This is a genomic window from Variovorax sp. ZS18.2.2 (assembly GCF_024701975.1).
Taxonomy (GTDB): domain Bacteria; phylum Pseudomonadota; class Gammaproteobacteria; order Burkholderiales; family Burkholderiaceae_C; genus Variovorax.
Map to the genome: position 1 here is coordinate 1 of NZ_JANLNM010000009.1, position 55,231 is coordinate 55,231.

At 65.7% G+C, this 55,231-nt stretch carries 56 protein-coding genes, 1 tRNA gene and 1 pseudogene (1 of these 58 cut by a window edge); 38 read left to right on the top strand and 20 right to left on the bottom strand.

Features of this window, described 5'->3' with window-relative positions:
- On the bottom strand, positions 1 to 2,917 hold a 2,917-nt coding region (locus NU688_RS34000), incomplete at its 3' end, for a hypothetical protein (RefSeq protein WP_308340330.1).
- Here NU688_RS34000 and NU688_RS34005 point away from each other — a divergent pair.
- Entirely contained in the window at positions 2,850 to 3,797 is a 948-nt protein-coding gene (locus NU688_RS34005) for a YadA-like family protein (RefSeq protein WP_308340331.1), read from the top strand. The genes NU688_RS34000 and NU688_RS34005 overlap by 68 nt on opposite strands.
- Before the next feature lie 267 nt (positions 3,798 to 4,064).
- On the opposite strand, the gene NU688_RS27315 is transcribed toward NU688_RS34005, so the two are convergent.
- Positions 4,065 to 5,558, bottom strand: coding sequence for a Crp/Fnr family transcriptional regulator (locus tag NU688_RS27315; RefSeq protein ID WP_257864004.1), 1,494 nt, complete (start codon positions 5,556 to 5,558; stop codon positions 4,065 to 4,067).
- Between the two features lie 223 nt (positions 5,559 to 5,781).
- On the opposite strand from NU688_RS27315, the gene NU688_RS27320 reads away from it, so the two are divergent.
- The 6 genes from NU688_RS27320 (at position 5,782) to NU688_RS27345 (ending at position 10,524) form a co-directional block, all read left to right on the top strand.
- A complete protein-coding gene (locus NU688_RS27320) occupies positions 5,782 to 6,594 on the top strand; it encodes a Crp/Fnr family transcriptional regulator (protein WP_257864005.1) in 813 nt (270 codons plus the stop codon).
- Positions 6,595 to 6,629: 35 nt separating this feature from the next.
- Complete coding sequence (locus NU688_RS27325) at positions 6,630 to 7,319, top strand: Crp/Fnr family transcriptional regulator (protein ID WP_257864006.1); 690 nt, start codon at positions 6,630 to 6,632, stop codon at positions 7,317 to 7,319.
- A gap of 99 nt (positions 7,320 to 7,418) precedes the next feature.
- The gene (locus NU688_RS27330) at positions 7,419 to 8,384 is read left to right on the top strand and encodes a LysR substrate-binding domain-containing protein (protein WP_257864007.1); all 966 of its coding nucleotides are present in this window, start codon (positions 7,419 to 7,421) and stop codon (positions 8,382 to 8,384) included.
- Positions 8,385 to 8,518: 134 nt separating this feature from the next.
- On the top strand, positions 8,519 to 9,100 hold the full coding sequence (locus NU688_RS27335; RefSeq protein WP_308340332.1) for a Dps family protein: 582 nt from the start codon (positions 8,519 to 8,521) through the stop codon (positions 9,098 to 9,100).
- A gap of 80 nt (positions 9,101 to 9,180) precedes the next feature.
- Complete coding sequence (gene ubiA, locus NU688_RS27340; protein WP_257864258.1) at positions 9,181 to 10,041, top strand: 4-hydroxybenzoate octaprenyltransferase; 861 nt, start codon at positions 9,181 to 9,183, stop codon at positions 10,039 to 10,041.
- 15 nt (positions 10,042 to 10,056) lie between these two features.
- Positions 10,057 to 10,524, top strand: a complete 468-nt coding sequence (locus NU688_RS27345; RefSeq protein ID WP_257864008.1) for a MaoC/PaaZ C-terminal domain-containing protein — start codon at positions 10,057 to 10,059, stop codon at positions 10,522 to 10,524.
- A 6-nt stretch (positions 10,525 to 10,530) separates the two neighbouring features.
- On the opposite strand, the gene proC is transcribed toward NU688_RS27345, so the two are convergent.
- Both proC and NU688_RS27355 read right to left on the bottom strand, forming a co-directional pair.
- The gene (gene proC / locus NU688_RS27350) at positions 10,531 to 11,388 is read right to left on the bottom strand and encodes a pyrroline-5-carboxylate reductase (RefSeq protein WP_257864009.1); all 858 of its coding nucleotides are present in this window, start codon (positions 11,386 to 11,388) and stop codon (positions 10,531 to 10,533) included.
- Positions 11,385 to 12,497, bottom strand: a complete 1,113-nt coding sequence (locus NU688_RS27355) for an esterase-like activity of phytase family protein (protein WP_257864259.1) — start codon at positions 12,495 to 12,497, stop codon at positions 11,385 to 11,387. The genes proC and NU688_RS27355 overlap by 4 nt, the downstream gene beginning before the upstream one ends.
- Before the next feature lie 272 nt (positions 12,498 to 12,769).
- Here NU688_RS27355 and rplN point away from each other — a divergent pair, with 272 nt between their 5' ends.
- The 18 genes from rplN (at position 12,770) to NU688_RS27445 (ending at position 21,693) form a co-directional block, all read left to right on the top strand.
- Entirely contained in the window at positions 12,770 to 13,138 is a 369-nt protein-coding gene (rplN, locus tag NU688_RS27360) for a 50S ribosomal protein L14 (protein ID WP_009124801.1), read from the top strand.
- 13 nt (positions 13,139 to 13,151) lie between these two features.
- The gene (gene rplX, locus NU688_RS27365) at positions 13,152 to 13,484 is read left to right on the top strand and encodes a 50S ribosomal protein L24 (protein ID WP_198788948.1); all 333 of its coding nucleotides are present in this window, start codon (positions 13,152 to 13,154) and stop codon (positions 13,482 to 13,484) included.
- 11 nt (positions 13,485 to 13,495) lie between these two features.
- Positions 13,496 to 14,035, top strand: a complete 540-nt coding sequence (gene rplE / locus NU688_RS27370; RefSeq protein ID WP_009124804.1) for a 50S ribosomal protein L5 — start codon at positions 13,496 to 13,498, stop codon at positions 14,033 to 14,035.
- A 7-nt stretch (positions 14,036 to 14,042) separates the two neighbouring features.
- Entirely contained in the window at positions 14,043 to 14,348 is a 306-nt protein-coding gene (gene rpsN, locus NU688_RS27375) for a 30S ribosomal protein S14 (protein WP_257864010.1), read from the top strand.
- 20 nt (positions 14,349 to 14,368) lie between these two features.
- On the top strand, positions 14,369 to 14,764 hold the full coding sequence (gene rpsH, locus NU688_RS27380; RefSeq protein WP_013544112.1) for a 30S ribosomal protein S8: 396 nt from the start codon (positions 14,369 to 14,371) through the stop codon (positions 14,762 to 14,764).
- A gap of 24 nt (positions 14,765 to 14,788) precedes the next feature.
- Entirely contained in the window at positions 14,789 to 15,322 is a 534-nt protein-coding gene (gene rplF / locus NU688_RS27385; RefSeq protein WP_013544111.1) for a 50S ribosomal protein L6, read from the top strand.
- A gap of 14 nt (positions 15,323 to 15,336) precedes the next feature.
- Positions 15,337 to 15,702 carry a 50S ribosomal protein L18 gene (gene rplR / locus NU688_RS27390; RefSeq protein ID WP_041944073.1) on the top strand — a complete coding sequence of 122 codons (366 nt, stop codon included), beginning with the start codon at positions 15,337 to 15,339 and terminating at the stop codon, positions 15,700 to 15,702.
- Positions 15,703 to 15,720: 18 nt separating this feature from the next.
- Positions 15,721 to 16,239, top strand: a complete 519-nt coding sequence (gene rpsE / locus NU688_RS27395; protein WP_013544109.1) for a 30S ribosomal protein S5 — start codon at positions 15,721 to 15,723, stop codon at positions 16,237 to 16,239.
- Positions 16,240 to 16,274: 35 nt separating this feature from the next.
- Positions 16,275 to 16,460 (top strand): 50S ribosomal protein L30, encoded by a 186-nt coding sequence (rpmD, locus tag NU688_RS27400; RefSeq protein WP_009124818.1) that lies wholly within the window; start codon positions 16,275 to 16,277, stop codon positions 16,458 to 16,460.
- Between the two features lie 11 nt (positions 16,461 to 16,471).
- Positions 16,472 to 16,903, top strand: a complete 432-nt coding sequence (gene rplO, locus NU688_RS27405) for a 50S ribosomal protein L15 (protein WP_013544108.1) — start codon at positions 16,472 to 16,474, stop codon at positions 16,901 to 16,903.
- 27 nt (positions 16,904 to 16,930) lie between these two features.
- A complete protein-coding gene (gene secY / locus NU688_RS27410; protein WP_257864011.1) occupies positions 16,931 to 18,244 on the top strand; it encodes a preprotein translocase subunit SecY in 1,314 nt (437 codons plus the stop codon).
- 64 nt (positions 18,245 to 18,308) lie between these two features.
- Positions 18,309 to 18,422: a 50S ribosomal protein L36 gene (gene rpmJ / locus NU688_RS27415; RefSeq protein WP_013544106.1), complete on the top strand. Its 114-nt coding sequence runs from the start codon at positions 18,309 to 18,311 to the stop codon at positions 18,420 to 18,422.
- Positions 18,423 to 18,445: 23 nt separating this feature from the next.
- On the top strand, positions 18,446 to 18,811 hold the full coding sequence (gene rpsM / locus NU688_RS27420) for a 30S ribosomal protein S13 (protein WP_013544105.1): 366 nt from the start codon (positions 18,446 to 18,448) through the stop codon (positions 18,809 to 18,811).
- Between the two features lie 12 nt (positions 18,812 to 18,823).
- Entirely contained in the window at positions 18,824 to 19,228 is a 405-nt protein-coding gene (gene rpsK, locus NU688_RS27425) for a 30S ribosomal protein S11 (RefSeq protein WP_009124825.1), read from the top strand.
- A 129-nt stretch (positions 19,229 to 19,357) separates the two neighbouring features.
- Positions 19,358 to 19,981 (top strand): 30S ribosomal protein S4, encoded by a 624-nt coding sequence (gene rpsD / locus NU688_RS27430; protein ID WP_009124826.1) that lies wholly within the window; start codon positions 19,358 to 19,360, stop codon positions 19,979 to 19,981.
- A gap of 139 nt (positions 19,982 to 20,120) precedes the next feature.
- The gene (locus NU688_RS27435; protein ID WP_009124827.1) at positions 20,121 to 21,110 is read left to right on the top strand and encodes a DNA-directed RNA polymerase subunit alpha; all 990 of its coding nucleotides are present in this window, start codon (positions 20,121 to 20,123) and stop codon (positions 21,108 to 21,110) included.
- 89 nt (positions 21,111 to 21,199) lie between these two features.
- Positions 21,200 to 21,598 (top strand): 50S ribosomal protein L17, encoded by a 399-nt coding sequence (gene rplQ, locus NU688_RS27440; protein WP_013544103.1) that lies wholly within the window; start codon positions 21,200 to 21,202, stop codon positions 21,596 to 21,598.
- Between the two features lie 18 nt (positions 21,599 to 21,616).
- Positions 21,617 to 21,693: transfer RNA gene (locus NU688_RS27445), tRNA-Met, on the top strand.
- 110 nt (positions 21,694 to 21,803) lie between these two features.
- Here NU688_RS27445 and NU688_RS27450 read toward each other — a convergent pair.
- Positions 21,804 to 22,451: an HD domain-containing protein gene (locus NU688_RS27450; protein WP_374684697.1), complete on the bottom strand. Its 648-nt coding sequence runs from the start codon at positions 22,449 to 22,451 to the stop codon at positions 21,804 to 21,806.
- A 115-nt stretch (positions 22,452 to 22,566) separates the two neighbouring features.
- On the opposite strand from NU688_RS27450, the gene NU688_RS27455 reads away from it, so the two are divergent.
- Complete coding sequence (locus NU688_RS27455) at positions 22,567 to 23,544, top strand: GlxA family transcriptional regulator (protein ID WP_257864012.1); 978 nt, start codon at positions 22,567 to 22,569, stop codon at positions 23,542 to 23,544.
- 19 nt (positions 23,545 to 23,563) lie between these two features.
- On the opposite strand, the gene NU688_RS27460 is transcribed toward NU688_RS27455, so the two are convergent.
- The 6 genes from NU688_RS27460 to NU688_RS27485 are packed head-to-tail and all read right to left on the bottom strand — an operon-like array spanning position 23,564 to position 30,501.
- Complete coding sequence (locus tag NU688_RS27460; RefSeq protein WP_257864013.1) at positions 23,564 to 23,962, bottom strand: RidA family protein; 399 nt, start codon at positions 23,960 to 23,962, stop codon at positions 23,564 to 23,566.
- Positions 23,959 to 25,581, bottom strand: coding sequence for an AMP-binding protein (locus tag NU688_RS27465; RefSeq protein ID WP_257864014.1), 1,623 nt, complete (start codon positions 25,579 to 25,581; stop codon positions 23,959 to 23,961). The genes NU688_RS27460 and NU688_RS27465 overlap by 4 nt, the downstream gene beginning before the upstream one ends.
- Before the next feature lie 5 nt (positions 25,582 to 25,586).
- Positions 25,587 to 26,780 carry an acyl-CoA dehydrogenase family protein gene (locus NU688_RS27470; RefSeq protein WP_257864015.1) on the bottom strand — a complete coding sequence of 398 codons (1,194 nt, stop codon included), beginning with the start codon at positions 26,778 to 26,780 and terminating at the stop codon, positions 25,587 to 25,589.
- Positions 26,781 to 26,784: 4 nt separating this feature from the next.
- Positions 26,785 to 27,639, bottom strand: coding sequence for an enoyl-CoA hydratase family protein (locus NU688_RS27475; protein WP_257864016.1), 855 nt, complete (start codon positions 27,637 to 27,639; stop codon positions 26,785 to 26,787).
- Positions 27,636 to 28,115 (bottom strand): MarR family winged helix-turn-helix transcriptional regulator, encoded by a 480-nt coding sequence (locus NU688_RS27480; protein WP_257864017.1) that lies wholly within the window; start codon positions 28,113 to 28,115, stop codon positions 27,636 to 27,638. Before NU688_RS27480 ends, NU688_RS27475 begins: the two co-directional genes overlap by 4 nt.
- Position 28,116: 1 nt before the next feature.
- The gene (locus NU688_RS27485) at positions 28,117 to 30,501 is read right to left on the bottom strand and encodes a bifunctional salicylyl-CoA 5-hydroxylase/oxidoreductase (protein ID WP_257864018.1); all 2,385 of its coding nucleotides are present in this window, start codon (positions 30,499 to 30,501) and stop codon (positions 28,117 to 28,119) included.
- 127 nt (positions 30,502 to 30,628) lie between these two features.
- Between NU688_RS27485 and NU688_RS27490 the strand changes: the two genes are divergently transcribed.
- A complete protein-coding gene (locus NU688_RS27490; protein ID WP_257864019.1) occupies positions 30,629 to 31,897 on the top strand; it encodes a cyclopropane-fatty-acyl-phospholipid synthase family protein in 1,269 nt (422 codons plus the stop codon).
- A gap of 12 nt (positions 31,898 to 31,909) precedes the next feature.
- The gene (locus tag NU688_RS27495; RefSeq protein WP_257864020.1) at positions 31,910 to 32,233 is read left to right on the top strand and encodes a DUF1840 domain-containing protein; all 324 of its coding nucleotides are present in this window, start codon (positions 31,910 to 31,912) and stop codon (positions 32,231 to 32,233) included.
- A 9-nt stretch (positions 32,234 to 32,242) separates the two neighbouring features.
- On the opposite strand, the gene NU688_RS27500 is transcribed toward NU688_RS27495, so the two are convergent.
- Together NU688_RS27500 and NU688_RS27505 are read right to left on the bottom strand one after the other, a co-directional pair.
- Complete coding sequence (locus NU688_RS27500; protein WP_257864021.1) at positions 32,243 to 33,259, bottom strand: tripartite tricarboxylate transporter substrate binding protein; 1,017 nt, start codon at positions 33,257 to 33,259, stop codon at positions 32,243 to 32,245.
- Between the two features lie 64 nt (positions 33,260 to 33,323).
- On the bottom strand, positions 33,324 to 34,250 hold the full coding sequence (locus NU688_RS27505; protein WP_257864022.1) for a LysR family transcriptional regulator: 927 nt from the start codon (positions 34,248 to 34,250) through the stop codon (positions 33,324 to 33,326).
- Between the two features lie 125 nt (positions 34,251 to 34,375).
- Between NU688_RS27505 and NU688_RS27510 the strand changes: the two genes are divergently transcribed.
- A complete protein-coding gene (locus tag NU688_RS27510) occupies positions 34,376 to 35,137 on the top strand; it encodes an SDR family oxidoreductase (protein WP_257864023.1) in 762 nt (253 codons plus the stop codon).
- 3 nt (positions 35,138 to 35,140) lie between these two features.
- Here NU688_RS27510 and NU688_RS27515 read toward each other — a convergent pair whose 3' ends face one another.
- Complete coding sequence (locus NU688_RS27515) at positions 35,141 to 36,106, bottom strand: alpha-ketoacid dehydrogenase subunit beta (protein ID WP_257864024.1); 966 nt, start codon at positions 36,104 to 36,106, stop codon at positions 35,141 to 35,143.
- Positions 36,097 to 37,118 (bottom strand): annotated as a pseudogene (locus NU688_RS34095) (thiamine pyrophosphate-dependent dehydrogenase E1 component subunit alpha). Before NU688_RS34095 ends, NU688_RS27515 begins: the two are co-directional and overlap by 10 nt.
- Before the next feature lie 152 nt (positions 37,119 to 37,270).
- On the opposite strand from NU688_RS34095, the gene NU688_RS27530 reads away from it, so the two are divergent.
- From NU688_RS27530 to NU688_RS27560, 7 genes are all read left to right on the top strand, one after another.
- Entirely contained in the window at positions 37,271 to 37,735 is a 465-nt protein-coding gene (locus NU688_RS27530; RefSeq protein ID WP_257864026.1) for a hypothetical protein, read from the top strand.
- Between the two features lie 2 nt (positions 37,736 to 37,737).
- A complete protein-coding gene (locus NU688_RS27535; RefSeq protein ID WP_257864027.1) occupies positions 37,738 to 38,367 on the top strand; it encodes a CHAP domain-containing protein in 630 nt (209 codons plus the stop codon).
- Positions 38,368 to 38,480: 113 nt separating this feature from the next.
- The gene (xylF, locus tag NU688_RS27540) at positions 38,481 to 39,503 is read left to right on the top strand and encodes a D-xylose ABC transporter substrate-binding protein (protein WP_257864028.1); all 1,023 of its coding nucleotides are present in this window, start codon (positions 38,481 to 38,483) and stop codon (positions 39,501 to 39,503) included.
- A gap of 109 nt (positions 39,504 to 39,612) precedes the next feature.
- Positions 39,613 to 40,803 (top strand): sugar ABC transporter permease, encoded by a 1,191-nt coding sequence (locus NU688_RS27545; protein ID WP_257864029.1) that lies wholly within the window; start codon positions 39,613 to 39,615, stop codon positions 40,801 to 40,803.
- Between the two features lies 1 nt (position 40,804).
- A complete protein-coding gene (locus tag NU688_RS27550; protein ID WP_257864030.1) occupies positions 40,805 to 41,608 on the top strand; it encodes an ATP-binding cassette domain-containing protein in 804 nt (267 codons plus the stop codon).
- Between the two features lie 13 nt (positions 41,609 to 41,621).
- Positions 41,622 to 42,779 carry an ROK family transcriptional regulator gene (locus NU688_RS27555; protein WP_257864031.1) on the top strand — a complete coding sequence of 386 codons (1,158 nt, stop codon included), beginning with the start codon at positions 41,622 to 41,624 and terminating at the stop codon, positions 42,777 to 42,779.
- Positions 42,780 to 42,850: 71 nt separating this feature from the next.
- Positions 42,851 to 45,313 carry a glucose/quinate/shikimate family membrane-bound PQQ-dependent dehydrogenase gene (locus NU688_RS27560; RefSeq protein ID WP_257864032.1) on the top strand — a complete coding sequence of 821 codons (2,463 nt, stop codon included), beginning with the start codon at positions 42,851 to 42,853 and terminating at the stop codon, positions 45,311 to 45,313.
- A 9-nt stretch (positions 45,314 to 45,322) separates the two neighbouring features.
- On the opposite strand, the gene NU688_RS27565 is transcribed toward NU688_RS27560, so the two are convergent.
- The gene (locus NU688_RS27565) at positions 45,323 to 46,591 is read right to left on the bottom strand and encodes a helix-turn-helix domain-containing protein (protein ID WP_257864033.1); all 1,269 of its coding nucleotides are present in this window, start codon (positions 46,589 to 46,591) and stop codon (positions 45,323 to 45,325) included.
- Between the two features lie 133 nt (positions 46,592 to 46,724).
- Here NU688_RS27565 and NU688_RS27570 point away from each other — a divergent pair, with 133 nt between their 5' ends.
- The gene (locus tag NU688_RS27570) at positions 46,725 to 48,833 is read left to right on the top strand and encodes a PQQ-dependent dehydrogenase, methanol/ethanol family (RefSeq protein ID WP_257864034.1); all 2,109 of its coding nucleotides are present in this window, start codon (positions 46,725 to 46,727) and stop codon (positions 48,831 to 48,833) included.
- A 30-nt stretch (positions 48,834 to 48,863) separates the two neighbouring features.
- Here the strand turns inward: NU688_RS27570 and NU688_RS27575 are convergent, their stop codons facing one another.
- The 3 genes from NU688_RS27575 to NU688_RS27585 form a co-directional block, all read right to left on the bottom strand.
- Positions 48,864 to 51,299, bottom strand: a complete 2,436-nt coding sequence (locus NU688_RS27575) for a hypothetical protein (protein WP_257864035.1) — start codon at positions 51,297 to 51,299, stop codon at positions 48,864 to 48,866.
- Positions 51,296 to 52,036, bottom strand: coding sequence for a hypothetical protein (locus tag NU688_RS27580; RefSeq protein WP_257864036.1), 741 nt, complete (start codon positions 52,034 to 52,036; stop codon positions 51,296 to 51,298). The genes NU688_RS27575 and NU688_RS27580 overlap by 4 nt, the downstream gene beginning before the upstream one ends.
- A gap of 132 nt (positions 52,037 to 52,168) precedes the next feature.
- Positions 52,169 to 53,143, bottom strand: a complete 975-nt coding sequence (locus NU688_RS27585) for a tripartite tricarboxylate transporter substrate-binding protein (protein ID WP_257864037.1) — start codon at positions 53,141 to 53,143, stop codon at positions 52,169 to 52,171.
- Between the two features lie 204 nt (positions 53,144 to 53,347).
- Between NU688_RS27585 and NU688_RS34010 the strand changes: the two genes are divergently transcribed.
- Positions 53,348 to 54,532, top strand: coding sequence for a M48 family metalloprotease (locus tag NU688_RS34010; RefSeq protein WP_308340334.1), 1,185 nt, complete (start codon positions 53,348 to 53,350; stop codon positions 54,530 to 54,532).
- Positions 54,533 to 54,539: 7 nt separating this feature from the next.
- Here NU688_RS34010 and NU688_RS27600 read toward each other — a convergent pair whose 3' ends face one another.
- Positions 54,540 to 55,231, bottom strand: partial view of a citrate synthase gene (locus tag NU688_RS27600; RefSeq protein WP_257864038.1) — the 3' portion only. It continues 472 nt past the right edge of the window; 692 of the gene's 1,164 nt are visible here — the last part of the coding sequence; its start codon lies beyond the right edge, outside the window — the gene reads right to left on this strand; its stop codon occupies positions 54,540 to 54,542.

Below are 55,231 nucleotides of genomic sequence, written 5' to 3' on the forward strand. Positions count from 1 at the left end.
CGTCGTCGGGTCTGAGCACTGCCGCCAGCAGCGTCAGCAGCCTGTCGACCTCGACGTCGTCGGGTCTGAGCACTGCCGCCAGCAGCGTGAGCAGCTTGTCGACTTCGACGTCGTCGGGTCTGAGCACGGCTGCCAGCAGCGTGAGCAGCCTGTCGACTTCCACGTCGTCGGGCCTGAGCACTGCCGCGAGCAGCGTCAGCAGCTTGTCGACCTCCACTTCGTCGGGTCTGAGCACGGCCGCCAGCAGCGTCAGTAGCTTGTCGACCTCCACTTCGTCCGGCCTGAGCACGGCCGCGAGCAGCGTCAGCAGCTTGTCGACCTCGACATCGTCGGGTTTGAGCACGGCCGCCAGCAGCGTGAGCAGCTTGTCGACCTCGACGTCGAGCGGACTGAGCACAGCCGCGAGCAGCGTCAGCAGCTTGTCGACTTCCACTTCGTCGGGTCTGAGCACTGCTGCCAGCAGCGTCAGCAGCCTGTCGACTTCCACGTCGTCTGGTCTGAGCACTGCCGCGAGCAGCGTCAGCAGCCTGTCGACTTCCACGTCGTCCGGCCTGAGCACGGCTGCCAGCAGTGTCAGCAGCCTGTCGACTTCGACGTCGTCGGGTCTGAGCACGGCCGCCAGCAGCGTCAGCAGCTTGTCGACCTCCACTTCGTCGGGTCTGAGCACGGCCGCCAGCAGCGTCAGTAGCTTGTCGACCTCGACGTCGAGCGGTCTGAGCACGGCCGCCAGCAGCGTGAGCAGCTTGTCGACTTCGACGTCGTCCGGTCTAAGCACGGCTGCTAGCAGCGTCAGCAGCTTGTCGACTTCGACGTCGTCCGGTCTGAGCACGGCTGCCAGCAGCGTGAGCAGCCTGTCGACTTCCACGTCGTCCGGCCTGAGCACTGCTGCCAGCAGTGTCAGCAGCCTGTCGACCTCGACGTCGAGCGGTCTGAGCACGGCCGCGAGCAGCGTGAGCAGCTTGTCGACCTCGACGTCGTCAGGCCTGAGCACGGCTGCCAGCAGCGTGAGCAGCTTGTCCACTTCGACATCGTCCGGTCTGAGCACGGCTGCCAGCAGCGTCAGCAGCCTGTCGACTTCGACGTCGTCTGGCCTGAGCACCGCGGCCAGCAGCGTCAGCAGCTTGTCGACCTCCACTTCGTCGGGTCTGAGCACTGCCGCGAGCAGCGTCAGCAGCTTGTCGACTTCGACGTCGTCCGGTCTGAGCACGGCTGCCAGCAGCGTCAGCAGCCTGTCGACTTCCACGTCGTCTGGTCTGAGCACTGCCGCGAGCAGCGTCAGCAGCCTGTCGACTTCCACGTCGTCCGGCCTGAGCACTGCTGCCAGCAGTGTCAGCAGCCTGTCGACTTCGACGTCGTCGGGTCTGAGCACTGCCGCCAGCAGCGTGAGCAGCTTGTCGACTTCGACGTCGTCGGGTCTAAGCACGGCTGCTAGCAGCGTGAGCAGCCTGTCGACTTCGACGTCGTCCGGTCTGAGCACGGCTGCCAGCAGCGTCAGCAGCCTGTCGACTTCCACGTCGTCCGGCCTGAGCACTGCTGCCAGCAGTGTTAGCAGCCTGTCGACCTCGACGTCGAGCGGTCTGAGCACGGCCGCGAGCAGCGTCAGCAGCTTGTCGACTTCCACTTCGTCGGGTCTGAGCACTGCTGCCAGCAGCGTCAGCAGCCTGTCGACTTCCACGTCGTCTGGTCTGAGCACTGCCGCGAGCAGCGTGAGCAGCCTGTCGACTTCGACGTCATCTGGCCTGAGCACGGCTGCCAGCAGCGTGAGCAGTCTTTCGACTTCGACATCGTCCGGTTTGAGCACAGCCGCCAGCAGCGTGAGCAGTTTGTCGACCTCCACGTCGTCGGGTCTGAGCACGGCTGCCAGCAGCGTGAGCAGTCTTTCGACTTCGACATCGTCCGGTTTGAGCACAGCCGCCAGCAGCGTGAGCAGCCTGTCGACCTCGACGTCGTCAGGCCTGAGCACGGCTGCCAGCAGCGTGAGCAGCCTGTCGACTTCGACGTCGTCAGGCTTGAGCACGGCCGCCAGCAGCGTCAGCAGCCTGTCGACCTCGACGTCGTCCGGCCTGAGCACAGCCGCGAGCAGCGTGAGCAGTTTGTCGACTTCGACGTCGTCTGGCCTGAGCACCGCGGCCAGCAGCGTCAGCAGCTTGTCGACCTCCACGTCGAGCGGCCTGAGCACGGCCGCCAGCAGCGTCAGCAGCCTGTCGACCTCGACATCGTCTGGCCTGAGCACGGCTGCCAGCAGCGTGAGCAGTCTTTCGACTTCGACATCGTCCGGCTTGAGCACCGCGGCCAGCAGCGTCAGCAGCTTGTCGACCTCGACGTCGTCAGGCCTGAGCACCGCGGCCAGTAGCGTCAGCAGCCTGTCGACTTCGACGTCGTCGGGCCTGAGCACGGCTGCCAGCAGTGTCAGCAGCTTGTCGACCTCCACGTCGAGCGGCCTGAGCACTGCCGCCAGCAGTGTCAGCAGCCTGTCGACCTCGACGTCGTCGGGCCTGAGCACGGCTGCCAGCAGCGTGAGCAGCTTGTCCACCTCGACATCGTCTGGCCTGAGTACGGCTGCCAGCAGCGTGAGCAGTCTTTCGACTTCGACATCGTCTGGCTTGAGCACGGCCGCCAGCAGCGTGACCAGCCTGTCGACTTCGACGTCGTCAGGCCTGAGCACTGCCGCCAGCAGCGTCAGCAGTCTTTCGACTTCGACATCGTCCGGCCTGAGCACAGCCGCCAGCAGCGTGACCAGCCTGTCGACCGGCCTGAGTACGACCAACAGCAGCGTCAGCAGCCTGTCCACCAGCGTGAGCGGGGCGAGCAGCGGCCTGGCCAGTCTGTCGACTTCGACCTCCACGGGCTTGGCCACCGCGACCAGCAGCATCAGCAGCCTGAGCACGACGGTCAGCACGATCAACGACAAGGGCACCAAGTACTTCCAGGCCAACTCGACAGCCGCAGGTGCGAACGCGAGCGGGCAGGAAGCCGTGGCGATCGGTCCGAAGTCTGTGGCCAGCGGCGCCAGCTCGTTTGCGGCCGGCAACGGCGCGCAGGCGACGGCCGACGGTGCCATCGCGATCGGTGCCGGCGCCTCGGCCACGGCCGCGCAAGGCACGGCCATCGGGTTCGGTGCGGTGGTCACGCAAAGCGGCGGCGTGGCGTTGGGTTCGGGATCGGTGGCTTCCCGGGGCGCAGGCGTCGCGGGCTACGTTCCGGGCAATGCGAATGCAGAGCAGGCAGCGGCCACCAGGGCCACGACCAGCACGCAAGCCGCAGTGTCCGTAGGCGATGCGGCCAACGGCCAGTTCCGCCAGATCACCGGCTTGGCCGCCGGTTCAGCCGACAGCGATGCGACCAACGTTGCGCAGCTGAAAGCCGCATCGAGCGCGGCCAAGGCCAGCAGCGTGCAGTACGAGACCAACGCGGACGGGTCGATCAACTACAACCAGATCACGCTGGGTGGCGGCCAGGCGCCGGGCGGTACGCGCATCTCGAACGTGGCGCCGGGCATCCTGCCGAACGACGCAGTCAACGTCGAGCAGCTGAATCAGGTGCGAGGCCAGGTTGGCAATGTTGCGCGCATCGCGTACTCAGGGATTGCCATGGCCACGGCAATGAGCAGCCTGCCGCAGGCGATGACGCCGGGTAAGAGTCTGGTCTCCATCGGTACAGGCACCTATTCGGGCTATGCCGCAGTGGCCTTTGGCTATTCGGCTCGCTCCGAAGACGGGAAGTGGATCTACAAGGTCAATGGCGCCTATGCGGGCCAGCGATTCAATCTCGGCGTGGGGGTCGGCTATGAGTGGTAACCCGCTTCACGATCGGCTGAGCTGAAGAAGAATCTCTCTGGTCGAATTGCAGAACGCCCTGACGGGAAGCCACAAGAACGTCAGATCCATTTCTGAATCGCCAGCTGCCGATCGAATACATCGCGGCTGGCGGATCAGGATGGAAGCCGATGGAACTGACAAGTCTGGAGACAACCGGCACATGAAGGCGGTGTGATGGCCCGCTGCGCAGGCATCTCCATTCAGGTCTCAACCGTCATGGGTGGGACGGACAGAAGAAGAGGAGCTCTATCTTTCAGCGGATCGGGCCGCGATGTGCCCCAGCGCTTCATGATCCAGCACCGTCACGCCGTTGTACCCAAGTTCGATGGCGCCAGTGGTCGCCAATGCCTTGAGCTCCTTGTTCACCGCTTGTCGGTTCGCCTGCAGAAGCAGTGCGAGGCTCGCCTGGGATACCTTCAGACGCGTGGTGCCTTCGCTCTCGGCCCGCACCCCATGGAGTTCCGCAAGCCGATGGATGGTGGACGCAAGGCGCTGGCGCAGCGAGCCCGCGACCTGCCGGTAGACCGTCTGGGTGTACACCGCATGCTGGCGTTCGGACATCAGCAAGGCTTCTTTCCAGAGCATGGGTTCGCTGTCCAGCGTCTCCAGGACGAGGGTCATGGGCATGTGGATTGCCACCGCATCGGTGTCTGCAATCTGTTCGTAGGCGCCATAGCCGCGGTGCTCGGCGACCGATTGCACCGGCGTGATGTATGTGAAGTCACCGGGACCGAAAAGAATCAAGGCAAAGCGCTCGCCCTCGGGCGATATGCGGCTGATCGTTGTGTGACCCGAGACGAGAAGGATGTATTCCTCAACACCACTCAGAGAGGTCCAGACGACGGATCCGCTCGGATGCTTTTCCAGACGCGATGAACGAAGAAGACGCACCATTGCCTTACTCGACCAAGGCAAGAACGCCTGTTTCGTGCGCAGCGTTCTTTCCATGAACGCCGCCTCAGCCAGGGAGTTTTCTCCTGTCCCCGCGCGCGGCGTTGCGACTGTTGCGTGCTGCACTCGGGGAGGTCGGGCGATTTTTTTCAGTGCAACAGGATCGAGAACCAGAATGCCGTTGTATTTCAGCCGGATCACGCCCGCAATGCTCAGGCTGGCCAGTTCCTTGCTCACGGATTGGCGGCTGACCCGCAGCATGGCCGCCAGATCGTGTTGAGTCAGTCGCAGATGAATCGAGCTGTTCTCGCTGCTGCGGGTGCCGTGGGATGCAGCCAGCTTTTCAATCGTTTCAGCCAGTCGCCGTGGAAGCCGTCCGGACATCTGACTGCTTGTCAGGTCACCCAGCTTCTGGTCTTGCAAGATGACCATATGGCCCAAGTCTCTCCATCGCACGGGGTCGCTGTCGAGCAGCTCGAAAAGCAGATTTCCCTGGATGTGAATGGCAACGACGTCGTTGTTCGCGAAGTATTCGAAGAGGTCATCTTCGAGCGCGACCATATGAGGAAGGCCGAGCAACAGCCCAGTGCCCAGGAGCGTCCAGGCCGCCCCGGCGCCGATGCCTTTGGCGGAAGGTTCGGCGTACAGGACGCTGCCACTCACAAGTACCAATACTTCGGGCGCACGGTTCTTGTCGGACAGCGAGTCTCCCCGCGCGTGCCATTGCAATCTGGAGGATGCCATGAGTCGGCTCATGCTCAGTGAAGACCACGTGGCAAAGGCCGGCATGTCGCGCAAGGTGCGCTCCATCAGTTCCTTGTCGCTCAGGCGTGGTTCAGTCTTGGCCATTGGCTTCTTGGGAGCTTGCGTAGGAAAAGCTGCATCGTGTCCGTTTCGAAGAGGAGGGTCAAAAAAATGCGTCTCGCAGCATCTTCTTGCAGAGATTAATTCTGCAATTGATCGTGCATTCGATGCAGATCGACTTTTCAAAAAATCTGGATCACCAGTCGTGCGAGCGGCGGGCCAAGCTGTGGTCGGATGCCGCCGCAGTCGCCGTGGAGGAATATTCAAGGTGCGCTGGCACCAGAACAAGAAAGCGGGTCAAGCGCGTGACGGCCCGCAACAGGAGAGCCATGTGGCAGATGTCCAGCTTCGTACAAGCCATAAAGAATTGATGAACCGCACATTGCGGGAAATGCCTTGCTTTGCCCAGTGGCCGCCCGTTGCCTTGAGTCAACTCATCGGCTCTTCCAGGCTTTGCTGGCATAAGCGCGGAACCATGCTGTCGGCCGATGTCGAGGCCGACAAGCCCGAAATCTTTGTGATCGTGTCCGGGCATGTCTTGCATGTCGAAGCCCCGCGCGACAGCGCCCGGCTGAACTGGGCGTTGCGAGGGCCGCGCCATATCCTCGGCTTTTCCTACATGCTCGATCTTGGAGGTCGCCGCCTTGAATATGTCGCGAACGACGAGGTGGTTGCCATTCACATTCCTGGTCATCTGCTCTTCGCGTTTCTTGACGACGACCCGGTGCGATGGAAAGACATGGGCCGCATGGTGCTGCAGCAGGAGCGGACGCAGATTGACTTGGTAGTTGGCCAGACTGCTGGCTCGTTTGTGCAGAGGCTTGCCAGCACCGTCGAGCAGCTCGCTGCGCTTTATGGCGTCCGGGCGATAGATAAGGATGTCGTGCATCTTCGCCTGACCCAGCAGACCCTTGCGGATATCCTGCAGGTCAGCCGTCAATCTGTGAATGCGCAAATTTCGACCTGGGCTGCCCTGGGTGTCGTCGAGGTTCAATACAACGGGATTCTGATATTGGACCCGTCGGCGTTGAGGAAATTTTCCAGACCTCCTGCGCCATTGAAAGACGGGGTTCCCGTATGAACAAAGGTCGCCACTCCATCACGGAGCTGACGTTCATGGACGCTGCACTGCGGGAAAAATCAGCCTTTTCGCCTTGGTCATCCGTGGCGATGAACAAGCTGCTTGCGCATTCCTATGTGGGACGCCATTCGCGAGGGCATGTCTTTTCGACCGAACTGCAGGGCCCCGCGCAAGCCTTTCTGATCATCTCGGGCGAGGTGCTGGCCGCCTGTGTTTGCCCGCAACGCGAGCGATTCGTCGTGATGCTGTTGGGGTCCGGCGTGATCATGGGCATCACGCAGGTATTCGGCAGCGCAGAACGCGCCGCCTACGACTTCAGTGCGCACAGCGAGGTTGTGGCGATTCATATGCCGACCCTCCTGCTTCTCGAGATACTCGATGCGGATCCGCTTCTCTGGAAGAAAATGATGTTGATGATCGTGCGTCAGCACGTCGGTCACGTTGAAATGTTACGTAGCCAAATTGAGGGCGCCTTGCGGCGGCGCGTGGCCTCCACGATCGAGCGCCTGGCAGCGCTCTACGGCAATCGCATTGCCGAGGGCGGCGGCATTCGCCTGCAGTTGTCGCAGTCAAATCTTGCGGAGATCCTGCAGGCCAATCGGCAAGCGATCAACAAGGAACTCAAAGCACTTGCGAACGCGGGAGCAATTGGCCTCGAGTACAACGCCCTGACGGTACTGAACCAGAATGTATTGAGGCAGATGGCGCGCGGAACTGCAGCGTGAAGCGATGCGGCACGTTGCCGCGTTCAGCCGACATCGTCGCCAGCTTCTACCCCCTGACAACGCCGGGTCACGAAGGCTTGCGCATAATTGATGCAAGCTATGACTCTCACAGAACTCAAATACATCGTCGCAGTAGCCCGCGAACGGCACTTCGGCAAGGCGGCCGAGGCCTGCTACGTCTCCCAACCGACCCTCTCGGTGGCCATCAAGAAACTCGAGGATGAACTCGAGGTCAAGCTCTTCGAGCGCAGTGCCGGCGAAGTGACCGTCACGCCGCTCGGCGAGCAGATCGTGCAGCAGGCGCAAAGCGTGCTCGATCAGGCCGCCAGCATCAAGGAAATCGCCAAGCGCGGCAAAGACCCGCTGGCCGGCCCGCTCAATCTGGGCGTGATCTACACCATCGGCCCGTATCTGCTGCCCGACCTGGTGCGCCAGGTGATCGCGCGCACGCCGCAGATGCCGCTGGTGCTGCAGGAGAACTTCACCGCCAAGCTGCTGGAGATGCTGCGCGCCGGCGAGATCGACTGCGCCGTGATGGCCGAGCCCTTTCCCGACACCGGTCTTGCGATGGCGCCGCTGTACGACGAGCCCTTCATGGCCGCGCTGCCGGTCAACCACAAGTTCGCCGGCCGCGAATCGATCACCTCGGAAGAACTGCAGAGCGAGACCATGCTGCTGCTGGGCACCGGCCACTGCTTTCGCGACCATGTGCTCGAGGTATGCCCCGAGTTCGCGCGCTTCTCCAGCAATGCCGAAGGCATCCGCAAGAGCTTCGAGGGCTCTTCGCTCGAGACCATCAAGCACATGGTGGCCTCGGGCATGGGCGTGACGCTGGTGCCGCGCCTCTCGGTGCCGGCCGAGGCGCTCAAGCCCAAGGGCAAGGGCCGCAAGGACTCAGAGCAGATGGTGCGCTACCTGCCCGTGCGCGACGCGCACGACCGCGATCCGCCCACGCGCCGCGTGGTGCTGGCATGGCGGCGCACCTTCACGCGCTACGAGGCCATTGCCGCGTTGCGCAATGCGATCTATGCGTGCGAGCTGCCGGGCGTCAAGCGCCTGTCCTAGCGATTTGCGACCTTGGCCTACGTGGCGGGCGTTTTGAATCGTTGATCGCTGGGATAGAGTGACGCTGTTGCGAAGCCGCGCGCCGGCTTCGAAAATCGACATGTTCCTCTCAACTTGAAGAAAGACCATTCGCCATGGCCAAAGCTCCAAAGAAAATCAAGCCAGCGTCGACCGCCTCCTCGGGCAAGGTGCCCAAGAAGGGCGGCGCGATCGTCGCGCAGGAGTCCGGCAGCCGCAACGCGCCGATCATCAATATCGGCATCGAGCGCCAGGACCGCGCGGCCATCGCCGAAGGCCTGAGCCGCGTGCTGGCCGACACCTACACGCTGTACCTCACGACGCACAACTTCCACTGGAACGTGACCGGTCCGCACTTCAACTCGCTGCACGCGATGTTCATGGGCCAGTACACCGAACTGTGGGGCTCGACCGACGTGCTTGCCGAACGCATCCGCGCCCTGGGCCACTACGCGCCGGGCTCGTACGCCGAGTTCAGCAAGATCGCCACCGTGCCCGACGTGCCGCAGACACCGCCCAAGGCGATGGAGATGGTGCGCATCCTGGTCAAGGGCCACGAGACCGTCTCGCGCATCGCGCGCGAATTCATCCCCGTGGCGGAAGAGGCCGGCGACGATCCGACCGCCGACATGCTGACCGCGCGCTGCACGGTGCACGACCAGACCGCCTGGATGCTGCGCTCGCTGTTGGAAGACTGAGTTCGCCGGCATCCCGGAATCCGGGAGGCGAAACCAAGAGCGGCACAATGGCCGCTCTTTTTTCGTCCGTCTCTTTCTGCATGCTCGCACGCCGTCTCGCGCTCTACCTCGACCTGATCCGCTGGAACCGCCCTGCCGGCTGGCTGTTGCTGCTCTGGCCCACGCTGGGCGCGCTCTGGTTCGCGGCCGATGGCTGGCCGGGCTGGCAGCTGGTCGTGGTGTTCACGCTCGGCACCTTCCTCATGCGCAGCGCGGGCTGCTGCGTCAACGACGTGGCCGATCGCGACTTCGACCGCCATGTGAAGCGCACCGCCCAGCGGCCCGTGACGAGCGGCGCCATATCGGTCAAGGAGGCACTTGCGCTCGGTGCGGTGCTGGCGCTCGCGGCCTTCGGGCTGGTGCTCACCACCAACCGTGTGACGGTGCTCTGGTCGTTCGCGGCGCTGGCCATCACGCTGATCTATCCGTTCGCCAAGCGCTTCGTGTCGATTCCGCAGGCGGTGCTGGGCATTGCCTTCAGCTTCGGCATCCCGATGGCCTTTGCGGCGGTGCAGTCCACCGTGCCCATGTTCGCCGCCTGGCTGCTGGCCGGCAACCTGTTCTGGGTGCTGGCCTACGACACCGAGTACGCGATGGTCGACCGCGACGACGACCTGAAGATCGGCATGAAGACCTCGGCCATCACCTTCGGCCGCTTCGACGTGGCGGCAGTGATGCTGAGCTACGCGATCTTCCTGGCGATCTGGGCATGGGCCGGTGCCAGCCGCTCGCTGGGCCTGCTGTTCTTCGCGGGGATCGCCATCGCCGCGGGACAGGCGCTTTGGCACTGGCGGCTGATTCGCGACCGGACCCGCGATGGCTGCTTCAAGGCCTTTCGGCTGAACCACTGGCTAGGCTTCACGGTGTTCGTTGGCGTGGTGGCCGGCTACGTCATCCGGTAAAGAAAGAGGACGCACATGCTTGACCGCCTGACGCAGAAGATCGGCCAGGAAGGCTTGTCCGAGTGGCACGTCATCACGCAGCAGATGGTCGACCAGTACGCGGTGCTCTCGGGCGATGGCGAAGGCGAGTGGATCCACCTCGATCCCGAGCGCGCGGCCCGCGAGGCGAACTATGGCGGAACGATCGTGCCGGGCTTCTTCCAGGTCGCGCACCTGATCCGGCTGACCGGCGAGGCGATGCGCACGCTGCTGCCCTTCGATTCGAACCACGCGCTGAACTACGGCTTCGACCGCCTGCGCTTCGTCAGGCCGATGCCGGTGGGCGCGCGCTTTCGGGCGCGAGTGCGCATTCTCGGCGCGACGCCCAAGGGGGAAGATGGCTTTCTGCTGAAGGAAGAGGTGCTGCTCGAACTCGAGGACGGCACCGTCACGCTGGCGGCCGAGTGGCTGTTCTTTCTCGGGCCGCGCGCGCTGGCGGCCTGATCTGGCTCAGCCGCGCCCGAATTCCTCGCCCAGTTCGGCCGCCCGCTTCTGCGCGGCGCGAATGGCGGTCTTGAACTGTGCTTTCACGTCCGCGCCTTCCAGCGAGGTGATCGCCGCGTAGGTCGTGCCGCCCTTGGAGGTCACGCGCTCGCGCAGCACCGAAGGCGGTTCGGTCGCGCTGTGCGCCAGCGCCGAGGCGCCGGTGAAGGTGCCGATGGCCAGCCGTTGGGCCTGGTCGGGCGTGAGGCCCATCTCGATGCCGGCCTCGGTCATCGCCTCGATGAAATAGAACACGTAGGCCGGGCCCGAGCCGGACATGGCGGTGACCGCATCGAGCGCAGGTTCGGCATCGACCCAGAGCAGCTCGCCCGTGGGCGTCAGCAGCTGGCCGACGAGTGCGCGATCGGCGCCGGTGACCTCCGGCCGCGCGAACAGGCCGGTCATGCCCTGGCCGACCAGCGCGGGCGTGTTCGGCATGGCGCGCACCACGCGCTCGGTGCCCAGCCAGCGGGCGATGCTGTCCGACGGAATGCCCGCGGCCACGCTCAGGTGCAGCGCGTCCTCGGCGAAGGCGCGCACCGGCTTTGCGGCCTCCGCAAAAGCCTGAGGCTTGACGGCCCACACCACGACGCCACAGCGTGAAAGCGCTTCGCTCGCCTCGGCCTGCGCCGTGATGCCGAAGGACTGCGCGAGCTTCGTACGCGCCGCCTCGAAGGGCTCGACCACCTCGAATGCGTCGGCCCGGGTGCCTTGCTGGATCAGTCCGCCGATGATGGCGCTGGCCATGTTGCCGCCGCCGATGAAGGCGATGGGCGGCAGCGGCGCGGGGGCGGTGCGGGGCAGGAAAGTCACGGCGATAGTCATGGTCGGTCGATGTATTCGAAGGCGGCGAACTGGGTCACTTGCAGCGGATTGAAATTGTCGTCGCTCACGACCACCAGCAGGCGGTTACCGTTGGCCAGCGGCGGCCCCCAGCACATGCCCTCGGTGTTGTCGAGGCGGGAGAGGCCGAGCGCGGCGAAGTCGGCCACCAGGGTCTTGGCGACGGGCTGGTGGTTGCCCGGCGCGAGCGCGTCGATGGCGAGCACGTCGCCGGCGGCGCGGGTGTCGATTTCGTAGAGGCGGAGCGAATTGCCGGTGCCGGTGGCATAGGCGCGTTCGAGCACCAGCATGCGGTGCGCATCGAGCATCAGCACCTCGCTCACGCCGTTGTCGGCATAGCTGCCGGGGACGAGGGGGCGCAGGGGGATGGCGTCGGAGGCGTAGGCGATCTGGCGCGTCGCCTGGCCGGTCTCCAGGTCGACCTGGGTGAAGCGGCAGGGCCCGCCGGGCGCGCGGGTGGTGGGGATGGGGCCGTCCTGGATCAGGGCGTTTTCCATCGACAGCCAGGCGAAACGGCCGTCAGGCGTGAGGGCGATGCCCTCGAAAGTCAGGTTGTCGCGCGGACCGCGGCGCTGGACCGGATCGGGCGTGAACATCGCGGGCAGGGCGAATTCGCGCAAAAAACGGCCGTCGCGCGCCGATTCATACAGTGCGGGGCCGAAACCGCGGGCGATGTCGCCTTCGCTGGTCCAGAGCAAGGTGCCGGTGGACGGGCGCAGGCGGATGGCTTCTGGGTCGGGAACCGGGAGCCTGGTGACTGCGTGGCGCCGGTCGGGCCAGGGGCCGCCGCCGGGGCGTTGCAATTGAACAACGCCCGTTGGCTCTGGCTGGGCCGCCTGCGGCTGGGGCCAGCGAGCCGTGTAATAGCGGACGGGGGCCAAGTCTGACCGGTCGTCGCTGATAAGCAGGTACTCACCTCGTGCAGTGTCGTAGTCGATGCCGGAAAGGCCGCCCGCCGTGGTGTCTTCTATATGGAGCCTGTGAGCCCAGCGTGCCTCGGCAATGCGCCGCAGACGCCCGGTGCCTGGAATCGGCGTTGCGCTCCCGCAACCGGCGACGCTCAGCGCCAGCGCGGCAGCCGCACCTCCCAGGAGGCTGCGGCGAGTGGGAAATGGGGGCAAAAGATGGGTTTTGGCAGTGGCGCGCACGCCCCGGAGTCTAGTGCCAGCACGTGATGGTGTAATGAGCCGGTTGACATCGGCAGAAGTGCCTGCAATAATCGCGGGCTTCGCTTCCAAAAGGCGAAGCTTTCAGCCCAAAGCGGAAGTGCCTCGAGTGGTTCGAGGTGCCAACGACGGGCCCAAGACTGACCGCGGTGTCTCCCTCCTGGAGGCTCATCGGTACAAGTTGGGAATATCAAGAAATGATCCAAACTGAATCCCGGCTCGAAGTGGCCGACAACACGGGCGCGAAATCCGTCCTGTGTATCAAGGTGCTCGGTGGCTCCAAGCGGCGTTATGCCAGCGTGGGCGACGTCATCAAGGTCAGCATCAAGGAAGCCGCTCCACGTGGTCGCGTCAAGAAGGGCGAGATCTACAGTGCAGTGGTGGTCCGCACCGCCAAGGGCATCCGTCGCGCCGACGGTTCGCTCGTCAAGTTCGACGGCAACGCAGCAGTGTTGCTCAACGCCAAGCTGGAGCCTATCGGCACCCGCATCTTCGGACCGGTGACGCGCGAGCTGCGCACCGAGAAGTTCATGAAGATCGTGTCGCTGGCACCCGAAGTTCTGTAAGGACAACAACGCCATGAACAAGATTCGCAAAGGCGACCAGGTCATCGTGTTGGCCGGTCGTGACAAGGGCAAGCGCGGTACCGTGTCGCTCCGCAAGGACGACTCGCATATCGTCATCGAAGGCCTGAACCTCGTGAAGAAGCACACCAAGCCGAACCCGCTCAAGGGTACGACCGGTGGCATCGTCGAGAAGTCCATGCCCATTCACCAATCCAATGTGGCGATCTTCAATGCCGCGACCGGCAAGGCCGATCGCGTGGGCATCAAGATCTCCCAGGGTGCTGACGGCAAGCGCGTGGCTGTTCGCGTCTTCAAGTCCAGCGGCGACGAAATCAAGTTCGCCTAAGAGGTACTCACATGGCACGTCTCCAACAACACTATCGCGAAAAGATCGCGAAAGACCTGACGGAAAAGTTCGGCTACAAGTCGCCGATGCAGGTCCCCCGCCTCACCAAGATCACCCTGAACATGGGTGTGGGTGAAGCAGTCGCCGACAAGAAGGTTCTCGACAACGCTGTCGCCGACCTGACCAAGATCGCCGGCCAGAAGCCCGTGGTCACCAAGTCGAAGAAGGCTATCGCCGGTTTCAAGATCCGCGAAATGCAACCCATCGGCTGCATGGTCACGCTGCGTGGCGTGCAGATGTATGAGTTCCTGGACCGTTTCGTGACCATCGCGCTGCCGCGTGTTCGCGACTTCCGCGGCATCTCCGGCCGTGCGTTCGACGGCCGTGGCAACTACAACATCGGCGTCAAGGAACAGATCATTTTCCCTGAGATCGAGTACGACAAGGTCGATGCCCTGCGCGGTCTCAATATCAGCATCACGACGACGGCCAAGACCGACGAAGAAGCCAAGGCGCTTCTCGCTGGTTTCCGTTTCCCGTTCAAGAACTGAGGCGAGCATGGCTAAACAATCTTTGATCCAGCGCGAACTCAAGCGCGACAAGCTGGTTGCCAAGTTCGCTGCGAAGCATGCGGAACTGAAGGCAGCTTCCAATGACATGAAGAAGAGCGACGAAGAGCGCGCAGCTGCCCGCCTGGGCCTGCAAAAGCTTCCGCGCAACGCGAACCCGACCCGCCAACGCAATCGTTGCGCGATCACCGGTCGTCCGCGTGGCACCTTCCGTCAATTCGGTCTGGCCCGCGCCAAGATCCGTGAACTGGCTTTCGCTGGCGACATCCCCGGTGTCACCAAGGCCAGCTGGTAAGCCAGGCAGGAGCAAACAACATGAGCATGAGTGATCCCATTGCCGACCTGCTGACGCGTATCCGTAACGCGCAGATGGTGGCGAAGCCCACCGTGTCGGTCCCTTCTTCCAAGGTGAAGATCGCGATCGCACAAGTCCTGAAGGACGAGGGCTACATCGACGGCTTCCAGGTCAAGACCGAAGCCGGCAAGAGCGAACTTGAAATCGTCCTGAAGTACTACGCTGGCCGTCCGGTCATCGAGCGCATCGAGCGCGTGAGCCGTCCTGGCCTGCGTGTCTACAAGGCCAGTGCTTCCATTCCGCAAGTCCAGAACGGTCTCGGCGTTGCGATCGTCACGACCCCCCAGGGTGTGATGACCGACCGCAAGGCGCGCGCCACCGGTGTCGGCGGCGAAGTTCTGTGCTACGTCGCCTAACCGAGACATCGAGGAGTCACTGAAATGTCCCGAGTAGGAAAAATGCCGATCACCATCCCCGCAGGCGTGGATGTGTCGATCAAGGAAGACCAGATCAGCGTCAAGGGCACGGGCGGCACGCTCAACCTTGCACGCAACCCCCTGGTCAAGGTCGTCAGCAATGACGGCAAGCTGAACTTCGAACCCGCCAACGAATCGCGTGAAGCGAATGCGATGAGCGGCACGATCCGTCAGCTGGTGAACAACATGGTGGTTGGCGTGACCAAGGGCTTCGAGAAGAAGCTCAACCTGGTCGGCGTCGGCTACAAGGCCGCAGCGTCCAACAACAAGTTGAACCTGCAAGTCGGTTATTCGCACCCGGTCAACATCGACATGCCGCAAGGCATCACGGTGGCCACCGCGACCCCGACCGAAATCGTGATCAAGGGTGCTGACCGTCAGCGCGTTGGTCAAATCGCCGCTGAGATCCGCGCTGTTCGTCCGCCTGAGCCTTACAAGGGCAAGGGCATCCGTTATTCGGACGAGAAGATCGTGATCAAAGAGACCAAGAAGAAGTAAGGGGCAGCAAAATGATGTTGACCAAAAAAGCACAGCGTCTTCGCCGCTCGCGCCAGACCCGCATCCGTATCGCGACGCAGGGCGTGGCCCGTCTGACGGTGAACCGCACCAACCTGCACATCTATGCCACCGTCATCTCCGACGACGGCACCAAGGTGATCGCAACCGCATCGACGGCAGAAGCCGAAATGCGTACCTCGCTCGGCGGTTCGGGCAAGGGCGGCAATGCCGCTGCTGCCACCGCCGTCGGCAAGCGCATCGCTGAAAAGGCGAAGGCTGCCGGCGTCGAGAAGGTCGCCTTCGACCGCGCAGGTTTTGCGTACCACGGCCGCGTCAAGGCGCTGGCCGAGGCGGCTCGCGAAGCCGGTCTGCAGTTCTAACCGGACACGAGATTCAAAATGGCAAAGATTCAAGCAAGAACGCAGAACGAAGGCCCTGAAGACGGTTTGCGCGAGAAGATGATCGCGATCAACCGCGTCACCAAGGTGGTGAAGGGTGGTCGTATCCTCGGTTTCGCAGCACTCACCGTGGTGGGCGACGGCGAAGGTCGCGTCGGCATGGGCAAGGGCAAGTCGAAAGAAGTGCCTGCTGCAGTGCAGAAGGCAATGGAAGAAGCCCGTCGCAACCTGGCCAAGATCTCGATCAAGAACGGCACGCTGCATCACCGCGTGACGGGTCACCATGGCGCCGCTTCGGTTGTCATGATCCCCGCCCCGAAGGGGACCGGCATCATCGCCGGCGGCCCGATGCGCGCCGTGTTCGAAGTCATGGGCATCACCGACATCGTGGCCAAGAGCCATGGTTCGTCGAATCCCTACAACATGGTTCGCGCCACGCTCGATGGGTTGAAGAACTCGACGACCGCGTCCGCAGTGGCTGCCAAGCGTGGCCTGACCGTCGAAGAAATCTTCGCCTAACCGCAAGCCTTCGCAAGCCTGCAAGAAGCATTCAAATGACGACGCAACAACAAACCCTCAAGGTGCAATTGGTCAAGAGCCCGATTGGCACCAAGGAATCGCATCGCGCGACCGTGCGTGGCCTCGGCCTGCGCAAGCTCAACAGCGTGAGCGAGCTGCAAGACACCCCGGCGGTGCGCGGCATGATCAACAAGATCAGTTATCTGGTCAAAGTTCTGTAAGAGAGACTGATATGGAACTCAATGGCATCAAGCCGGCAGCCGGCGCCAAGCACGCCAAGCGCCGCGTCGGCCGTGGTATCGGCTCGGGCATCGGCAAGACCGCAGGTCGCGGTCACAAGGGCCAGAAGTCGCGCGCAGGCGGTTTCCACAAGGTTGGTTTCGAAGGCGGCCAGATGCCGCTGCAACGTCGCCTGCCCAAGCGTGGTTTCAAGTCGCATCTGCTGAAGTTCAACGCCGAAGTCACGCTGACTGCCCTCGAGCAGCTCGGCCTGGCCGAAGTGGATGTCCTGGCGCTGAAGCAAGCCGGCCTCGTGGGCCAGCTCGCCAAGGTCGTCAAGATCATCAAGACCGGTGAACTCACCAAGGCCGTCAAGCTGACGGGCGTGGGTGCAACGGCTGGCGCCAAGGCTGCGATCGAAGCAGCCGGCGGCAGCATCGCCTGATCACCCTCGGACTGAAAGAAGTTCTTCGTGGCAACTAACGCGGCAACGATCGCAAAAACAGGCAAGTTCGGCGACCTCCGTCGTCGGCTCGTCTTTTTGCTGCTCGCGCTCGTGGTCTACCGGATTGGCGCGCACATTCCTGTGCCGGGTATCAACCCGGACCAGCTTGCAGCGTTGTTCCAGGGCCAGCAAGGCGGCATTCTGAGCCTGTTCAACATGTTCTCGGGCGGGGCGCTGTCGCGCTTCACCGTGTTCGCGTTGGGGATCATGCCGTACATCTCGGCGTCGATCATCATGCAGCTGATGACCTACGTGCTTCCGACCTTCGAGCAATTGAAGAAGGAAGGCGAGGCCGGCCGCCGCAAGATCACGCAGTACACGCGCTATGGCGCGCTCGGTCTGGCTCTGTTCCAGTCGTTCAGCATCGCTGTGGCACTTGAATCGTCGGCCGGTCTTGTGATCGCCCCCGGTTTCGGTTTCCGCATCACCGCCATGGTGAGCCTGACTGCTGGTTCGATGTTCCTGATGTGGCTCGGCGAGCAGATCACCGAACGCGGCCTGGGTAACGGCATCTCGATCCTGATCTTTGCAGGCATCGCGGCAGGTTTGCCGAGCGCCGTGGCAGGTCTGGGTTCGCTGGTGACCACCGGTGCCATGAACCCGATCATTGCGCTCTTCATCATCGCGGTCGTGGTCCTAGTGACCTACTTCGTGGTGTTCGTCGAACGCGGTCAGCGCAAGATCCTCGTGAACTATGCGCGGCGCCAGGTCGGCAACAAGGTCTATGGCGGCCAGTCGTCGCACCTGCCCTTGAAGCTGAACATGGCCGGTGTGATTCCGCCGATCTTCGCCTCGTCGATCATCCTGCTTCCCGCAACGGTGGTCGGTTGGTTCAGTACCGGTGAAGGTGGCTTCCGCTGGATCAAGGACATTGCCAACGCACTGCGTCCGGGCGAGCCGATCTACGTGCTGCTGTATGCCGCTGCGATCGTTTTCTTCTGCTTCTTCTACACGGCACTCGTGTTCAACAGCAAGGAAACGGCCGACAACCTGAAGAAGAGTGGGGCATTCATTCCTGGCATTCGCCCGGGTGACCAGACCGCTCGCTATATCGACAAGATTCTGGTTCGCCTGACGTTGGCCGGCGCGGTGTACATCACCTTCGTCTGCCTGCTGCCCGAGTTCCTGATCCTGAAGTACAACGTGCCGTTCTACTTCGGTGGTACCTCCCTGCTGATCATCGTGGTCGTCACGATGGACTTCATGGCCCAGGTGCAAAACTACATGATGTCCCAGCAGTACGAATCGCTGCTGAAGAAGGCGAACTTCAAGACATCGTAGGGCTGTGATTCAGTATCGAGATCGGGCGGTAGACCGCCACGTTAAACAGTTTTAGGAGAATGAAATGAGAGTTTCGGCTTCGGTCAAAACCATCTGCCGTAATTGCAAGGTCATCCGCCGTAAAGGTGTGGTGCGTGTGATTTGCACCGACCCGCGCCACAAGCAGCGCCAGGGTTGATTGAAGAGTATTAGAGGACGCACATGGCACGTATTGCTGGCATCAACATCCCGCCGCACAAGCACGCTGAAATCGGCCTGACCGCCATTTTCGGTATCGGTCGCACCCGCGCCCGTCAAATCTGCGAAGCGAGCGGCATCGAATATTCGAAGAAGATCAAGGATCTGACCGACGCCGATCTCGAGAAGATCCGCGATCAGATCGCTCTGTTCACGATCGAAGGCGATCTGCGTCGCGAGACGACGATGAACATCAAGCGTTTGATGGACATCGGCTGCTATCGCGGCTTCCGTCACCGTCGCGGCCTGCCGATGCGCGGCCAGCGCACGCGCACCAATGCCCGCACCCGCAAGGGTCCGCGCAAGGCTGCGCAGTCCCTGAAGAAATAAGGATAGACCAGCATGGCTAAAGCACCTGCAAACAACGCCGCACAGCGCGTTCGCAAGAAGGTTCGCAAGAACGTTGCGGACGGTATCGCCCACGTGCATGCCTCGTTCAACAACACCATCATCACGATCACCGATCGCCAGGGCAACGCCCTGTCGTGGGCTTCGTCGGGTGGCCAGGGCTTCAAGGGCTCGCGCAAGTCGACCCCGTTCGCTGCGCAGGTCGCTTCCGAAGTGGCCGGCCGTGCTGCTGTCGAACAAGGTATCAAGAACCTCGACGTCGAGATCAAGGGCCCGGGCCCCGGTCGCGAATCGTCGGTGCGCGCACTGGCTGCGCTCGGCATCCGGATCAATTCCATTGCCGACGTGACGCCCGTTCCGCACAACGGCTGCCGTCCCCAGAAGCGTCGCCGCATCTGATCGTCAGTCCGCAAGGCGCAGCCAGCTTTCGAGCGGCTGCGCATTTGTTTTTTAACTAAGCCCACCGCCATCCGCGTCTCGCCGATGGCTCCCGCAGGCAACTGCGGCAGATGACACAAAGGAAAAATCGTGGCACGTTACCTCGGCCCCAAGGCCAAACTTTCCCGCCGTGAAGGCACCGACCTGTTCTTGAAGAGCGCCCGCCGCTCCATTCAAGACAAGGCCAAGTTCGATTCCAAGCCCGGCCAGCACGGTCGCACTTCGGGTCAGCGCACCTCGGACTACGGTCTGCAACTGCGCGAAAAGCAGAAGGTCAAGCGCATGTACGGCGTGCTGGAAAAGCAGTTCCGCCGCTACTTCGAAGAAGCCGATCGTCGCCGTGGCAACACCGGTGCCAACCTGCTGTTCATTCTCGAATCGCGCCTGGACAACGTCGTCTACCGCATGGGCTTCGGCTCGACCCGCGCTGAAGCACGTCAACTCGTGTCGCACAAGGCGATCACGGTGAACGGCCAGTCGGTCAACATCCCGTCGTACCTGGTCAAGACCGGCGACGTGATCGCCGTGCGCGACAAGTCGAAGAAGCAGAACCGCATTGTCGAAGCGCTGCAACTCGCCCAGCAAGTCGGTATTCCGGCATGGGTCGACGTGAATGCCGACAAGGCCGAAGGCACCTTCAAGAAGGTGCCCGATCGCGACGAATTCGCAGCCGACATCAACGAATCGCTGATCGTCGAACTGTATTCGCGTTGATTTTTTTGTTCCCGCACACCTCGCGTGTGTGGGAAACAAGTTTTTGTTGTTCACGTTCCTGCCCCGTGCTTTGTTGCGGGTCAGGTGCTTCACCAGCCTTACCGGTGTAACGAGCCGGGGGTATTGAGAGGAAGTCTGCATGCAAACCACCCTGCTGAAACCCAAGACCATCCAGGTCGAGCAACTTGCCGCCAACAAGGCGAAGGTCACGCTCGAGCCTTTCGAGCGTGGCTACGGCCACACGCTCGGCAACGCGCTGCGTCGCGTTCTGCTGTCGTCCATGGTCGGCTACTCGGCCACCGAAGTCACGATCGCTGGCGTTCTGCATGAGTACTCGTCGATCGACGGCGTGCAGGAAGATGTCGTCAACATCCTTCTGAACCTCAAGGGCGTGGTGTTCAAGCTCCACAACCGCGACGAAGTCACGCTGAGCCTGCGCAAGGACGGCGAAGGCCCGGTCCTGGCGTCGGACATCCAGACCCCGCACGATGTCGAGATCATCAATCCCGACCACGTGATCGCGCACCTGTCGCAAGGCGGCAAGCTCGACATGCAGATCAAGGTCGAAAAGGGTCGCGGCTACGTGCCCGGCACGATGCGCCGTTACGCCGACGAACCGACCAAGTCGATTGGCCGCATCGTTCTCGACGCGTCGTTCTCGCCCGTCAAGCGCGTGAGCTACACGGTCGAAAGCGCCCGCGTCGAACAGCGTACCGACCTGGACAAGCTCCTGGTCGAGATCGAAACCAACGGTGCCATCACCGCTGAAGATGCGGTTCGCGCGTCGGCTAAAATCCTGGTCGAGCAGCTGGCAGTGTTCGCACAGCTGGAAGGCGGCGAACTGGCTGCATTCGATGCACCGGCACCGCGCAGCGCACAGCAATTCGATCCGATCCTGCTGCGCCCTGTCGACGAGCTCGAGCTCACCGTGCGTTCGGCCAACTGCCTGAAGGCCGAAAACATCTACTACATCGGTGACCTGATCCAGCGCACCGAGAACGAGCTGCTCAAGACCCCGAACCTGGGTCGCAAGTCGCTCAACGAAATCAAGGAAGTCCTCGCTTCGCGCGGCCTGACCTTGGGTATGAAGCTTGAAAGCTGGCCGCCGGCCGGTCTCGACAAGCGTTGATTTTTGTTTTTTGAATTGAGCCCATGAGGGCTCGTGCCCGGGCAGTACCTGATACGGCTGCCTGTTTAATAAAGTAAAGGAAAAGCACCATGCGTCACGGACACGGACTTCGCAAACTCAACCGCACCAGCTCGCACCGCCTTGCGATGCTGCAGAACATGATGAATTCGCTCATCGAGCACGAAGTCATCAAGACCACGGTCCCCAAGGCCAAGGAACTGCGCCGCGTCATCGAGCCGATGATCACGCTCGCCAAGAAGCCCACGCTCGCCAACAAGCGCCTGGCCTTCGACCGCCTGCGCGACCGCGACAGCGTCGTCAAGCTCTTCGCCGATCTGGGCCCGCGCTTCGCGGCACGTCCGGGCGGCTACACGCGCATCCTGAAAATGGGTTTCCGCGTGGGCGACAACGCACCGATGGCCCTGGTCGAACTGGTCGACCGTCCTGAAATTAAAGAAGCAGATGCCGAGCAAGGCGCTGCAGAATAAGTTATAATTCCATCTTGCCGCGCGATGGAGCAGCCTGGTAGCTCGTTGGGCTCATAACCCAAAGGTCGCAAGTTCAAATCTTGCTCGCGCAACCAATTTAAAAGGCCCTTTGAATTTCAAAGGGCCTTTTTTCTTGGGTCGGTGAATTGAATGAATCAAGCCCTCGCAATGAGGGCTTTTTTATTTTTGGGATTTCCCTGATTTCTCAGCCACGCCAGGCCGAGCAGCGGATCACGCTGCAGAAATTGCCACGGTGAAAGTGCGGCTCCTTGTCCGCGATCACATCGGCCTTCACGTTGCCGAAGGTGGCCTCCGGCTTGTGTTTGATACCGTCGTAGAAGGCCTGGATGATGTCTTCCTTGAAGTGTTCGGTGCGCGGATGCGCATGCACGACCTGCGTGCGCTCGGCCTCGCTGTACTCCGGATAGGTCAGTCCAAGAACGTCCATCTCGACACCGGCCGTCACCAGCGCCACGACCGGGTGCATGTGCTGCGGAATCCCGGGCGTCGTGTGCAGCGCGATCGCCGTCCAGACCAGGTCGACATCCTGCTGCGAGATCCCGTGGCCGCGCAGGAAATCGCGCGCCACATTCGCCCCATCGACCTCGAAGCGCTCGTTCGCGCTGCTGTGCGCCTTCACCAGCCCCATATCGTGGAACATCGCACCCGCGTAAAGCAGCTCCGGGTCGAAGGTGAGGCCTCGGTGCTTGCCGGCCAGCGCGCCGAAGTAATAGACCCGGCTGGAGTGGTGGAACAGCAGCGAGGGCGCCGTGTCGCGGACCAGTTCGGTGATCTCGCCTGCGAGTTTGCTGTCGGGGATGCGGACCCCTTCGATCGTCGTCGTCAAAGCCATGTGGATTTCTCCTGTGAGTGTGAGAACAACTTTAGGAGTCGGCTACAGTGTCTTCAACGGACGTGAGGCGGCAATTCCTGCCATTGCGGCGCCGAAAGAGACACGGAAAACAACCATGCGCACCACGAAGACCATCGCGATCCTCGCCATGCCCGGCGTCCAGTTGCTCGACGTCTCCGGCCCGCTCGACGTGTTCGCCGAGGCGAACGTGCAGGCGCGCACCGAGGCCTACCGGCTGCGCGTCATCGCGAGCCAGCCCGGAGCGATCCGCAGTTCATCGGGTGTGCGGCTCATGCCCGACGCCGTCATCGGCGAAGAAGACATCGACGAACCGATCCACACGCTCCTGGTGGCCGGTACGCCGCACGCCGCGAGCGCCGCGACCAACCTCGACGTCACCGCATGGCTGCGCAAGCTCACGCCCAAGGCGCGCCGTTTCGGCTCGGTCTGCAGCGGCGCCTTCGTGCTGGCGCAGGCGGGGCTGCTCAATGGCAAGCGAGTCTCGACGCATTGGGCCGTGGCCGATCAGCTCGCACAAGCATTCCCCGCGGTGCAAGTCGATGCCGATGCCATCCACGTGCGCGACGGGCGTCTCCGCACCGCCGCTGGCGTGACCGCGGGCCTCGACCTGTCGCTCGCACTCGTCGAGGAAGATCTCGGCCGCGAGATCGCCATGAAAGTCGCCGCCCAGCTCGTGATGTTCTTCAAGCGCCCGGGCGGCCAGATGCAGTTCAGCCGCAAGGGCGAAGCCGCACCCACCGGCCGATCGGCCCTACAGGAAGTGCAGCGCTGGATCGCCGCAAACCCCGCGGAAGACCACAGCGTCGCCCACCTGGCCGGACGCATGAGCCTGAGCCCGCGCCACTTTGCACGGCTGTTCACGCAAGAGGTCGGGGCCACGCCTGCAGCCTGGGTGGAAGGCATTCGCGTTTCCGCCGCGCGCCGCCTGCTCGAGGCCGGGGATGCCGCACCGAAGCAGGTGGCGGCCCAATGCGGATTTGCCGATGCCGACACGTTGCGGCGCGCGTTCCAGCGCCAGGTCGGCATCACGCCGGCGGAGTACCGCAAGCGCTACGCGCATGCCGTCGGCTGAAGGCACGGCGAAAAAACGATCAGTCCGGAATGACCGCCGTGACCTCGATCTCGACCTTCGCACGGTGCTCGACCAGCGCCGCCACCTGCACGCATGTCATCGCCGGGAAGTTGCGCCCCACCGCGTCGCGGTACACGGGGCCGAGCTCGGCCAGCCGGCGGCTGTATTCGTCGCGGTCCGTCACGTACCAGGTCATGCGCACCATGTGCTCCGGGCCCGCGCCGCCCGCGCGCAGCACTTCGGCGATGTTGCGCAGCGCGAGGCCGCACTGCTCGATGAAGTCGTCCGACTCGAACTGCTGCTGCGCATTCCAGCCGATCTGGCCACCGATGAACAGCATCGTTCCGCGTGCCGCGACACCGTTCGCATAGCCCTTGGGGGGCAGCCAGCCTTCGGGCTGCAGGAGTTTGTTCATCATGATGTGGTGTTGAGTTGTCGCAGTTTGAATCGCTGGAGCTTGCCGGTTTCCGTGCGCGGCAACGCCGCCACGAACTCGATCTCCCGCGGGTATTTGAAGGGCGCGATGGTGGCCTTCACATGGTCCTGCAGCGCCTTCACCAGTGCCGCATCGCCTTCGTTGCCGGGCTTGAGCACGCAGAAGGCCTTCACGATCATGCCGCGGTCGGCGTCGGGCTTGCCGATCACGCCGCACTCGGCCACCGCGGGGTGCTTGAGCAGCGCGTCCTCGACTTCCGGTCCGCCGACGTTGTAGCCGGCCGTGATGATCATGTCGTCGGCGCGCGCCTGGTAGAAGAAGTAGCCGTCGTCGTCTTGCACGAACGAATCGCCGGGGTAATTCCAGCCGTTCTTCACGTAGTCGGCCTGGCGCGGATCGTCCAGATACCGGCAGCCGACCGGCCCCTGCAGCGCGAGTTTGCCCACGGTGCCGTGCGGCACTTCGTTGCCCTTGTCGTCCACCACCTTTGCGGTGAAGCCCGGCACCGCCTTGCCGACTGCGCCCTTGCGCACGTCGCCGCCCGCTGCGGAGATGTAGATGTGAAACACCTCGGTGCCGCCGATGCCGTCGAGCATCTCGATGCCGGCGGCTTCCTTCCACAGCTGGCGCGTCGCATCCGGCAGGGCCTCGCCCGCGCTCACGCTGATGCGCAGGTTCGGCATGCCGTGCTGCCGCACGAAAGGCGCCATCTGGCGATAGAACGTGGGCGCGGTGTAGCAAATGGTCGCGCCGATCTCGTTGATGAGCTTCACCAGGCCTTCGGGGGTGAACGGGGCGTCCGCGAAGTACACGGAGGCGCCAGCCCACATCGGGAACACGAGCAAGCCGCCCAGACCGAAGGTGAAGGCCAGCGGCGGCGAGCCCACCACGATGTCATCGCTGCGCGCCTTGAGCACATGGCGCGGCCAGGTCTCGCACATCGCGAGCACGTCGCGGTGCGTGGTGACGGGGGCTTTCGGCTTGCCCGTCGTACCCGAGGTGAACGCGAGCAATGCGATGTCGTCGGCCGCCGTGGGGCATGCAGCGAAGACGCCGCTCTTGCCGGCTGCGCGCGCGGAGAGCGAGTCCGCCGCATCGGGCTTGTTGAAGGCGATCACCGTCGCAAGCACCGGATGCTCCTTCTGCGCAGTCGCCAACTCGTCGAGCAATCGCCCGTCGCACAGCGCGGCAACGGGGCGCGCCTTCTCGATAATCTCGCCGAGTTCCTTCGCGCGCAGCAACGGCATCGTCGCCACCGCGATCAGTCCGGCCTTCACCACCGCGAGCCACGCGAGCGCCATCGCCACCGAGTTGCCGCCACGCAGCAGCACGCGGTTGCCGGGCACGAGCCCGAGGTCTTCGGTCAGCACCTGCGCGATGCGATTGACCTCGACGGCGGCCTGCCTGTACGTGAGCGTGCCGGCTGGCGAGCGCAGCATCGGCTTGTCGCCGAAGCCCTTGGCATCCGCCTTGTCCAGCAACTCCTCCACGAGGTTCAGCTGTTCGGGCAGCTGCAGCTCGGGCAGGTCATAGCGAAAGACCGGCAACTGCTCGGCAGGCGGCAGGCGGTCGTGAACGAAACGGTCGACTTGGGCAGACACGGTATTTATCCCCGCAGAACGGATTTGCCAATGATCAGTTGTTGGACTTCCGTCGCGCCTTCGTAGATGCGCAGCGAGCGGATGTCGCGGTAGAGGCTTTCAATCTTCGTGCCAACCTTCACGCCTAGGCCGCCGTGCATCTGCAGTGCCATGTCGATGACGCGGCTGGCGTTTTCGGTGGCGCACATCTTGGCCATCGCAGCAGCAGCGGAGACATCGCCCACTGCCGCCGCACCGCGTTGCTCGGCGTCGTCGCGCATCCATGCGGCGCGGTAGGTGAGCAGTGCGGCGCTGTCGATCAGCGCGGCCATCTCGCCGAGCTTGGCTTGCGTGAGCTGGAAGTCGGCGAGCGTCTGGCCAAACATGCGGCGGCCCTTCGCATGTGCGATGGCTTCAGCCAATGCGCGGCGGCCCATGCCCAGCGCCGCGGCCGCAACCGATGCGCGGAAGATGTCGAGCGTGCGCATCGCGAGCTTGAAGCCGCCGTTGAGCTCGCCGAGCTGCGCGGTCCGCGGCACGACGCAGTTGTCGAAGCGCAGCGTGGCGAGCGGATGCGGCGCCATCACGTCGATGTGCTCGGAGGTGTCGAGTCCGGGCGTCGTCGCATCGGCGATGAAGACGGTGATGCCGCGCGTGCCGCCGGTCGGATCGGTCTTCGCGAACACGCAATAGAAGTCGGCGATGCCGCCGTTGCTGATCCAGGTTTTCTGGCCGTTCAGCAGCCAGCCGCCGGCTGTGGGCTCGGCACGCATGGCCATCGCGGCCACGTCCGAGCCCGCATCGGGTTCGCTCAATGCGAAGGCCGCAATCTTGTCGCCCTTGCCCACCGCAGTCAGATATTGCGATTGCTGCTTGGGCGTGCCAGCAAGCGTGATCGCACCGCTGCCGAGCCCCTGCATCGCAAAGGCGAAGTCGGCCAGCGGCGAGTGGTAGCCGAGCGTTTCGCGCAACAGCACGAGCGCGCGCGAATCGAGGCGTTCCAGCGCACCGCCCGCGCTGCCGGGCACGGCATAGCGCAGCCAGCCACCATCGCCGAGGCGGCGCACCCATTCGCGGCAGGCCGCGCGGTCGTCGCGCTCATCGATTTCCTGCGCTGCGCACCAGGGCAACAGTTCGCGTGCGAGTGCACGATGCGCTTCATCGAAGAACGGCAGTGCGAGGTGCGCCGTCGAAGGTGGTGCGGGGATCTTCGTCATCATGGCGTCAGTCCCCACCGAACACGGGCTTGCGCTTCGCCGCGAAGGCTTCGTAGGCGCGCTTGAAGTCCTCGGTCTGCATGCAGATGGCCTGCGCCTGTGCTTCGGCTTCGATCGCCTGGTCGATGGTCATCGACCATTCCTGCGCGAGCATCGTCTTGGTCATGCTGTGCGCAAAGCTTGGACCTTCGGCCAGTTCGCGCGCCATCTTGGTGGCGGCTTGGAGCAGCGCATCGCTTTCGTGCAACGCGTTGAAGAAGCCCCAGGCGTGGCCTTCCTGCGCCGTCATCGCGCGGCCGGTGAAGAGCAGTTCCGATGCGCGGCCCTGGCCGATCACGCGCGGCAGCAGTGCGCACGCGCCCATGTCCGCGCCGGCCAGGCCCACGCGAGTGAAGAGGAACGCGGTGCGTGTGGCGGGCGAGCCGTAGCGCAGGTCGCAGGCCAGCGCGATCATCGCGCCGGCGCCGGCGCACACGCCGTCGATGGCACCCACGATCGGTTGCGGGCAGGCGCGAATGGCTTTCACCAGGTCGCCGGTCATGCGCGTGAATTCGAGCAGCTCGGGCATGCGCATGCCGGTGAGCGGTCCGATGATCTCGTGCACGTCGCCGCCCGAGCAGAAGTTGCCGCCCGCGCCGGTGATGACGATCGCCTTCACATCGGTCGCGTAGTTCAACGCGCGGAACAGGTCACGCAGCTCGGCGTACGAATCGAAGGTGAGCGGGTTCTTGCGCTCGGGCCGGTTCAGCGTGACGGTGCCGACGCCGGCCTCGTAGCTCCATGCGAAGTGCTCGGCCTTGTAGGCTGCCTTCGCCTCGAATTGCGCGCGCATGGGATTGCCTGCGCCGATGTAGTGCTTCATTCGGTCTCCGCCATCGATTGGTTGTGTGAGTGTTGCTTGACCTTGCCGAGCAGCTTGTGCAGCTGCGCGATCTCTTTGCTGCTGAGGCCCGCGAAGGCCCCGACGATCCAGTCTTCGTGCTGTTGCGCCATGTCGTTGAAGAGCTTGCGGCCGCGAGCCGTGAGCCGCACGCGCCAGGCGCGCCGGTCGCCTTCGACGTTGATCCGCTCGACCACGCCTTCGGTCACGAGCTGGTCGGTGATGCCGGTGACGTTGCCGCCGGTCACCATCATCCGGCGCGAGAGCTCGTTCATCTTCAGCCCCTCGGGTGAGCGTTCGAGTTGCGACATGAGGTCGAAGCGCGGCAGCGTGGTGGCGAACTGGGAGCGCAATTCATTGCGCACCTGCTTCTCGATGAGCTGAGTGCAGGTGAGCAACCGCAGCCAGAGCCGCAAGGCTTCGGGGTGTTCGCTGTGCGCGCGCGCTTCGAGGTCCATGTCAGTGTGTCTCCTCGGTGTTCTGCGCCGCCACCGCGGCATTCGCGGCCGCGGCGATCTGCTGTTGCTTGGCGATCTCGCGGTACATCTGATCGCGGCCGCTCAGGTATTGCTTGGGCCAGTCGACATCGCGGCTTTGCAGCTTGGCCGCTTCGTGCAGCGTCCATGCGGGGTCCGCGAGGTGCGGGCGCGCGATGGCGCAGAGGTCGGCACGACCCGCCGCGATGATGCTGTTGGCCTGGTCCGCCTCGGTGATTGCGCCCACTGCGATGGTCGAGATGCCGACCTCGTTGCGGATGCGGTCGGAGAACGGCGTCTGGTACATGCGCCCGTAGACAGGCTTCGCGGCGCGGGTGGTCTGGCCCGACGAGACGTCGATGAAATCGGCGCCGGCGTCCTTGAACAGGCGCGCGACGATGACTGCGTCCGCATCGGTGTTGCCGCCGGGTGCCCAGTCGTGCGCGGAGATGCGCACGCTCATCGGCTTGTCTTCGGGCCACACGGCGCGCATCGCGCGGAACACCTCGAGCGGATAGCGGCAGCGTGCGTCGATGTCGCCACCGTATTCGTCGGTGCGCTGATTGGTGAGCGGGCTGATGAAGGCCGAGAGCAGGTAGCCGTGTGCGCAGTGCAGCTCGATCCAGTCGAAGCCGCATTCGACGGCGCGGCGGGTCGAATCGACGAACTGGTCGCGCAGCGTGTCCATCTCGGCGCGCGTGATGGCGGCGGGCAGCTGGTTCTGTTCGCCGTAGGGCAGCGCGCTGGCGCCGAGCACCGGCCAGTTGCCGTCTTCGAGCGGTTCGTCGGTGCCTTCCCAGCCGACGCGCGTCGAGCCCTTCGGGCCGCTGTGACCGAGCTGCATCGCGATCTTCGCGCTCGACTGCGTGTGCACGAAGTCGACGATGCGCTTGAAGGCCGCTTGTTGCGTGTCGTTGTAGAGGCCGGTACAGGCCGGCGTGATGCGGCCTTCGGGCGTCGGGCTCGTCATCTCGACGAAGACCATCGCTGCGCCGCCGAGTGCGCGCGCGCCCAGGTGCACCAGCAGGAAGTCTTGCGGCACGCCATCGACTGCGCTGTAGGTAGCCATCGGCGAGACCAGGATGCGGTTCTTCAGCGTGAGCCCGCGCACCTTGTACGGCATGAGCATCGGCGCAATCGCTTTGCCGCCCGCGAGCCACTGTTCGTAGCCGCCGAGCCATTGCGTGTCGCGCACGCGCAGGTTCTCGTGGCTGATGCGCTGCGAGCGCGTGAGCAGCGAATAGGCGAACTGCTCGATTTCCATGCCGGTGTAGCGCGGCACGTTCTCGAACCACTCGGTCGAGTTGCGCGCGGCGTTCTGGATCTTCAGCACCTCGACGCTGCGGCGTGCTTCATAGCCCTCGAGCACATGGTCGACGGTGCCGCCCTGCTCGAATTCGTTTGCCAAGTCGATCGCGTCTTCGAGCGCGAGCTTGGTGCCCGAGCCGATCGAGAAGTGCGCCGTGTGCGCCGCGTCGCCCATCAGCACCACGGGCACCGAGCGGCCTTCGACGTCGATGCGGTGTGTCCAGCGTTCGCACACCACGCGCGGAAAGCGGATCCAGTTGGCCGAGCCGCGCAGGTGCGTGGCGTTGCTGATCAGCGAGTGGCCGCCGAGGTATTTGGCGAACAGCTTCTCGCAGAAGGCGATGGCCTCGGGCTGCTCCATCTGGTCGAGGCCGTGGGCCCTCCACACCGCTTCGGGCGTCTCGACGATGAAGGTCGAGGTCTTGTCGTCGAACTGGTAGGCATGTGCCTGGAACCAGCCGTGCTCGGTCTCTTCGAACGCGAAGGTGAAGGCGTCGAAGGTCTGGTGCGTGCCCAGCCACACGAAGCGGCAGTTGCGCAGGTCGACGTCGGGCTTGAACACATCGGCATAGCGCTGGCGGATGCGGCTGTTGAGGCCGTCGCTCGCGATCACGAGGTCGGCCTTGTACTGCGCGGCGATCGCGTGGTCGTCGGTGGCGTCGATCTCGAACACGAGATCCACGCCCAGCGCGAGGCAGCGCTCCTGCAGGATGTTGAGCAGGCGCTTGCGCCCGATACCGCAGAAGCCGTGGCCGCCGGAGCGCACCTGACGGTCCTTGAAGAAAACCTGGATGTCGTCCCAGTGATGGAACTCGTTGCCGATCAGCGCCGCGGTGTCGGCATCGGCGGCCTTGAGGTTGCCCAGCGTCTGGTCGCTCAGCACCACGCCCCAGCCGAAGGTGTCGAACGGCCGGTTGCGCTCCACCACCGTGATCTGCAGCGCGGGGTTGCGCGCCTTCATCAACAGCGCGAAATACAAACCCGCCGGACCGCCGCCGATGCACAGGATGCGCTGGAGGTCCGAGGCGGGAGCGGATGGGAGCGGACTGAGGCTGTTCATGGTTGAATAGTTTAGACATAAACAATCTGCTGTCAATGCGGGTTTGGTAACCGACCTCGACAGGCCTCAGGGCGGGAGTGACGCGGTAGGGATGCAAACACTTGCAAAAATCAATACCATGGGCCCCATGCAAAACTTGATACCCAAGATCGAGTCGCAGCTGGCTTCGCTGCCTGTCCCCATCGCGCTGGAGCTGCCGGATGGCCGGCGCGTTGCCCAGGCGGGAGCCCGCGTCACGCTGGCTTTCAAGGAGTGGACGGTGCTGGCCAAGCTGGCCGCCCGACAGGTGGGCGCCATCGGCGAGGCGTATGTCGAGGGCAAGGTGCAGATCGAGGGCGCCATGCGCGACCTGATCGACGCCACCGTCGGCATGCTGCCCGGCAATCCGGCCGAAACCGACACCAGCTGGTGGAGCCGCCTGCAGCACCGGGCCAAGTCGCACGGCTCGCATTCGCTGCGCAAGGACGCGGCGCAGATCGAGTTCCACTACGACGTCTCCGACGACTTCTACGCGCTGTGGCTCGATGCGCGCCGCGTCTATTCATGTGCCTACTTCCGCACGCCCGACCTCACGTTGGCCCAGGCGCAGGAAGCCAAGCTCGACCACATCTGCAAGAAGCTCATGCTGCAACCGGGCGAGCGCTACCTCGACATCGGCTCCGGCTGGGGCGCGCTGCTCCTGTGGGCGGCCGAGCACTACGGCGTCGACGCGACCGGCATCACGCTGTCGAAGAACCAGCATGCCTATGTGCAGCGCCTGATCGAAGAGAAGGGCCTGCAGGGCCGTGTGCGTGTCGAGCTGCGCGACTACCGGGAGCTCTCGGCTGAGCAGCCCTTCGACAAGATCTCCTCGGTCGGCATGTTCGAGCATGTGGGCGCGGCCAACATGCCGACCTACTTTCGCAAGATCCATTCGCTCCTGAAGCCCGGTGGCCTCGTCATGAACCACGGCATCACCTCGGGCGAGCTCAACTACCGCCAGCTCGGCGCGGGCATGGGCGATTTCATCGAGAAGTACATCTTCCCCGGCGGCGAGCTGCTGCACGTGACGCATGTGCTGCGCGAGACGGCGGCCGCGGGCCTGGAGATGGTCGACACCGAGAGCTTGCGCCCGCACTATGCGCGCACGCTCTGGGCGTGGTCCGACGCGCTCGAGGCGCAGCTGGACACCGCGCTCAAGGTGCTGCAGCGCAGCGGCGGCCGCCAGGGCGAGAACGCCGAACGCGTGCTGCGTGCCTACCGCCTGTACCTCGCGGGCTCGGCCATGAGTTTCGAACAGGGCTGGATCTCACTCCACCAGATGCTCTCCATCAAGCCCGACGGCAAGGTGGAACATGGCGTTCTGCGCGGCGCGCAATCGGTGTACCCTTTTGCCCGTGACTACATCTACAAGTGAGTGAACACAACCATGCTCTATCGTTTCAAGTCCCGGGCCGCTCCTGATTTCGTGATGCTCGAAGTCCATGCGCGCCAGCTGCTCGACATCGTCGGCAAGTCCCCGGCGCCGCAAGGCATCATCACGGTCGAGCAGATTCCAGGCGCGATCGCCGCGCTCGAGGCCGCACTGGCGCGCGAGGGCGGCAACAGCCACAACAACGACGACTACGCCGTCGAAGGCCACACCAGCGAGGCCGAGAAGCAGCATGTAGGACTGCACCAGCGTGCAGCGCCCCTGCTTCACATGCTCAAGGACTCGCAGGCCGACAACAAGGACGTGACCTGGAGCACCTGAAACAGGTCGTCAGTCCACTTTAGCGCCGGAGTCTTTCACGACTTTCGCCCACTTCACGTGCTCGCTTGCGATGAGCTTCGTGAAGTCGGCCGGCGAATTGCCGCTCGGGATCGCACCCTGGGCGAGCATCTTCTCCTTGATGGCGGGTGTGCCGAGCGACTTGGCCACTTCCTGCTGAATCCGGTTCACGATCTCGGGCGAGGTGCCGGCCGGCGCCAGCAGGCCGAACCATGAACTCGCCTCGAATCCCTTGAGCGTCGGACCGCCCGCTTCTTCCACCGTCGGAAGATCCGGCAGCGCCAGCGAACGCTGCGAACTGGTCACTGCCAGTGCGGTGAGCTTGCCGCCCTTGATCTGCGCCATCGACGAGGGCAGGTTGTCGAACATCACGTCGGCATTGCCGCCCACCATGTCCAGCAACGCCGGGCCCGAGCCCTTGTACGGAATGTGCGCCATGAACGTGCCCGTCATGCTCTTGAAGAGCTCGCCTGCCAGATGGATCGAGGTGCCGCTGCCGCTCGACGCCATGTTCAGCTTGCCGGGGTTGGCCTTGGCGTACTTGATGAAGTCCTGCACGTTGTGGATGTTCAGCGCCTTGGCTTTGTCGGCATTCATCTCCATCACGTTCGGCACGGCCGCCACCAGCGTGATCGGCACGAAGTCCTTGATCGGGTCGAAGGGCAGCTTCGGGTACAGCGCCCGGTTGATGCCGTGCGTGCCCACCGTGCCCATCAGCAGCGTGTAGCCGTCGTTCGGCGCACGCGCCACGATCTCGGCGCCCACGTTGCCGCCTGCGCCCGCGCGGTTGTCCACGATGAACTGCTGGCCGAAGGCCTTGGAGAGCTCGGGCGCGACGGCGCGCGCCAGGATGTCGGTGGTGCCGCCGGCCGCGAAGGGCACGACGATGCGCACGGGCTTGGTCGGCCAGGTGCCCTGGGCCCATGCGGCGGGGGCCATCAGGGCGATGGCTGCAGCGGCCCACGCCGTCAGCGCGGCCCGGCGATTCGTTTTGAAAGATAAGTTCATGCGCGCCTTTGTACAGGCGAACCGCACCCATCGCCGCGAGTGAAAACCCCGGGAATCGACGCTTTCAGGCCACCTGCATGCGCTCGGCGAAGCGCTCGCGGCGAAGGCGTTCCAGCACGAAGTCGACGAACACGCGCGTCTTGGGAGGCAGCAGCTTCTTGCTCGGGTAGTAGAGCCACACCACGCCCGCGTCGAAATGCCATTCGGGCAAGAGCCGCACCAGTTCGCCGCTGCGCAGGCCCCGCTCGACGAAAGGCATCGGCAGCATGGCCACGCCCAGCCCCAGCACCGCGGCCTGGGCAATGGCTTCGGGGTCGTTGAAGATCGCACGCGGGCGCGGCAGCTCCACCGTGGCCTGCTGGCCGCCCGCGTGCTGCAGCGTCCAGCTGCGCAGCCGCCCGGTGGGCGAGGAGCGCCGCAGCAGCGCGTCGAACCTCGCCAGGTCGGTGGGCTGCACAGGCTGCTCGCGTCCCGCCATGTAGGCCGGCGAAGCCACCGCCACCACATGGATGCGCGACAGCTCGCGTGCCACCACGCCCGGCGACAGCTCGATGCCGCCGCCGATGGCCGCGTCGAAGCCCTCGCCGACCAGGTCCACCTGCTGGTTGTCGAAGTGCCAGTCGGGCAGGATCGACGGGTAGCGCGCCAGAAAGTCGCCCATCATCGGCAGCACGTGCTCGCGCCCGAAGGCCTGGCCCATGCTCACTTTCAGCGTGCCGGCGGGCTGGCCGTCGTCCTTCGCGAGGCCGGCCACCGCGTCCTGCAGTGTGGCGAGCGCGCCGCCGATCTGCGCCAGGAAGCGCTCCCCGCCCTCGGTCAGCGTGAGGCGGCGCGTGCTGCGCTGGAACAGCCGCACACCCAGCCGCGCCTCGAGCCGCGCGACGTTCTTGCTGACGGCCGCCGGCGTGAGCCCCAGGCGCCGGGCGGCTGCCGAGAAGCTACCGCCTTCGGCGCTTTGGACGAAGGATTCAAGATGGTTGAGCGGTTCCATGCGTCCATTTTCAATCTCATCTTCAACTTTTGGTTGAATTTGATTGCGACTATTGATGGCTACCGGGAACGCAATGAAATCCCGACACTGAAGGTCTTCTTCCTCCAATCCATCGGAAAAACATCATGGCTTCCAATACTTCCTCTTCCCCCGTCCTGACCGGCAAGGTCGCCTTCGTCACCGGCGGTTCGCGCGGCATCGGCGCGGCCATCGTGCGGCGCCTGGCGCGCGACGGCGCCGCCGTGGCCTTCAGCTACGCCAGTTCCGCAGCCCCGGCCGACGAGCTGGTGCGCAGCATCCAGTCCGAAGGCGGTCGCGCGCTCGCGCTGAAGATCGACAGCGCCAACGCCGCGGCCCTCACCGCCGGCATCGACGAAGCGGCCCGCACCCTCGGCAAGATCGACATCCTCGTCAACAACGCCGGCGTGTACCTGGCCGGCACCGTGGACGACTTCTCGCTCGAAGATTTCGACAAGACGCTCAACGTCAACGTGCGCGCCGTGTTCGTCGCCGCCAAGGCGGCCTCGCGCCACATGGGCGAAGGCGGCCGCATCGTCAACATCGGCAGCACCAACGCCGAGCGCATGCCATGGCCCGGCGGTGCCGCCTACGCAATGAGCAAGTCCGCGCTGAAGGGGCTCGTGCAGGGCCTCGCGCGCGACCTCGGCCCACGCGGCATCACCGTCAACAACGTGCAGCCCGGCCCGGTCAACACCGACATGAACCCGGTCGATGGCCCGCATGCCGCCGCAATGCACGGCCTGATGGCGGTGGCTCGCCATGGCCATCCCGATGAAATCGCGAGCATGGTGGCCTACCTCGCCAGCCCCGAAGCGGCCTTCGTGACGGGTGCCAGCCTGAACATCGACGGCGGCTTCGCAGCCTGAGGGTCAGCCCAGCAGCTTCTTCGCGGTGGCTGCGATGGCCTCCGCGCCGATGCGCGACTGCGCCTCCAGCACCGGCGAATAGCCGACCGGAATGCGCGGCGCGCCCAGCCGCGCGATGCGGCAGCCCGTGGCCTCCGCGGCGCTGGCCGCGATCTCGGCGCCGAAGCCCGCAGCCTGCACCGCCTCGTGCACCACCAGCAATCGGCCGGTGCGCGCGCACGAAGAGAGCACCGTCTCGCGGTCCCACGGCCACAGCGTGCGCAAGTCGATCAGGTCGACCGCGATGCCTTCGGCCGCGAGCGCATCGCATGCCGCGACGCAGGCCTGCATCTGCCGGCTCCAGCTCACGAGCGTGAGCGCGTTGCCTTCGCGCACGCGCGCCGCCTTGCCGAGCGGCACGGCGATGTCTTCGTCGACCTCGCCGCGCAGGCCCCACAGCGTCTTGTGCTCGATGTAGACGACCGGGTCGCCGCACTGCAGCGCAGCGCGCAGCAAGCCGTAGTTGTCCTGCGGCGTCGACGGGCTCACCACCACCACGCCCGGCAGGTGAGTGAACCACGCTTCGAGCGATTGCGAATGCTGCGCCGCCGACGCGTCCCAGATGCCGCCCGGCATCCGCGCCACCAGCGGCACGCGGCCCTGGCCGCCGAACATGAAGCGGTTCTTGGCCGCCTGGTTCACAAGTTCGTCCATGCCGCAGAGCGCGAAGTCGACCACGCGCATCTCGACCACGGGGCGCAGCCCCGCGAGCGCCATGCCCACGCCGGCACCCATGATCGCGGCCTCGCTGATCGGCGTGTCGATCACGCGTTCGGCGCCAAAGGTCTCCTGCAGCCCCTTGTACTGGCCGAAGATGCCGCCGCGGCCGACGTCCTCGCCGAGCACGACCACGCGCGCATCGGCTTCCATCTCGCGCTGCACGGCGAGCACGGCGGCTTCGGAATAACTCAGTTCCTTCTTCAATGCCATTGGCCTGCTCCGATGGTCTGCACGTCGGTGAAGGCGGCGCCGGCATCGGGCCAGGGCGCCGCATCGGCGATGGCCAGCGCGGTATCGACTTCGTCGCGCGCCGCGTTCTCGATGGCATCGAGCGTGGCCGCGCTCACGCCGGCCGAGAGCAGGTGGCCGCGCGTGCGCGCGATCGGATCGGTTTCCAGCGCGGCGGCCAGTTCGGCCGGATCGCGGTATGCCGCGAGATCGACCGACACATGGCCCTTCACGCGGTAGGTCAGCGCATGCAGCAGGCGCGGCCCGGCGCCGCCACGCACTTCCTTCACCAGCCGCGCGGCGGCTTCGTGCACCGCGAACACGTCGTTGCCATCGACCTGCGTGGCCGCGATGTCCATCGACATGGCGCGCGCCGAGGCACCGTCGCCCGCCGTCATCGGACCGCTCGCGGTGGTGGCGCTCCAGCGGTTGTCCTCGCAGACGAAGAGCACCGGCAGTTCATAAACGCGCGCCCAGTTCAGCGCTTCGAGAAAGGGACCGCGGTTGATCGCGCCATCGCCGAAGAAGCAGACCGTGAGTCGTCACTTTTCTTGAGCAGCTTCTGCGCATGCGCCGCACCAACCGCAATCGGCAGCCCCGCCGCCACCACGCCATTGGCGCCCAGCATGCCGACCGAGAAATCCGCGATGTGCATCGAGCCGCCCTTGCCGCCGTTGAAGCCAGTGGCCTTGCCGAACAGCTCGCACATCATGCGGGTGAGGTCCGCGCCCTTGGCCAGCGTGTGGCCGTGGCCGCGGTGGGTGGAGGTGAGGTAGTCGCTGGTGCGCAGATGGGCGCACACGCCCGCGGGCACGGCCTCCTGTCCGGTCGAGAGGTGCAGCGGTCCGCGCACCTTGGCGGCGCCGCCGGCCTGCTGGCCATAGGCGCTCACGCCGCCCTGGCTTGCTGTTTCGGCGGCGTTCTCGAACGCGCGGATGCGCACCATCGTGCGGTACAGCGCCTCGCCGGCGCCGGGGAAAATGCTCGGGCCCATCGGTGTCTCCAGTGCTTTTTTGTGCACGCGATCATGCCCGAGGACAGTCGACGAGGCATTCGCGGGGGTGACCTTCGGCACTGGCCGTGCGGGTGCGGCGCCCCTATCGTCGGGCGCTAACCTTGGCGCCCATGCATCTGCCGTTTCTCCCCGTGCTATCCCTCGCTGCGTTGCTGCTGGCCCTGCCGGCAACGGGCTCCGCTCAATCGGCGCAACTCCCACCCCTGCTGACACCACTGCCGGCCGAGCGCATTGCGCCGTTGCAGGGCGAGCGCTGCACCTGCGCCGTGGTGCCCGCTGGCCGCGCGGGCATGCCGCCTTCCTTCGACACGGTCCTTGCATCGACCACGGCGGAGGAGCTGCATGTCGTGATGAAGGGGCGCGAGCTGACGCTCGCCAACGCCCGCAGCACGAAGATCGGCCGCGACTGGGTCAACACCTATCGCGGCGATGGCGCGGTGGTCACCATCCGCTCGCGCAAAGTGCCCTTTGCGCCGATGTGCGCGGCTTATCCCGATCCGCCGTCCGAGGGCTCCTGCTACGCCGGTGAGCTCCGGGCCTCGATGGACGGCGGCGCGCCGCAGGGCCGGCCGATCGTGCAGGTGTGCGGGTGCTGAGCATGGCGATGATTCGCCTGCGCACCCTGCTTCTCGCCGTGGCCGGCACCGCGCTGCTGACGGCCGCCGGCTATCGCGTCGTCACCTACACGAACCTCAACCCCGGCCAGGAAGTAGGCGCGGTGGTCGACGAGTTCAACGGCGTGAAGGTCTACTACAACGGCGGCGTCAACAACTCGGAAGGCCGCAACCTCTCGCGCGACGGCTACAACCTGGGCATCAAGTACCAGTGCGTGGAGTTCGTCAAGCGCTACTACTTCGAGCGCTTCAACCACCGCATGCCCGATGCCTTCGGCAATGCCAAGGACTTCTTCGACGCCGCCACGCCGCAGGGCGCGCTGAACGCCAAGCGCGGGCTCGTGCAGTACCGCAACGGCGAGGCCGAGAAACCGCAGGTCGACGACCTCGTCATCTTTCCGCCCACGCTCTTCAATCCGTACGGACACGTCGCGATCGTTGCCAACGTGACCGAACGCGAGGTCGAGATCGTCCAGCAGAACCCCGGCCCGTTCTCCAGCAGTCGGGCCCGCCTTGCCCTGGAGGCTGTCGATGGCCGCTGGACCGTGGCGGGCAGCGCGTTGGGCTGGCTGCGGCCGGTCGCGGCCCTTTCCTCGGCGGCTATTTCGCCCTGATTCGTTGCGTTTCGGCGCTCGGGGAATTCCCGGATGCCAATCTTCCGGCTGCAATGGGATAGTTAGTTCGCCTTTCAAACTAACTAATTTCTTACACGGCAGGAGAGACACCGATGCAACTCAAACAAACTTTGGCCGCCATGGCCTTCGGCCTCACCGCCGTGAGCGCACTGGCCCAGACCGTGGTCGGCGTGAGCTGGTCCAATTTCCAGGAAGAGCGCTGGAAGACCGACGAGGCGGCCATCAAGGCGCAACTCGAAAAGCTGGGCGCCAAGTACATCAGCGCCGACGCGGGCGGTTCGCCCGAAAAGCAGCTGGGCGACATCGAGGGCCTGATGTCCAAGGGCGCCAAGGCGCTCATCGTGCTGGCGATGGACAAGGACGCGATCCTGCCCGCCGTCACCAAGGCCACGCGCCAGAAGGTGCCCGTGGTCGCCTACGACCGCCTGATCGAAGCGCCCGGCGTCTTCTACATCACCTTCGACAACGTCGAGGTCGGCCGCATGGAGGCGCGCGAGGTGCTCAAGGTCAAGCCCAAGGGCAACTACGTGATCATCAAGGGCTCGCCCAGCGACCCGAACGCCGACTTCCTGCGCGCAGGCCAGCAGGAGGTGCTCGAGCCCTCCATCAAGAAGGGCGACATCAAGATCGTCGGCGACGAATACACCGAAGGCTGGAAGCCCGAGGTCGCGCAGAAGAACATGGAGCAGATCCTCACCAAGAACGCCAACAAGGTCGATGCGGTGGTGGCTGCCAACGACGGCACCGCCGGCGGCGCGGTCGCGGCGCTCACGGCCAAGGGCCTGCGCGGCGTGCCGGTGTCGGGCCAGGACGCGGACTTCGCGGCGCTCAACCGCATCGCGCTGGGCACGCAGACCGCCACCATCTTCAAGGACTCGCGCGAGCTCGGCCGCGAAGCCGCCATTGCGGCCATCTCGCTCTCGCAGGGCAAGCCGGTCGAGAAGGCCGCGCAGTGGAACTCGGGCCCGAAGAAGGTCGCGCTGTCTTCGCGCCTGCTCACACCGGTGCCGATCACGCGCGACAACCTCGACGTCGTGGTCAAGGCCGGCTGGATCAAGAAGGACGAGCTCTGCAAGGGCGTCCCGGCCGCCAGCGCACCCGCGGCCTGCAAGTAAGCAAGCCAAGCCAGCCAGTCGTCAATCCGCGCGATGCATCCGTCAGGCCGGGCTCCGCAAGCCCGGCCGGGACGCTGTCGCGCATCCGCTTTGAGGGGGTATCCAAAAAATGAGCAATGAAACTCCGGGATGGTGGCGCCGCACGGGCGTCGACCTGCGCCTGATCCTGATGTGCGTGCTGCTGGTCGTCATGGCGGTGGCCTTCAGCGTCATGTCGGGCGGCGTGTTTCTCTCGCCCGAGAATCTCTACAACGTCGCGCAGCAGACCGCCGTGGTGGGCATCGTCTCCACCGTGATGGTGCTGATCATCGTGGCGCGCCACATCGACCTGTCGGTCGGCTCGGTGATGGGTTTCGTGGGCGTGCTCATCGCGTACCTGCAATACACCTCGGGCTGGTCGTGGCCCACGGCCTGCCTCGCGGGTCTGGCGGTGGCGCTGCTGGTGTCGATCTATCAAGGCTGGCTCACCGCGGTGCTCGGCGTGCCCTCGTTCGTGGTCACGCTCGGCGGCCTGATGTCGTTCCGCGGCGCGGCCTTCCTCGTGGCCGACGGCAAGACGCAGCCGGTGAACGACGAATTCTTCCAGCGCCTGGGCGGCGGCTACGACGGCGGCGTCGGCACCACCGCAAGCTGGGTGATCGCGGCGCTGGTGGCGCTCGTGCTCTTCGGGCGCATGGTGCAGAAGCGCCGCGCGCGCCAGCGCTACGAGATGCCGACCGAGGCGCTGTGGCTCGACGTGCTCATCACGGCCGTGCCGGTGGCGGTGGTGTTCGGTTTCGCGGCCGTCATGAACAACTACCAGATCTCGTCGAAGTCGGAGCCGCAGGGCATTCCGATTCCGGTGCTCATCTGGGCGGTGGTGGCCATCGTGCTGTCGTTCATCGTGCACCGCACGCGCTTCGGGCGCTATGTGTTCGCGATGGGCGGCAATCCCGATGCGGCGGCGCTCGTGGGCATTCCGGTCAAGCGCGTCACGCTGATGCTGTTCGCGCTGCTGGCGGTGCTGGTCACCGTCGCGGCCATCGTGTCGATCGCGCGGCTCAACGCGGGCACCAATTCGCTGGGCACCGGCATGGAGCTCTACGTGATCGCGGCGGCCGTCATCGGCGGCACTGCGCTCGCGGGCGGCAGCGGCTCGATCTTCGGCTCGGTGCTGGGCGCGCTCATCATGCAGTCGCTCGACAGCGGCATGCTGCTGCTCGACGTGCCGATCGGCAAACGCATGGTCATCATCGGCCAGGTGCTGATCGTGGCGGTCGTCTTCGACGTGCTCTATCGCCGCAAGTTCGGGGAGAACTGACATGGCCGACATCGACACATCCAAACCCCTCGTCGAACTGCGCGAGATCCGCAAAGCCTTCGGTGGCGTGAAGGCCGTGGACGGCGTGAGCGTGAACCTGTACCCCGGCGAAGTGGTCGCGCTGCTCGGCCACAACGGCGCGGGCAAGTCCACGCTGATGAAGATGCTCGCGGGCGCCTACCCCATCGACTCGGGCGACACGCTGATCGCGGGCGAGAAGGTCAACATCCGCACGCCCGCCGAAGCGCAGGCGCAGGGCATCGAGACCATCTACCAGACGCTCGCGCTCGCGGACAACCTCGACTCGGTGTCCAACCTTTTTCTCGGCCGCGAGAAGATGACGCGCTGGAACACGCTGGACGACCACTTCATGGAAGTGCAAGCGCGAAAAGTGTTCCATCGCCTCAACAAGAACTTCACCAACATCCGCGTGCCGGTGCGCCGTCTCTCGGGCGGCCAGCGGCAGGTGGTGGCGATCTCGCGCGCGCTGTATTTCAATGCGCGCATCCTCATCATGGACGAGCCCTGCGCCGCGCTCGGCCCCGAGGAAACCGCGATGGTCGGCGGCCTCGTGAAGCAGCTCAAGGCCGATGGCGTGGGCATCTTCCTCATCACGCACGACATGCCCGACGTGTTCTCGCTGAGCGACCGCCTCGCGGTCATGAAAAACGGCAAGCTCGTGGGCACCTACCGCACCGAAGACGTGACCGAGGACGAAGTGCTCGGGATGATCATTGCGGGCAAGCGGCCCGAAGGCAAAGAGCAGGCGCATCACGCAGCATCAGCCGCAGCAGCGACTGCCTGATCCACCGCGCGACATGAAGACCATCGGCGACCAGCAGCTGCTCAAGCGCATGAACCGCAGCGTGCTGCTGCGCTTGCTGCGCGCGCAGCCGGGGCTGTCGCGTGCGCGCCTGGCCACCGAGAGCGGCCTCACGAAATCGACAGTGAGCCTGCTGGTGCGCGAGCTGCTCGACGAAGGCTGGCTCAAGGAGTCCGATGCGGCGGTGAACGACGGGCTCGGCCGGCCCTCGACGCCGCTGCAGATCAACGTCGGTGTGCGCGCATTGATGGGCGTGGAAATCGCGGTGGAGACCGTGCGGCTCGTGTGCGTTTCGCTGCAGGGCGAGGTGCTGTACTCCAACACCCACGCGCTCACCGACGGCTCGCCCGCCGGCGTGTGCGCGCAGGTCGCGCGCATGGCCTCGGCCGCGCACAAGCAACTCGATGCGCTGGGCCTGAGCCTCTCGAGCATCGGTGTGTGCGTGCCGGGTGCGGTGGACGATTGCACCGGCGTCGTGCGCTTCGCGCCCAACCTCGGATGGCGCAACGTGAGCCTGTTGCCCGCGCTCGAAAAATCGCTCGCTGCCGCAGGCCTGCCCGGCGTCACCGTGCAGTTGCAGAACGATGCCGATGCGGCCGTGCTCGGCGAATACGAATTCGCCGCGGGCGAGGGCGAGGACCCGCTGATTTTCGTGAGCTGCGACGTCGGCGTGGGCGCGGGCGTGGTGCTGAACGACCGCCTCTTCACCGGTGCGCAAGGCATGGCCGGCGAGATCGGCCACACGATCCTCGAACTCGACGGGCCGCTGTGCTCGTGCGGCCGTCGCGGCTGCGCCGAAGCCTTCTTCGGCTCGCGCGTGCTGGAGCGCGAAGGCACGGACATGCCGCGCGCCGCGGCCTTCTTCGGCGTGCTGTTGCAGAACCTGTGGGTGACGTTCAATCCGCGCGCGATCGTGCTCGGCGGCAAGTCGTGCGCAGCGCATCGCGGCTTCGTGCAAGCCGCGTTCGAGGCCGTGAAGCGCCACGCCGACGGCGCCGGCATGCCCGCGCCCGACCTTCGCACCGCGCGCTATGAAGCGCTCGCGCCCGCGGTCGGCGCAGCGGCGCTGGCATTGCACGAATACTTAAGGCCGCTGCAACCTGACGCGAGAACGCGCCGCGCACGCGCCGCACAGGTTTTTGCCACGGCCTGAGCATTCGGCCTACGCGCGGCGCGCGATCGATGCTCTAACGTTTGAGGATTCCGCCTCCAGGAGTCCCAGCCATGACGCGTTCCTCCGCCCAGTTCACCCAGCCCGCCGAGTCCTCGTCGCCCTCCGCATTGCTTGTCGTGATCGCCGTGCTCATCGGCCTTGCGGGCCTCGCGCTCGTGGTCGCGGGCGCATGGCTCATCGCGCTCGGCGGCTCCTGGTACTACCTTGTCGCGGGGTTGGGGCTCATCGCTTCTGCGGTGCTGCTCAAACGTGGCGGCGGCGTCGGGCTGCTGTTCTATGCGGCGGTGGTCCTGCTCACGCTCGTGTGGGCGCTGTGGGAAGTGGGCTTCGACTGGTGGCCGCTGGCCGCGCGCGGCGATGTGTTCTTCGTGGTGGGCTTGTTCCTCCTCACGCCCTGGGTGGCGCGCGCGCTTGCGCGACGCGATGCGACGGGCATCGGCCGCACGCGCGCCGTGCTCGGCGTGGTGCTCGCGGCCTTTCTGGTCGCGGCGGTGTTCTCGTGGACGCGCGAGCCGGGGCGCATCGAAGGCATCGCGCCGCTGCCCGATGCATCGAGCAACGCAACGGCCACCGCGCTCGCAAGCCCGCCACCTCCGAAGGACGACTGGACCGCCTACGGCGGCACCGGCTTCGGCCAGCGCTACTCGGCGCTCGACCAGATCACGCCGGCCAACGTCGGGCAGCTCGAAGAGGCCTGGCACTTCCGCACCGGTGACGTGCGCGGCCAGCCTGGCGATCCCGAAGAGACGACCTTCGAAGTCACGCCGCTGAAGATCGGCGAGTGGCTGTTCCTCTGCACGCCGCACCAGGCGGTGGTGGCGCTCAACGCGACCACGGGCGAGCAGCTCTGGCGCTACACGCCCGAGATCAAGCGCCCGCTCGCGTTGCAGCATCTGACCTGCCGGGGCCTCTCTTACTATGCAGGCGCCGCGGCACAAACCGCCGCCGCATCGGCACCGTCGCCTTCGCCGACGCCAGCACCCGCGGGCGACTGCGATGCGAAGCTCTTCATGCCGACCGCCGATGGCCGCGTCCTCGCGCTCAACCCCGAGAACGGCAAGCCCTGCCTCGCGTTCGGCGGCGGCAGCGGGCAGATCGATCTCTGGAAGAACATGCCCAACGTGAGCCTGGGCGCGTACTACTCGACCTCGCCGGTGGTCGTCACGCGCTCGCTCATCATCGTGGGCGGCACGGTGCTCGACAACGTCTCGACCAAGGAAACCTCGGGCGTGATCCGCGCCTTCGACGTGAACACCGGCGCACTCGTGTGGAACTGGGATTCGGGCAACCCCGAGGAAACCGCGCCCATCGCGGCCGACCGCACCTACACCGTCAACTCGCCCAACAGCTGGTCCATCTCCAGCGTGGACGAGGCGCTGGGGCTGGTCTACGTGCCCACGGGCAACCAGCCGCCGGACCAGTGGGGCGGCAAGCGCACCGAGGGCGCCGAGCGTTATTCGTCGTCGGTGGTGGCGCTTGATCTCTCGAGCGGCCGCGTGCGCTGGAGCTTCCAGACGGTGCACCACGACCTCTGGGACTACGACGTGCCCGCGCAGCCCAGCCTCATCGACTTGCGCGTGGGCAGCGAGACCATTCCGGCGCTGGTGCAGCCGACCAAGCAGGGCGAGCTCTTCGTGCTCGACCGGCGCAACGGCAAGCCCATCGTGCCGGTGAACGAACGGCCTGCGCCGCAAGGCGCAGCCACCGGCGACCGCACGGCGCCGACGCAGCCGGTGTCGGGCCTCTCATTCAATCCGCCCGCGCTCACGCCGGCCGACATGTGGGGCGCGACGGTGTTCGACCAGCTCGCTTGCCGCATCGCCTTCCACCGGCTGCGCTACGAAGGCCGCTTCACGCCGCCGTCGACAGAGGGTTCGCTCATCTATCCGGGCAACTTCGGCGTCTTCAACTGGGGCAGCATCGCGGTCGATCCGCAGCGGCAGATCGCCTTCACCACGCCGGCGTCGCTGGCCTTCGTGTCGCGGTTGATCCCGCGCGCGGACGACACCACGCGCTATGTGCAGGGCAAGGGCCAACCGACCGGCAGCCTGCCGGCGCTCAACGAGAACTTCGGCGCGCCCTTCGCGATCAAGCTCAACCCGTTCACCTCGGTGCTGGGACTGCCGTGCCAGGCGCCGCCGTGGGGCCATGTGGCGGGGGCGGACCTGCGCAGCGGCAAGGTCATCTGGATGCACAAGAACGGCACGGTGCGCGACAGCTCGCCGGTGCCACTGCCCTTTGCGATGGGGGTGCCGAATCTCGGCGGGCCGGTGATGACGGCGGGTGGCGTGGCCTTCCTGTCGGGCACGCTGGACCAGTACGTGCGCGGGTACGACGTCGGCAATGGGAAGGAGCTGTGGCGCAGCCGGTTGCCGGCCGGTGGACAGGCCACGCCGATGACTTACCGCGGTGGCGATGGGCGGCAGTACGTGGTGGTGGCTGCGGGTGGGCACGGCTCGCTCGGCACGCGCACCGGAGACCATGTGATCGCCTATGCGTTGCCCAAGCGCTGAACGGCGCGCTCAGTCCGCAGCCAGCCCTTCGCTCTCCCGCCAGCCGCGCATGCGTCGATAGAGCGTGCCGCGTGACACGTTGAGTTGGCGCGCGGCCTGCGACACGTTGCCACCGTGCGCGACGAGCGTTTCCTCGATCAACTTGCGGCTGTGTTCGCGCAATGTTTCGGTATGCGGCGCCTGTTCGTTGTCGGCGGCGGTTGTGATCGTGCAGGCTTCGGTGACCGCTTTGTCCGCAGTGTGTTCGATGGGCATCGATGGGAGCGCGCCCGGCATCGCCACCGCATGCTTGAAGTCCACGCCGTCCGCGCCGCCCTTCAGATGCGCCTGCACCCACACGCCGAGCCCGCTCGCGAGCCGCAGCGGCTGCGCGGATTCGCGGCGCCCCAGTCGCAACAGGCTTGCGAGGTCATGGCCCAGCAGGCATTCGACATCGCGCTCGTCTGCCGCTTCGGGCAAGCGCCCGAGCAGTCGTGCGCCCGCGTTGTTGAGCCACGCGATGGTGCCGTCCGGCGCGATGCCGGCGAGCGCCTCCAGCGGCGTGCCGAGCAGCGTCGGGCTCGCCTGGAAACGCAGGATGAGATGGTCGCGCGACTGCGCCTGCAAGAGGCGGTTCTCGATCGTCGTCGCATACAGCGACACCATCGACGCCGCATCGAAGCCGAAGCGACGCGCCTCCACCGTGAGGTCGAGCACGCCGGCCAATCGCCCCGTCACGTCGCGGATCGGCGCCGCAGCGCACTGCATCTCGCGCAGCACGTCGAAGTAGTGCTCCGCGCCATCGACGGTGCAGGCCTGCCCGGTGCTCGCGACGATGCCGGGCGCGGTGGTGCCGACGATGCGCTCGGAGATGTTCACGCCGACACGTGCGGTCTTGCGCAGCACCGGCTGGTGCGCGGCGGCGGGCTGGTGCGTGACGTGCACGATCACGCCTTCGCGGTCGGTGAGGATCACGCGGCAGTCGGTGCCGGCGAGCGCGTGCTCCATTTGCCCGAGCTCCTGCCGCGCCACTTCGAGCAGCTCGCGGTTGCGCGCGAGCGTGGCGTGCAGGCGGCTGGGCGTGACGGCATCGAAGGGCACGATGCGCTGGCGGTCGGCATGGGTGCGGGTGCAGCGCATCCACGACTGCAGCACCGCCTCGCCGATGAGGCCCGAGGGCCGCACGCCTTCCTCGAAGAACTGCCGCCGCGCGAGCGCCACACGCTGCGCGGGCGTGTTGGCGAAGAGCTGGCGCGGTGCATCCGCGGTGCCCAGCCTGTCGAACATGTCGTGAGCCATGGTGCTCGATGCCTCCCTGGATTCGGGGACCACAGCGAATGTGTTCCGCAATGGAACAAGGCTCGATTGGGGAAATCCCGAAGGTGAACGCCAACGCTGCGCGAACGATCCTTGCAGCACAAGGAGACCCACGATGAAGAAAACCACCACCGGGCTGTTCATGCTGGCCGGCGCATTGCTGTGCCTGGGCGCATCGACGGCCACGGCCCAGAACGCGCAGGACCGCGCGGCGGCCGCTACGAAGAAAGTCGACGGCAATTTCATTCGCGCCAACGCCGCGCAGAAGACACCCGACTGGCCCAGCGTGGGCCTCGATTACGCCGAGTCGCGCTTCAGCAAGCTCGACCAGGTGAACGCGGGCAACGTGAAAGAGCTCGGGCTGGTCTGGTCGTACAACCTCGAATCGACGCGCGGCGTGGAATCCACGCCGCTGGTGGTGGACGGCATCATGTACGTCACTGCTTCATGGAGCGTGGTGCACGCCGTCGACACGCGCACGGGGCAGAAGCTCTGGACCTTCGATCCGCAGGTCGATAAGTCCAAAGGCTTCAGGGGCTGCTGCGACGTGGTGAACCGCGGCGTGGCGATCCACGAAGGCAAGGTCTACGTGGCGGCCTACGACGGGCGGCTCATCGCGCTCGATGCGGCCACGGGCCAGAAGGTGTGGGAGAAGAACGCCATCGAAGGCCAGAAGGGCAGCTACACCATCACCGGCGCGCCGCGCGTCTTCAAGGGCAAGGTCATCATCGGCAACGGCGGCGCCGAGTACGGCGTGCGCGGCTACGTCACCGCCTACGACGCGAAGACCGGTGACCAGAAGTGGCGCTGGTTCGTGGTGCCCGGCGATCCGGCCAAGCCCTTCGAAGACGAATCGATGGCGCGTGCCGCCAAGACTTGGGACCCGAGCGGCAAGTACTGGGAGGCCGGCGGCGGCGGCACCGCGTGGGACAGCTTCGCCTTCGACCCCGAGCTCAACCTGATGTACGTGGGCACCGGCAACGGTTCGCCCTGGGCGCACAAGGCGCGCAGCCCCAAGGGCGGCGACAACCTGTACCTCGGCTCGGTGGTGGCGCTCGACCCCGACACCGGCAAGTACGTGTGGCACTACCAGGAGACGCCCGGCGACAACTGGGACTACACGTCCACGCAGTCGATGATCCTGGCCAACGTCAGGCTCGGCGGCAAGGCGCGCAAGGTGCTGCTGCATGCGCCGAAGAACGGCTTCTTCTTCGTCATCGACCGCACCAACGGCAAGTTCATCTCGGCGAAGAATTTCGTCGAGGTGAACTGGGCCACGGGCTACGACAAGAACGGCCGGCCCATCGAGATCGCGGCCGCGCGGCAGAACGAGAAGCCCGGCGACAGCATCCCCGGCCCCTTCGGCGCGCACAACTGGCACCCGATGTCGTTCAACCCGCAGACGGGCTACGCGTACCTGCCGGCGCAGCACGTGCCGATCAACCTGATGGACGACAAGGACTGGAAGTTCGACCAGAACGCACCGGGCCGACCGCATGCGGCGCTGGGCTGGAACACCGGCAAATTCGCCAACGTGGAGCCGCCCACCAGCAAGCCCTTCGGCCGCCTCGTCGCGTGGGACCCGGTCGCGCAGAAGGAAGCCTGGGGCGTCGACTACGCCTCGCCATGGAACGGCGGCACGCTCACCACCGCGGGCAACCTCGTGTTCCAGGGCACGGCCGACGGGCGGTTCCTGGCCTACAACGCGAAGACCGGCGAGAAGCTGTGGGAAACGCCCACCGGCACCGGCGTGGTCGCGGCGCCCTCGACCTACATGGTCGACGGCAAGCAGTACGTGTCGGTGGCCGTGGGCTGGGGCGGCGTGTACGGCCTCGCGCAGCGCGCCACCGAGAAGCAGGGGCCGGGCACGGTCTACACCTTCGCGGTCGGCGGCACCGCGAAGATGCCGGACTTCGTGCAGTACCGCATGAGCAAGCTGGTGCAGGGCGTGAAGTACGACCCCGCCAAGGTGCAGGCCGGCACGATGCTCTACGTGAGCAACTGCGTGTTCTGCCACGGCGTGCCGGGCGTGGACCGCGGCGGCAACATCCCGAACCTCGGCTACATGGACGCGGCCTACATCGAGAACCTGGACAAGTTCATCCTCAAGGGCCCGGCCATGGCGCGCGGCATGCCCGACTTCACGGGCAAGCTCTCGGGTGAGGACATCGAGAGCATCAAGGCGTTCATCCAGGGGACGGCGGACGCCATACGCCCGAAGTAAGGGCCGAAGTAAACAGGCCGCGCCTTGCGGCTAGCGGCCGCCGAACCAGTACGGGGTGCTGGCGGCCCAGGTCGAATTCGGATAGTTCGCGTGCAGGGCCTGCAGGCCCTTGCGCGACCAGTCGCCCACCGTCTTGTCCTGGCAGGTGTAGCGCGCCATCTTCACGGCCACCGACAGCGCCTGCGGCACCAGCGGGTCGGCGCGGTTGCGTTGCATCAGGGCCAGGCTCTCCTGCGTGAAGTAGATCGAGTCCTGCGGGATGGCGCGCAGCTTTTCGACCTGCGCCGCTTGCCGGGTGCGCTCCTCCTGCGGCAGGAATGCGGGCATCTCGAAGTCGGCCGGGCTCGCCGCCCTCGGCCCCGAGGCCGGCAGACCCAGCGAGGTGCACCACTTGCCGTAGCTGCCGATGGCCGTGTTGGGGTCGTAGGTGGACGCGACCCAGGGCTTGAGCGGCGTAGGCCGCACGTACCAGCTGCTGTCGGGCCAGTGCGGCGGTTGCAGCGTTTCGGTGGCGCTGGCCATGCGCTCGAGCAGCAGGCGATGCCAGGCGGCGGTGTCGGTCGTGGCCAGCGTGAGCGAACGGCGGATGCCGGCGATGGCGTCGGGGCCCTTGGCCGGCGCGTTCTGTGTCGCGGTCTGCGTGGAGGCGATGCGCAACTCGGCCGCACTGCGCGCCGCGGCGTAGTCCTCCACCAGCACGGCGCGGGTCCAGGCGGTCTCCAGCAGCGTGTCGCGCAGCGCGGGGGAAAGGGCCGGGTCGACCGCGAGCCGCAGCCACATCGGGAGCGGTGCGCGCGTGTTCAGGAAGCGCACCACGTCGTCGTCGAAGTCGGTGGCCAGCGGTGTCGCATTGGGCCTGGCCTCCGTCGCCTCGGGGTCGCGGCGCGCCACCACGGGGCGGATCGCCAGACGGCGCCATTCCTCTTCCGACGCGGCCGTGGGCAGCAGCAGCGCCTTCACGAAGTTCTGCCCCGAGGGGCTGCGGGCGATCAGCGGTGAATCGGCCGCGCCCGCGACGAGCTCGCGCGTCTCCTTGAAGCGGCCCAGCGCGAACAGGCGCTGTGCGCGCAACTGGGTGGCAGCGAAGCGCGCGGGGTGGTCTTCGGGCACGGCGGCCAGCGCCGCATGCAGCTCGGCCTCGCGCTTGTCGTCGGCCGTGCCGGCGACCGGCACCAGGCTCGCGGCGGCCATGAGCCATGTGAGCTCGTGCGTGCGCTGGTAGCGGCGCCAGCTCTGGGTTGCGCGCCAGTCGCCGCTCGGGTCGCGGTCGCTGCCGCGGCCGTTGAAACCGCGCACCGTGCTGAGCCACTGAACGAGGTCGGAAGGCTGTGTCGGGCCGATGTGCGCGCAGTCGTAGAAGAACCCGCAAGTGCGGAACTCGTGGTTCAGCAGCAGGAGTTTCGCGGCGGCCGCGTCGGGTGTGCCGATGGTCCTGAGGCCGTCCGCCAGGCGCTGCACCCGCGTGGCGGGCGTGAGGTAGCGGATGCGCAGCGCCTCGGCCAGCCGGTGCACCGAGGGATGCAGCGCCTTCAGGCGCGGGTTCTTCAGCAGCGGCAGCGCGATGGCGTCGACCACCTTCGTGAGCTCGGCCTGCTGCTTGATCGCCTCGGGGCTCTCCTTGCCGGCACTCTCGCGGTCCGGAGGCGATGCATCGCTGCCCGGGTTCTGGCGCGCCAGCACGCGCAGCCGCATGTACGCCGCAAGGTCGCGCCAGGGGCTCGCCTTGTCGGCCGCGATCTCCGCGAATGCGGCGTCGGCACCGTCGAGGTCGTTCGTGTAGAAGCGCCACGCGGCCTGCTGGTAGGCCTGGTCGGCCTGCAGCCAGGCGGGCGCGCCGGCCGGCAGTGCGGGAAGCGGAGCGGGCTCCTTGTCGCAGGCATAGAACACCACTTCCTGCGCCCGCAGCCAGTGCAGCACGAGCGGGCCGGCCGTCTTGTCGCCGTTCGTGCGCGCCAGGCGCTCGGTCAGCGTCTTCGTGGCATTGCGGAAGGCGTCGCCGTAGAGGCAGATGGGGCTCGCCTGCATGGTATTGGCGTTCCACTGCGGTGTGCGCCCGGAAGGCGGCGTGGTGGCCTTCGACCCCTCGGGCAGCGCTTGGCCCAGCTTCGCGTAGGCGCCGGCGCGGGCCTGCTGCCATTCGGTCCAGGCCGCATCGGCGCCTTCCATGCCGCTGTCCTCGCGCGGCAGCTTCTCCAGCAGGTCGGAAAAGGCGCGCACCGCATCGGGAGAGAACGCCTGCCCGCGCAGGCGCCAATACCAGAGCACCTGGTAGGGCACGAGGTAGTCGGTGTAGTAGCCCGCGGGCCGCTCGACGAATTCGCGCACCGGCTGGTCGGGCCGCGTGCTGTCGAAGAACAGGTCCACGGGGTCGCCACCGCCGCTCGCATGCGCCGCCGCGGCACCGAGCGATGCGGCGATCGCGAGCAGACGAAGGCCGGTGCGCAGAGTGCGCATTGGAGAAGTCATGGATGTGCGTCCCTGTTGTCGATTTTTTCGAAGTCTTCGGTCTTCCATGCGCCCGTGTGGAACACGAAGCGCCGCTTCACGCCGCCCAGTGCCGGCCATGGCTCGCCCAGCAGCAGCCCGGCCGCATCGCGGCAGGCCGGCACGGTGGCCGTGCCCGCGGCCTGCAGCCGTTGGCGGATGTGCGCCGAATCCGCGCCCATGCGGAAGTACATCGGCACCACCTCGTCGACGAGGCCGGCCGGCAACCACGGATCGCTCATGCACCACGAGGCGAGTGCCGTGGCCGAGAGCCTCACGCCGCCGGCACGCAGCGGCTGCAACTGCCGCAACAGGGCGACATACGCTTCGCGCTGGCTGCGCCGCGCTTCGAAGTCGAGCTGCACCCAGCCCGAGCGGTTCCCATTCTTTGAGGCATGTTCGATGGCGGCAGCAATGGCTCCTCGCTGCGCATCGTTGACGGGCGAGGGCGAGAGGTTGTCGAGCGCGACGTGGATCACCGGCATCACGGTGGTGGCCGCGTCGGGCGTGATGCGCAGCGGCCACTGGCGCCAGACCGTGCGGCTGCGCTCGCCGCTCAGTTGCACCGTGGCATGAAGGTAGGCCGCACCCGTGCCTTGGGGCAGCGTGGAGAAAAGCTGGGGCCGGTCCCAGACCCACAGCAGCGTTTGCGGCTGGGCCATGCCGTCGTGCGCCAGCAAAGCCAGGAAGACCGCAAAGGCTGCGCTGCGAAAACGCATGGGAGGGGTGAAAAAAGGGGGCGGGGGGAGGGAAGAAAAATCCCGGCCAGCATAACGAAAAAAGCCGCCTGGCCCAGGGGGCGCAGGCGGCCTTGCGGCTGCTTTTGGCTGCTGGTCGCGGCGGTGGCGCGATCAGTCGGCGTAGACGCCAGCGGCCTTGATGATCGGGCCCCACTTGGCGATTTCAGCCGAGACGAACTTCTTGTGCTCGGCCGGCTCGACGCGCTTGTCGATCGTGATCACCGCGCCCAGCGCCTCTTCACGCTTGATGAAGCCCGGGTCCTTCATGGCGGCGCGGATGGCTTCGTTGAGCTTCTTGAGCACCGGTGCCGGCGTGCCCTTGGGGGCGTACATGCCGTGCCAGATCGACACCTCGAAGTCCTTCAGGCCCGATTCGGCCAGCGTGGGCAGGTCCTTCAGTGCGGGGGTGGTCAGGCGCTTGGCCGTGGTCACGGCGTAAGCCTTGACCTTCTTGGCCTCGATCTGCGAGGTGGTGTTGGTGGTCTGGTCGCACAGCAGGTCGATCTGGCCGCCCAGCAGGTCGGCGATGGCGGGGGCCGTGCCCTTGTAGGGAACCGGCGTCATCTCGACCTTGATCGCGCTCTGGAACAGGAGGCCGCACAGGTGCGAGGCGGCGCCCAGGCCGGCGTTGCCCAGGTTGATCTTGCCCTTGTTGGCCGCGATCCAGGTGGTCAGTTCCTTGTAGTTGTTGGCGGGGAGGCCAGGCTTGCCGATCAGCGTCATCGGCACTTCGTTGACCATGCCGAGGTACTCGAAGTCGGTCTCGACGTTGAACGGCAGCTTGCGGTAGAGCGCCGGCATCGTGGACATGCCGATGTGGTTCAAGAGCAGCGTGTAGCCGTCCGGGTTGGCGCGCGCCACCTTGGCGGTGCCGATGGAGCTGCCGGCGCCGGCGGTGTTGTCCACCACGATCGTGGTGCCGAGCGTCTTCTGCATGGCTTCGGCCAGGTCGCGCGCGACGCGGTCGGTCGGGCCGCCGGCCGCGAAAGGCACCACCAGCGTGACGGTCTTGCCTGCGGGGAAATCCTGGGCGTGAGCGCCGACGGCGGCAGCGGCGATCGCGGTAAGGGCAAGCAATTTCTTCATGAAGTCTCCGGGACGGTTGAGTTGGAAAATCGGCCGCGATCTTATAGGCTGACTACCGACTGACCTATCCCCAATAGCCCTTAGGTTCGTATCTGAATCGACCCCTCGTGCGGCATGATCGACCCTCGCAGACCGCGCCGGGGAGGCGCGAGAAAAGCCACAACAACGCGAACCCGCACGGGTCGCATCGAGGAGGAAATTCCAATGGATCCACTGGTCTACCCGCGCGAGCGCTGGCTCGGCAACATCACGCTCGGCCTGGGCGTGCTGATTTGGGGGCTGCTGGTGCTCGGCACCCTGGGCATCGCGCTCATCTACGTGCTGCTGGGCTTCATCGCCTATGTGTTCGCACAGTCGGCCGTCATCGCCTGGATCAAGGGCACGGCCGTGAAGCTCTCGCCCACCCAGCTGCCCGAGCTGCATGCGCGCTTCAAGGCCTGCTGCGGCTACCTCGGCATCGAGAACCCGCCCGAGGCCTACCTGCTGCACGGCGACGGCATCTTCAACGCCTTTGCCACCCGCTTCTTCGGCCGCGATTTCGTCGTGCTGCTGTCCGACGTGGTGGATGCGATGGAAGCCCAGCCCGACGGCATCAATTTCTACATCGGCCACGAGCTCGGCCACATCAAGCGCGGCCACCTCACGGGCCACATCTGGCGCATGCCGGTGCTCTGGCTGCCGCTGCTCGGCGCGGCCTATTCGCGTGCGCAGGAGTACACCTGCGACCTGCACGGCGCCGCCTGCTGCGAGGAGCCCGACTCGGCGCCCCGCGCGCTCGTGGCGCTGGCCGCCGGCGCGCAGCAGTGGCGCAACGTCGACCTGCAGCGCTATGCCGACCAGTCGGCGGGCAACAGCGGTTTCTGGGCTTCGTTCCATGAGCTGATCGGCGGCTACCCGTGGCTCACCAAGCGCGTGGCGCGCGCCATCGATCCGGCCGCGAAGCTGCCGGGCCGCAACCCGCTGGCTTACGTGCTCGCGATCTTCGTGCCCAACACCGGGCGCGCGGGCGGCGGCGCGCTGGCGCTGCTGATGGTCGTGGCGATCATCGGCATCCTGGCAGCCGTGGCCCTTCCGGCCTACCAGGAGTACCAATCGCGCGCCGTCGTCTCGCAGGCATGGTTCCAGGCTGCGCCCGTGCGCGAGGCGCTCGGCACCTACTACAAGGAGAAGCAGGAGATTCCCGACTCCCTCGAAGCCGCCGGTGCGCCCGAGACCCTGCCCGACGGTTCGGCCCTGAAGCTCGACCCCGACACGATGGTGCTGGAAGTGGAGACCACCAAGGGCACGCTGCGCATGGTGCCCGCGGGCATCGACGACGGCGTCGAATGGCATTGCACGGCCGGCGACGGCCTGCCCGCCAAGGCCCTGCCGGTCGCCTGCCGGAAGTAACCGGCGCTCAGCGCGCGATGTCGGGCCCCGTGTAGCGGGCGCGTGGCCTGATCAGTTGTCCCGTGGCCTGCTGTTCGAGCACGTGCGCCGTCCAGCCGACCGTGCGCGCCAGCGCGAACAGCATCAGCGGCGCATCGGCCGGCAGCTTGTGCACCGTCGCCATGGCGGCCAGCGCGAAATCGATGTTCGCCGCTTCGCCCAGCAGTTTTTCGCCGGTGGCGCGCAACGACGTGAAAGCCGGCGGCAATTCGATGACCTCGAGCAACGCGGTGCAGCGCGCATCGCCCGCCGGATAGAGCGGGTGCCCGAAGGCCGCGAGCGGCCGGTCGTGCGCCAGCCATTCGCGCACCGCGGCTTCGCTGCCGAGCGTCGAGACGCTGCGCATCAAGGCCTGCACGGCCGCCGCGGCACCGCCGTGCAAGGGCCCGGTCAGCGTGGAGAGGCCCGTGAGCAGGCAGGCCGCGAGCGATGCGCCCGTGGAGGCGGTCACGCGCGCCGCGAAGGTCGAGGCGTTGAGTTCGTGGTCGGCCATCAGCACGAGCGCGCGGCGCAGCACGTCGGCCGCGCGCGGACGGCGCCATGCGGCCGCCAGCCGCGTGTGCAGGTGCGCCGCTCGCGAGGTCGACGGACCGAGCAGCGCATCGGCGAGCGTGCCGATCACATCGGCCGCCTCGGCCTGCAGCACGCTGCGTGAACGGC

Bases quoted from the DNA above. Each gene is read 5' to 3' on its own strand.
- NU688_RS27315 (WP_257864004.1), bottom strand. From the start codon at position 5,558: ATGGCCAAGACTGAACCACGCCTGAGCGACAAGGAACTGATGGAGCGC.
- NU688_RS27325 (WP_257864006.1), top strand. From the start codon at position 6,630: ATGGACGCTGCACTGCGGGAAAAATCAGCCTTTTCGCCTTGGTCATCC.
- NU688_RS27330 (WP_257864007.1), top strand. From the start codon at position 7,419: ATGACTCTCACAGAACTCAAATACATCGTCGCAGTAGCCCGCGAACGG.
- NU688_RS27335 (WP_308340332.1), top strand. From the start codon at position 8,519: ATGGCCAAAGCTCCAAAGAAAATCAAGCCAGCGTCGACCGCCTCCTCG.
- ubiA (WP_257864258.1), top strand. From the start codon at position 9,181: ATGCTCGCACGCCGTCTCGCGCTCTACCTCGACCTGATCCGCTGGAAC.
- NU688_RS27345 (WP_257864008.1), top strand. From the start codon at position 10,057: ATGCTTGACCGCCTGACGCAGAAGATCGGCCAGGAAGGCTTGTCCGAG.
- proC (WP_257864009.1), bottom strand. From the start codon at position 11,388: ATGACTATCGCCGTGACTTTCCTGCCCCGCACCGCCCCCGCGCCGCTG.
- rplN (WP_009124801.1), top strand. From the start codon at position 12,770: ATGATCCAAACTGAATCCCGGCTCGAAGTGGCCGACAACACGGGCGCG.
- rplX (WP_198788948.1), top strand. From the start codon at position 13,152: ATGAACAAGATTCGCAAAGGCGACCAGGTCATCGTGTTGGCCGGTCGT.
- rplE (WP_009124804.1), top strand. From the start codon at position 13,496: ATGGCACGTCTCCAACAACACTATCGCGAAAAGATCGCGAAAGACCTG.
- rpsN (WP_257864010.1), top strand. From the start codon at position 14,043: ATGGCTAAACAATCTTTGATCCAGCGCGAACTCAAGCGCGACAAGCTG.
- rpsH (WP_013544112.1), top strand. From the start codon at position 14,369: ATGAGCATGAGTGATCCCATTGCCGACCTGCTGACGCGTATCCGTAAC.
- rplF (WP_013544111.1), top strand. From the start codon at position 14,789: ATGTCCCGAGTAGGAAAAATGCCGATCACCATCCCCGCAGGCGTGGAT.
- rplR (WP_041944073.1), top strand. From the start codon at position 15,337: ATGTTGACCAAAAAAGCACAGCGTCTTCGCCGCTCGCGCCAGACCCGC.
- rpsE (WP_013544109.1), top strand. From the start codon at position 15,721: ATGGCAAAGATTCAAGCAAGAACGCAGAACGAAGGCCCTGAAGACGGT.
- rpmD (WP_009124818.1), top strand. From the start codon at position 16,275: ATGACGACGCAACAACAAACCCTCAAGGTGCAATTGGTCAAGAGCCCG.
- rplO (WP_013544108.1), top strand. From the start codon at position 16,472: ATGGAACTCAATGGCATCAAGCCGGCAGCCGGCGCCAAGCACGCCAAG.
- rpmJ (WP_013544106.1), top strand. From the start codon at position 18,309: ATGAGAGTTTCGGCTTCGGTCAAAACCATCTGCCGTAATTGCAAGGTC.
- rpsM (WP_013544105.1), top strand. From the start codon at position 18,446: ATGGCACGTATTGCTGGCATCAACATCCCGCCGCACAAGCACGCTGAA.
- rpsK (WP_009124825.1), top strand. From the start codon at position 18,824: ATGGCTAAAGCACCTGCAAACAACGCCGCACAGCGCGTTCGCAAGAAG.
- NU688_RS27435 (WP_009124827.1), top strand. From the start codon at position 20,121: ATGCAAACCACCCTGCTGAAACCCAAGACCATCCAGGTCGAGCAACTT.
- rplQ (WP_013544103.1), top strand. From the start codon at position 21,200: ATGCGTCACGGACACGGACTTCGCAAACTCAACCGCACCAGCTCGCAC.
- NU688_RS27450 (WP_374684697.1), bottom strand. From the start codon at position 22,451: ATGGCTTTGACGACGACGATCGAAGGGGTCCGCATCCCCGACAGCAAA.
- NU688_RS27455 (WP_257864012.1), top strand. From the start codon at position 22,567: ATGCGCACCACGAAGACCATCGCGATCCTCGCCATGCCCGGCGTCCAG.
- NU688_RS27460 (WP_257864013.1), bottom strand. From the start codon at position 23,962: ATGATGAACAAACTCCTGCAGCCCGAAGGCTGGCTGCCCCCCAAGGGC.
- NU688_RS27470 (WP_257864015.1), bottom strand. From the start codon at position 26,780: ATGATGACGAAGATCCCCGCACCACCTTCGACGGCGCACCTCGCACTG.
- NU688_RS27475 (WP_257864016.1), bottom strand. From the start codon at position 27,639: ATGAAGCACTACATCGGCGCAGGCAATCCCATGCGCGCGCAATTCGAG.
- NU688_RS27480 (WP_257864017.1), bottom strand. From the start codon at position 28,115: ATGGACCTCGAAGCGCGCGCGCACAGCGAACACCCCGAAGCCTTGCGG.
- NU688_RS27485 (WP_257864018.1), bottom strand. From the start codon at position 30,501: ATGAACAGCCTCAGTCCGCTCCCATCCGCTCCCGCCTCGGACCTCCAG.
- NU688_RS27490 (WP_257864019.1), top strand. From the start codon at position 30,629: ATGCAAAACTTGATACCCAAGATCGAGTCGCAGCTGGCTTCGCTGCCT.
- NU688_RS27495 (WP_257864020.1), top strand. From the start codon at position 31,910: ATGCTCTATCGTTTCAAGTCCCGGGCCGCTCCTGATTTCGTGATGCTC.
- NU688_RS27500 (WP_257864021.1), bottom strand. From the start codon at position 33,259: ATGAACTTATCTTTCAAAACGAATCGCCGGGCCGCGCTGACGGCGTGG.
- NU688_RS27505 (WP_257864022.1), bottom strand. From the start codon at position 34,250: ATGGAACCGCTCAACCATCTTGAATCCTTCGTCCAAAGCGCCGAAGGC.
- NU688_RS27510 (WP_257864023.1), top strand. From the start codon at position 34,376: ATGGCTTCCAATACTTCCTCTTCCCCCGTCCTGACCGGCAAGGTCGCC.
- NU688_RS27515 (WP_257864024.1), bottom strand. From the start codon at position 36,106: ATGGCATTGAAGAAGGAACTGAGTTATTCCGAAGCCGCCGTGCTCGCC.
- NU688_RS27535 (WP_257864027.1), top strand. From the start codon at position 37,738: ATGGCGATGATTCGCCTGCGCACCCTGCTTCTCGCCGTGGCCGGCACC.
- xylF (WP_257864028.1), top strand. From the start codon at position 38,481: ATGCAACTCAAACAAACTTTGGCCGCCATGGCCTTCGGCCTCACCGCC.
- NU688_RS27545 (WP_257864029.1), top strand. From the start codon at position 39,613: ATGAGCAATGAAACTCCGGGATGGTGGCGCCGCACGGGCGTCGACCTG.
- NU688_RS27550 (WP_257864030.1), top strand. From the start codon at position 40,805: ATGGCCGACATCGACACATCCAAACCCCTCGTCGAACTGCGCGAGATC.
- NU688_RS27555 (WP_257864031.1), top strand. From the start codon at position 41,622: ATGAAGACCATCGGCGACCAGCAGCTGCTCAAGCGCATGAACCGCAGC.
- NU688_RS27560 (WP_257864032.1), top strand. From the start codon at position 42,851: ATGACGCGTTCCTCCGCCCAGTTCACCCAGCCCGCCGAGTCCTCGTCG.
- NU688_RS27565 (WP_257864033.1), bottom strand. From the start codon at position 46,591: ATGGCTCACGACATGTTCGACAGGCTGGGCACCGCGGATGCACCGCGC.
- NU688_RS27570 (WP_257864034.1), top strand. From the start codon at position 46,725: ATGAAGAAAACCACCACCGGGCTGTTCATGCTGGCCGGCGCATTGCTG.
- NU688_RS27575 (WP_257864035.1), bottom strand. From the start codon at position 51,299: ATGACTTCTCCAATGCGCACTCTGCGCACCGGCCTTCGTCTGCTCGCG.
- NU688_RS27580 (WP_257864036.1), bottom strand. From the start codon at position 52,036: ATGCGTTTTCGCAGCGCAGCCTTTGCGGTCTTCCTGGCTTTGCTGGCG.
- NU688_RS27585 (WP_257864037.1), bottom strand. From the start codon at position 53,143: ATGAAGAAATTGCTTGCCCTTACCGCGATCGCCGCTGCCGCCGTCGGC.
- NU688_RS34010 (WP_308340334.1), top strand. From the start codon at position 53,348: ATGGATCCACTGGTCTACCCGCGCGAGCGCTGGCTCGGCAACATCACG.